This window comes from Roseateles cavernae, from assembly GCF_040187885.1.
In the GTDB taxonomy this organism is placed as follows: domain Bacteria; phylum Pseudomonadota; class Gammaproteobacteria; order Burkholderiales; family Burkholderiaceae_C; genus Roseateles_E; species Roseateles_E cavernae.
The window spans coordinates 280,283-330,117 of record NZ_JBDPLH010000004.1 but is presented as its reverse complement, the minus strand read 5'-3'; the positions used below and the strand labels follow the sequence as shown (position 1 = coordinate 330,117).

Annotated in this window: 45 protein-coding genes and 1 pseudogene (1 of these 46 cut by a window edge); 29 read left to right on the top strand and 17 right to left on the bottom strand. The window is 68.7% G+C overall.

Features of this window, described 5'->3' with window-relative positions; genetic code table 11:
- On the top strand, positions 1–382 hold a 382-nt coding region (locus ABGI63_RS14960), incomplete at its 5' end, for an ATP-binding cassette domain-containing protein (protein ID WP_349743179.1).
- A 16-nt stretch (positions 383–398) separates the two neighbouring features.
- Here the strand turns inward: ABGI63_RS14960 and ABGI63_RS14955 are convergent.
- Positions 399–1,280 (bottom strand): YbgC/FadM family acyl-CoA thioesterase, encoded by an 882-nt coding sequence (locus ABGI63_RS14955; RefSeq protein ID WP_349743178.1) that lies wholly within the window; start codon positions 1,278–1,280, stop codon positions 399–401.
- A complete protein-coding gene (locus ABGI63_RS14950) occupies positions 1,277–2,194 on the bottom strand; it encodes an alpha/beta hydrolase (protein WP_269840423.1) in 918 nt (305 codons plus the stop codon). The genes ABGI63_RS14955 and ABGI63_RS14950 overlap by 4 nt, the downstream gene beginning before the upstream one ends.
- A gap of 97 nt (positions 2,195–2,291) precedes the next feature.
- Between ABGI63_RS14950 and ABGI63_RS14945 the strand changes: the two genes are divergently transcribed.
- Complete coding sequence (locus tag ABGI63_RS14945; protein ID WP_349743177.1) at positions 2,292–3,449, top strand: iron-containing alcohol dehydrogenase; 1,158 nt, start codon at positions 2,292–2,294, stop codon at positions 3,447–3,449.
- A gap of 394 nt (positions 3,450–3,843) precedes the next feature.
- On the opposite strand, the gene aceA is transcribed toward ABGI63_RS14945, so the two are convergent.
- Both aceA and ABGI63_RS14935 read right to left on the bottom strand, forming a co-directional pair.
- On the bottom strand, positions 3,844–5,142 hold the full coding sequence (gene aceA, locus ABGI63_RS14940; RefSeq protein WP_432767420.1) for an isocitrate lyase: 1,299 nt from the start codon (positions 5,140–5,142) through the stop codon (positions 3,844–3,846).
- A 251-nt stretch (positions 5,143–5,393) separates the two neighbouring features.
- Positions 5,394–5,996, bottom strand: a complete 603-nt coding sequence (locus ABGI63_RS14935; protein ID WP_137940848.1) for a MarC family protein — start codon at positions 5,994–5,996, stop codon at positions 5,394–5,396.
- 203 nt (positions 5,997–6,199) lie between these two features.
- On the opposite strand from ABGI63_RS14935, the gene ABGI63_RS14930 reads away from it, so the two are divergent.
- Positions 6,200–8,443, top strand: a complete 2,244-nt coding sequence (locus tag ABGI63_RS14930) for a TonB-dependent siderophore receptor (RefSeq protein ID WP_349743176.1) — start codon at positions 6,200–6,202, stop codon at positions 8,441–8,443.
- Positions 8,444–8,492: 49 nt separating this feature from the next.
- Positions 8,493–8,966, top strand: a complete 474-nt coding sequence (locus ABGI63_RS14925; protein WP_349743175.1) for an Lrp/AsnC family transcriptional regulator — start codon at positions 8,493–8,495, stop codon at positions 8,964–8,966.
- Positions 8,967–9,004: 38 nt separating this feature from the next.
- On the opposite strand, the gene xerD is transcribed toward ABGI63_RS14925, so the two are convergent.
- From xerD to ABGI63_RS14910, 3 genes are all read right to left on the bottom strand, one after another.
- Positions 9,005–9,919, bottom strand: a complete 915-nt coding sequence (gene xerD, locus ABGI63_RS14920; protein WP_349743174.1) for a site-specific tyrosine recombinase XerD — start codon at positions 9,917–9,919, stop codon at positions 9,005–9,007.
- A gap of 61 nt (positions 9,920–9,980) precedes the next feature.
- Entirely contained in the window at positions 9,981–10,958 is a 978-nt protein-coding gene (locus ABGI63_RS14915; RefSeq protein WP_262970616.1) for a tripartite tricarboxylate transporter substrate binding protein BugE, read from the bottom strand.
- Between the two features lie 114 nt (positions 10,959–11,072).
- The gene (locus ABGI63_RS14910; protein ID WP_349743173.1) at positions 11,073–11,636 is read right to left on the bottom strand and encodes a chalcone isomerase family protein; all 564 of its coding nucleotides are present in this window, start codon (positions 11,634–11,636) and stop codon (positions 11,073–11,075) included.
- 136 nt (positions 11,637–11,772) lie between these two features.
- Between ABGI63_RS14910 and ABGI63_RS14905 the strand changes: the two genes are divergently transcribed.
- Positions 11,773–12,681, top strand: coding sequence for an AEC family transporter (locus ABGI63_RS14905; protein ID WP_349743172.1), 909 nt, complete (start codon positions 11,773–11,775; stop codon positions 12,679–12,681).
- Here the strand turns inward: ABGI63_RS14905 and queG are convergent.
- Complete coding sequence (queG, locus tag ABGI63_RS14900) at positions 12,631–13,761, bottom strand: tRNA epoxyqueuosine(34) reductase QueG (RefSeq protein ID WP_349743171.1); 1,131 nt, start codon at positions 13,759–13,761, stop codon at positions 12,631–12,633. The genes ABGI63_RS14905 and queG overlap by 51 nt on opposite strands.
- On the opposite strand from queG, the gene tsaE reads away from it, so the two are divergent.
- A complete protein-coding gene (gene tsaE / locus ABGI63_RS14895) occupies positions 13,762–14,250 on the top strand; it encodes a tRNA (adenosine(37)-N6)-threonylcarbamoyltransferase complex ATPase subunit type 1 TsaE (RefSeq protein WP_349743170.1) in 489 nt (162 codons plus the stop codon).
- Positions 14,247–15,644 carry an N-acetylmuramoyl-L-alanine amidase gene (locus tag ABGI63_RS14890; protein ID WP_349743169.1) on the top strand — a complete coding sequence of 466 codons (1,398 nt, stop codon included), beginning with the start codon at positions 14,247–14,249 and terminating at the stop codon, positions 15,642–15,644. The genes tsaE and ABGI63_RS14890 overlap by 4 nt, the downstream gene beginning before the upstream one ends.
- Before the next feature lie 10 nt (positions 15,645–15,654).
- Here the strand turns inward: ABGI63_RS14890 and ABGI63_RS14885 are convergent, their stop codons facing one another.
- Positions 15,655–16,299, bottom strand: coding sequence for a DedA family protein (locus ABGI63_RS14885; RefSeq protein ID WP_349743168.1), 645 nt, complete (start codon positions 16,297–16,299; stop codon positions 15,655–15,657).
- 61 nt (positions 16,300–16,360) lie between these two features.
- On the opposite strand from ABGI63_RS14885, the gene mutL reads away from it, so the two are divergent.
- The 8 genes from mutL to ABGI63_RS14845 all read left to right on the top strand — a co-directional run bounded on the left by mutL (position 16,361) and on the right by ABGI63_RS14845 (position 27,035).
- Positions 16,361–18,247 (top strand): DNA mismatch repair endonuclease MutL, encoded by a 1,887-nt coding sequence (gene mutL, locus ABGI63_RS14880; protein WP_349743167.1) that lies wholly within the window; start codon positions 16,361–16,363, stop codon positions 18,245–18,247.
- A gap of 33 nt (positions 18,248–18,280) precedes the next feature.
- Positions 18,281–19,594, top strand: a complete 1,314-nt coding sequence (locus ABGI63_RS14875) for a pseudouridine synthase (RefSeq protein WP_349743166.1) — start codon at positions 18,281–18,283, stop codon at positions 19,592–19,594.
- The gene (locus ABGI63_RS14870) at positions 19,591–20,811 is read left to right on the top strand and encodes a Bcr/CflA family efflux MFS transporter (RefSeq protein ID WP_349743165.1); all 1,221 of its coding nucleotides are present in this window, start codon (positions 19,591–19,593) and stop codon (positions 20,809–20,811) included. Before ABGI63_RS14875 ends, ABGI63_RS14870 begins: the two co-directional genes overlap by 4 nt.
- Positions 20,808–21,743, top strand: coding sequence for a tRNA (adenosine(37)-N6)-dimethylallyltransferase MiaA (gene miaA, locus ABGI63_RS14865; protein ID WP_349743164.1), 936 nt, complete (start codon positions 20,808–20,810; stop codon positions 21,741–21,743). The genes ABGI63_RS14870 and miaA overlap by 4 nt, the downstream gene beginning before the upstream one ends.
- The gene (locus ABGI63_RS14860; RefSeq protein WP_349743163.1) at positions 21,730–22,395 is read left to right on the top strand and encodes an ABC transporter ATP-binding protein; all 666 of its coding nucleotides are present in this window, start codon (positions 21,730–21,732) and stop codon (positions 22,393–22,395) included. The genes miaA and ABGI63_RS14860 overlap by 14 nt, the downstream gene beginning before the upstream one ends.
- The gene (locus tag ABGI63_RS14855; RefSeq protein WP_349743162.1) at positions 22,380–24,896 is read left to right on the top strand and encodes an FtsX-like permease family protein; all 2,517 of its coding nucleotides are present in this window, start codon (positions 22,380–22,382) and stop codon (positions 24,894–24,896) included. Before ABGI63_RS14860 ends, ABGI63_RS14855 begins: the two co-directional genes overlap by 16 nt.
- 133 nt (positions 24,897–25,029) lie before the next feature.
- Complete coding sequence (locus tag ABGI63_RS14850; RefSeq protein ID WP_349743161.1) at positions 25,030–25,929, top strand: CPBP family intramembrane glutamic endopeptidase; 900 nt, start codon at positions 25,030–25,032, stop codon at positions 25,927–25,929.
- Positions 25,926–27,035: a lipocalin-like domain-containing protein gene (locus ABGI63_RS14845; protein WP_349743160.1), complete on the top strand. Its 1,110-nt coding sequence runs from the start codon at positions 25,926–25,928 to the stop codon at positions 27,033–27,035. The genes ABGI63_RS14850 and ABGI63_RS14845 overlap by 4 nt, the downstream gene beginning before the upstream one ends.
- A 10-nt stretch (positions 27,036–27,045) precedes the next feature.
- Here the strand turns inward: ABGI63_RS14845 and ABGI63_RS14840 are convergent, their stop codons facing one another.
- Positions 27,046–27,855 (bottom strand): GGDEF domain-containing protein, encoded by an 810-nt coding sequence (locus tag ABGI63_RS14840; RefSeq protein WP_137940868.1) that lies wholly within the window; start codon positions 27,853–27,855, stop codon positions 27,046–27,048.
- Positions 27,856–27,962: 107 nt separating this feature from the next.
- Between ABGI63_RS14840 and ABGI63_RS14835 the strand changes: the two genes are divergently transcribed.
- The 6 genes from ABGI63_RS14835 (at position 27,963) to ABGI63_RS14810 (ending at position 34,838) form a co-directional block, all read left to right on the top strand.
- Positions 27,963–28,310, top strand: coding sequence for a hypothetical protein (locus ABGI63_RS14835; protein ID WP_349743159.1), 348 nt, complete (start codon positions 27,963–27,965; stop codon positions 28,308–28,310).
- 86 nt (positions 28,311–28,396) lie between these two features.
- Positions 28,397–29,623: a TolC family protein gene (locus ABGI63_RS14830; protein ID WP_349743158.1), complete on the top strand. Its 1,227-nt coding sequence runs from the start codon at positions 28,397–28,399 to the stop codon at positions 29,621–29,623.
- Between the two features lie 26 nt (positions 29,624–29,649).
- Positions 29,650–30,189 (top strand): hypothetical protein, encoded by a 540-nt coding sequence (locus tag ABGI63_RS14825; RefSeq protein WP_349743157.1) that lies wholly within the window; start codon positions 29,650–29,652, stop codon positions 30,187–30,189.
- Positions 30,186–31,280 carry an efflux RND transporter periplasmic adaptor subunit gene (locus ABGI63_RS14820; RefSeq protein WP_349743156.1) on the top strand — a complete coding sequence of 365 codons (1,095 nt, stop codon included), beginning with the start codon at positions 30,186–30,188 and terminating at the stop codon, positions 31,278–31,280. Before ABGI63_RS14825 ends, ABGI63_RS14820 begins: the two co-directional genes overlap by 4 nt.
- Positions 31,281–31,293: 13 nt before the next feature.
- Positions 31,294–34,413: an efflux RND transporter permease subunit gene (locus ABGI63_RS14815; protein ID WP_349743155.1), complete on the top strand. Its 3,120-nt coding sequence runs from the start codon at positions 31,294–31,296 to the stop codon at positions 34,411–34,413.
- A gap of 32 nt (positions 34,414–34,445) precedes the next feature.
- Entirely contained in the window at positions 34,446–34,838 is a 393-nt protein-coding gene (locus tag ABGI63_RS14810; RefSeq protein ID WP_349743186.1) for a hypothetical protein, read from the top strand.
- A gap of 24 nt (positions 34,839–34,862) precedes the next feature.
- Here ABGI63_RS14810 and ABGI63_RS14805 read toward each other — a convergent pair whose 3' ends face one another.
- A complete protein-coding gene (locus ABGI63_RS14805) occupies positions 34,863–36,413 on the bottom strand; it encodes a methyl-accepting chemotaxis protein (RefSeq protein ID WP_349743154.1) in 1,551 nt (516 codons plus the stop codon).
- Positions 36,414–36,609: 196 nt separating this feature from the next.
- On the opposite strand from ABGI63_RS14805, the gene ABGI63_RS14800 reads away from it, so the two are divergent.
- Positions 36,610–38,400: an ABC transporter transmembrane domain-containing protein gene (locus ABGI63_RS14800; RefSeq protein ID WP_349743153.1), complete on the top strand. Its 1,791-nt coding sequence runs from the start codon at positions 36,610–36,612 to the stop codon at positions 38,398–38,400.
- Here ABGI63_RS14800 and ABGI63_RS14795 read toward each other — a convergent pair whose 3' ends face one another.
- Both ABGI63_RS14795 and ABGI63_RS14790 read right to left on the bottom strand, forming a co-directional pair.
- Positions 38,401–39,126, bottom strand: a complete 726-nt coding sequence (locus ABGI63_RS14795; RefSeq protein WP_349743152.1) for a DUF599 domain-containing protein — start codon at positions 39,124–39,126, stop codon at positions 38,401–38,403.
- A 20-nt stretch (positions 39,127–39,146) separates the two neighbouring features.
- Positions 39,147–39,869 carry a pirin family protein gene (locus tag ABGI63_RS14790; RefSeq protein ID WP_349743151.1) on the bottom strand — a complete coding sequence of 241 codons (723 nt, stop codon included), beginning with the start codon at positions 39,867–39,869 and terminating at the stop codon, positions 39,147–39,149.
- A gap of 134 nt (positions 39,870–40,003) precedes the next feature.
- Between ABGI63_RS14790 and ABGI63_RS14785 the strand changes: the two genes are divergently transcribed.
- From ABGI63_RS14785 to ABGI63_RS14755, 7 genes and pseudogenes are all read left to right on the top strand, one after another.
- Positions 40,004–40,996, top strand: a complete 993-nt coding sequence (locus ABGI63_RS14785) for a LysR family transcriptional regulator (protein ID WP_349743150.1) — start codon at positions 40,004–40,006, stop codon at positions 40,994–40,996.
- Positions 40,996–41,862, top strand: a complete 867-nt coding sequence (gene gluQRS, locus ABGI63_RS14780; protein WP_349743149.1) for a tRNA glutamyl-Q(34) synthetase GluQRS — start codon at positions 40,996–40,998, stop codon at positions 41,860–41,862. Before ABGI63_RS14785 ends, gluQRS begins: the two co-directional genes overlap by 1 nt.
- 29 nt (positions 41,863–41,891) lie before the next feature.
- Positions 41,892–42,236: pseudogene (locus ABGI63_RS14775) on the top strand (FKBP-type peptidyl-prolyl cis-trans isomerase); the annotation flags it as partial.
- A gap of 24 nt (positions 42,237–42,260) precedes the next feature.
- Positions 42,261–42,614, top strand: coding sequence for an FKBP-type peptidyl-prolyl cis-trans isomerase (locus ABGI63_RS14770; RefSeq protein ID WP_349743185.1), 354 nt, complete (start codon positions 42,261–42,263; stop codon positions 42,612–42,614).
- A 231-nt stretch (positions 42,615–42,845) separates the two neighbouring features.
- On the top strand, positions 42,846–43,253 hold the full coding sequence (locus ABGI63_RS14765; protein WP_349743148.1) for a hypothetical protein: 408 nt from the start codon (positions 42,846–42,848) through the stop codon (positions 43,251–43,253).
- Positions 43,254–43,360: 107 nt separating this feature from the next.
- Entirely contained in the window at positions 43,361–44,881 is a 1,521-nt protein-coding gene (locus ABGI63_RS14760) for a hypothetical protein (protein WP_349743147.1), read from the top strand.
- 76 nt (positions 44,882–44,957) lie between these two features.
- Positions 44,958–45,407 (top strand): hypothetical protein, encoded by a 450-nt coding sequence (locus ABGI63_RS14755; RefSeq protein ID WP_349743146.1) that lies wholly within the window; start codon positions 44,958–44,960, stop codon positions 45,405–45,407.
- A 242-nt stretch (positions 45,408–45,649) separates the two neighbouring features.
- Here the strand turns inward: ABGI63_RS14755 and ABGI63_RS14750 are convergent, their stop codons facing one another.
- The 4 genes from ABGI63_RS14750 to ABGI63_RS14735 all read right to left on the bottom strand — a co-directional run.
- Positions 45,650–46,132 carry a GreA/GreB family elongation factor gene (locus tag ABGI63_RS14750; protein ID WP_349743145.1) on the bottom strand — a complete coding sequence of 161 codons (483 nt, stop codon included), beginning with the start codon at positions 46,130–46,132 and terminating at the stop codon, positions 45,650–45,652.
- A 134-nt stretch (positions 46,133–46,266) separates the two neighbouring features.
- Complete coding sequence (locus tag ABGI63_RS14745; RefSeq protein ID WP_349743144.1) at positions 46,267–46,641, bottom strand: (2Fe-2S) ferredoxin domain-containing protein; 375 nt, start codon at positions 46,639–46,641, stop codon at positions 46,267–46,269.
- A complete protein-coding gene (locus ABGI63_RS14740) occupies positions 46,638–48,137 on the bottom strand; it encodes a PepSY domain-containing protein (protein WP_349743143.1) in 1,500 nt (499 codons plus the stop codon). Before ABGI63_RS14740 ends, ABGI63_RS14745 begins: the two co-directional genes overlap by 4 nt.
- Before the next feature lie 3 nt (positions 48,138–48,140).
- Positions 48,141–49,835, bottom strand: partial view of a TonB-dependent receptor gene (locus ABGI63_RS14735; RefSeq protein WP_349743142.1) — the 3' portion only. The gene runs 465 nt beyond the window's last position; the window shows 1,695 of its 2,160 coding nt (coding positions 466–2,160); its start codon lies beyond the right edge, outside the window; the stop codon is at positions 48,141–48,143.

Sequence of the window (49,835 nt, the reverse complement as noted above, 5' to 3'; positions counted from 1 at the left end):
GAAGGCCGAGGCCTTGCTGGCCCGCGTCGGCGTGGCGCACCGCAAGGATGTCTACCCGGCCCAGCTCAGCGGCGGCGAGCAGCAGCGCGTTGCGATCGCGCGGGCGCTGGCGGTGGAGCCCGAGGTGATGCTGTTCGACGAGCCGACCTCGGCGCTGGACCCGGAGCTGGTCGGCGAGGTGCTGAAGGTGATGCGTGACCTGGCGGCCGAGGGCCGCACGATGATTGTCGTGACCCACGAGATGGGCTTCGCCCGCGAGGTCTCGACCCACACGATGTTTCTGCACCAGGGCAAGGTCGAGGAGCAGGGCAATCCGCGCGAGGTGCTGCTCAAGCCGCAGAGCCCGCGCCTGCAGCAGTTCCTCAGCGGCGGGCTGAAATAGGCCCACCTCCGAAGCGCTACAGCGCCCGGACCATCTCCACATGGGCGATGCCGGCCTCGTCGAAGACGGGGCCGCGGCGCTGGAAGCCGGCGCGGGTGTAAAAGCCCTCGGCCGACAGCTGGGCGTGCAGCAGAACCTCGCGGTAGCCGCGCTCGCGGCCCGCCTGCATCAGCGCCTCCAGCACCTCGCGCCCGACCCGGCTGCCGCGCAGCGCAGCGATCACCGCCATGCGGCCGATCTTGGCCACGCCGGGCACATGCTCGAGCAGGCGACCGGTGGCCAGCGGCCGGCCCAGCCGGTTGTAGGCCACCGCATGCAGGCAGCTCGCGTCGGCGCTGTCCCACTCCATCTCGGCCGGGATCTTCTGCTCGTCCACGAAGACGGCCTGGCGGATCCGCTGCGCCTCGGCGCCCAGCTCGGCCCAGGCCGCAACGCGCACCCGCGCCATCGCCGCGCCCTTCTCGAAGCCGGTCAGCAGCTCGCGCAGGCCCTGCGGCACCGGCTTCGGTGTGCGGCTCTGGGCATCGGCAAACACATAGACCAGCTCGCCATGGACCAGGCAGTCCTCGCCGCGAAACACCGCGCAGTGCAGGCTCATCGAGCTGTTGCCGACCCGCTCGCAGCGCACGCCCACATCGAGCAGCTCCTCGAAGCGGGCCGAGTCCAGGTACTCCAGCGTGGCCTTGCGCACGAACAGATCGCCGCCCAGCTCGGCCATCGTCGCCGAGTAAGGCAGGGCCAGCGCACGCCAGTAGCCGCCGACCGCGGTGTCGAAATAGGTCAGGTAATGGCCGTTGAAGACGATGTGTTGCGCATCGATCTCGGCCCAGCGCACGCGCAGTCGCTCGAAGAAGCGGAAGTCGCGACGCCGCGGCGTGGATGTAGAAGTGGCGCTCATGGCTGCAAGGCCTCCTTGATGGCGAGGCCGCAGGCGTCCAGCGCCAGCAGGGCTTCGGGGATTTGGCGGCCCATCTTGATGAAGTCGTGGGTGACGCCGCGATAGAGCTCCAGCTGCACCTGGCCGCCGGCCGCGCGCAGCCGGTCGGCATAGGCAATGCCCTCGTCGACCAGCGGATCGCATTCGGCCAGCAGCACGCAGGCGGGAGCCAGGCCGCCGTGGTCCTCGGCCTCCAGCGGCGCGAAGCGCCAGTCGCGCTTGTGGTGGTGGGCGATGTAGTGGTCGAAGAACCAGGCAATCGAGGCCGCATCGAGCAGGAAGCCGTTGGCAAACAGCTTGTGCGAGGCGGTGTCGGCATGGGCCGTCGTGCCCGGCGTGATCAGCAGTTGCAGCGCCAGCGGCAGGCCCAGATCGCGGGCATGCAGCGCGCAGACCGCTGCCAGCGTGCCGCCGGCGCTGTCGCCGCCGACCGCCAGCCGGCTGCCGTCCAGGCCCAGCGAGTCGGCCGCGCCCACCAGCCAGCGCATCACCGCCCAGCAGTCGTCGACGGCGGCCGGAAAGCGGTGCTCGGGCGCCAGCCGGTAGTCCAGCGCCAGCACTGCCGCGCCCGAGCGCAGCGCCAACTGCCGGCACAGGCTGTCGTGCGTCTCCAGGCTGCCTATCGTGAAGCCGCCGCCGTGCAGATAGAGCAGCACCGGCAGCCGGGCCTCGTCCCGGGTCTTGGGCGCATAAAGCCGGGCGGCCAGCGGGCCTTCGGCACCGGGCACCTGCAGATTCTCGATACGGGCCAGCGGCGCGCGCGGCAGATCCAGGATCTCGGCCCCCATCAGATAGGCGATGCGCGCCTGCTTCGGGCTCAGGCTGTGAAACGGCGGGCGATTGGCGCGGTGTATGCGCGTGAGCACACCGGCCATGCGCGGTGTCAACAAGGTGCTACTCAACAAGAACTCCAACAACTACGCTCGGGGCATTGGCGCGCAGTGTGCCAGAGCCCCCAAGGAGACGAGAGCGATGGCCCTGATCCAGTACCTGACCCAGATCCAGTTCGACTTCGGCGCTAGCGCGCTGCTGCCGCAGGAATGCGAGCGCATCGGCATCCACAGGCCACTGATCATCAGCGACGCCGGCGTGCGCGCTGCCGGCGTGCTGGCCAAGGCGCTGGCGGCCTGGGGCGCCGCCGACACCGCATGGCCGCCGGTGTTCGACGCCACGCCCGCCAACCCCACCGAGGCGGCGGTACGCGCCGCTGCCCTGATGTATCAAGAGCTCGGCTGCGACGGCCTGGTGGCCATCGGCGGCGGCTCCAGCATGGACCTGGCCAAGGGCGTCGCGATTGCCGCGACGCACGCGGGGCCGCTGAAGAGCTACGCCACCATCGAGGGCGGCAGCCCCAGGATCACCAAGGCGGTGGCGCCGGTGATCGCGGTGCCGACCACGGCCGGCACCGGCTCGGAGGTGGCGCGCGGCGCCATCATCATCGTCGACGACGGCCGCAAGCTGGGCTTTCACAGCTGGGAGCTGATGCCCAAGGCCGCGATCTGCGACCCCGAGCTGACCCTGGGTCTGCCGGCCCTGCTGACCGCCGCCACCGGCATGGACGCGATCGCGCACTGCATGGAGACCTTTATGTCGGCCGCCGTCAACCCGCCGGCCGACGGCATCGCGCTGGAAGGCCTGCGCCGTGGCTGGGCCGCCATCGAGCGCGCCACCGGCACAGGGTCCGACCGCGAGGCGCGCTGGGCCATGATGAGCGCCAGCATGCAGGGTGCGATGGCCTTCCAGAAGGGCCTGGGCTGCGTGCATTCGCTCAGCCACAGCCTGGGCGGCGTCAACCCGCGCCTGCACCACGGCACGCTGAACGCGGTGTTCCTGCCGGCCGTCGTCAAGTTCAATGCCCAGCACCCCAGCCTGCATCAGGACGACCGGCTGCAACGCATGGCCCAGGCCATGGGCCTGCCCGGCTGCGATGCCGCCGGCCACGCGGTGGCCGAAGCGCTGCGCGCGATGAATGCGCGGCTGGGCCTGGCCCCGGGGCTGGCGGCGCTGGGGGTCGGCGAAGAACTGTTCGAGCGCGTCATCGACGGCGCAATGCTGGACCATTGCCACAAGACCAATCCGCGCCTGGCCACGCGCGAGGACTACCGCGAGATGCTCACCGCCTCGCTTTGACCAGGGGACAAGCGTCAGGCAATGCCCGACAGGGTTTACAGCCGGCTTCCTATGCCCGGCGAGCGGCACATCGGTTGCAATGAAGCGGTGTTCACAGGCAGGAGGCGGGTCATGGACCGAAGTCTTTTGTTTCCATTGCTGACACCCGCAGGCCGGCGTCATCGGCAGGATGTGTCCGGTATGAACCGCCATCCCAGCCTGCCAGCGCCTGCCGAGGCTACGCCTATCTACGGCCGACACACCGGGCGCCGCCGACAGATGCCCTTCTTCATCCGCTGGTGGCTGGCCCTGCAGGGCTGAGCGCGGACCGGCCAGCAAAAAGGCCGACCTCTTGTGGAGGCCGGCCCGGCGATACGAGCCCCGGATGCCGGGGCTCAATCACTTGAGGGGTGCATCAACCATGCTTGGCGTCGAAGAACTGCTCGTCCTCGGTCGAGCCCTTCAGCGCAGCGGTCGAGGCCTCGCGCTCGATGGTCGTGGTCACCGCGTCGAAGTAGCCGGTGCCGACCTCGCGCTGGTGCTTGACGGCCGTGAAGCCCTTCTCGGCGGCGGCGAACTCGGCTTCCTGCAGCTCGACAAAGGCGCTCATATTGTTGCGGGCGTAGCCATAGGCCAGGTTGAACATCGAGTAGTTCAGGCTGTGGAAGCCGGCCAGCGTGATGAACTGGAACTTGTAGCCCATCGCGCCGAGTTCGCGCTGGAATTTGGCAATCGTCGCGTCGTCCAGGTTCTTCTTCCAGTTGAACGAGGGTGAGCAGTTGTAAGCCAGCAGCTTGCCGGGGAACTTGGCATGGATCGCGTCGGCAAAGGTCTTCGCGAAGGCCAGGTCGGGCTTGCCGGTCTCGCACCAGATCATGTCGGCATAGGGCGCGTAGGCCAGGCCGCGGCTGATCGCCTGGTCCAGGCCATTGCGGGTGCGGAAGAAGCCTTCAACAGTGCGCTCGCCGGTGCAGAAGGGCTTGTCGTTGTCGTCGATATCGCTGGTCACCAGATCGCCGGCCTCGGCGTCGGTGCGGGCCAGCAGCACCGTGGGCGTGCCCATCACATCGGCGGCCAGACGGGCGGCGACCAGCTTGGCCACGGCCTCGCGGGTCGGCACCAGCACCTTGCCGCCCATATGGCCACACTTCTTGGCCGCCGCCAGCTGGTCTTCGAAGTGCACGCCGGCGGCGCCGGCTTCGATCATGGCCTTCATCAGCTCGAAGGCGTTCAGCACGCCGCCGAAGCCAGCCTCGGCATCGGCCACGATGGGGGCGAAGTAGTCGATATCGTTCTTGCCCTCGGACCACTGGATCTGGTCGGCGCGGGCGAAGGTGGCGTTGATCTTCTTGACCACCTTGGGCACGGAGTCCACCGAGTACAGCGACTGGTCGGGGTACATCTCGCCATTGCTGTTGGCGTCACCGGCGACCTGCCAGCCCGACAGATAGATGGCCTTCAGGCCGGCCTTGACCTGCTGCATGGCCTGGTTGCCGGTCAGCGCGCCCAGCGAGTTGATGAAGGGCTCGGTGTTGACCAGGCCCCAGAGCTTCTCGGCGCCGCGCTTGGCCAGGGTGTGCTCGATGGCCAGCGAGCCACGCAGACGCACCACGTCGGCGGCCGTGTAGCCGCGGGTGATGCCCTTCCAGCGCGGGTTCTCGGCCCAGTCTTTTTCGAGGGCGGCGATTTGCTGTTCACGGGTCAAGGTGCTCATGAAGTACTCCTGCAAGCGGTTGGGGGTAGGAAGGAATCGATGGCTTAAGCGTAGTCCTCGCCCCTGCTCTGCGGAAGTGTTGTGTCTTATATAAGACTAAAAATATTCTCCTTGCAAATCAACAACTTGCACTTTCAATACCGGATCACGAAAACAACTTCTCCATAATGAGAAAAAATGTCGCGGCGCAGCATGAGAAAATACCACGATATGAAATGTCGTTTTCGTATCGTGGATTTGCAGCGGCGCTCTCAGAGCCCGCCGATGAAGTAGCGCTTCAGGCCGGCCAGCACCATCTCGACCGCGATCGCGGTCAGCACCAGGCCCATCAGCTTCTCGATCGCCGACACCACCGAGTCGCCCAGCAGCTTGCGGATGCGGTCGGCCAGGATCAGGGTCAGGCCCGAGACCACCATGGCCGCAGTGAGCGCGGCAATCCACTCCCAGATGCGGTCGGGCTGGCGCGAGGCCAGCAGCAGCACGGTGGCCATCGCCGAGGGGCCGGCCAACAAAGGCACGGCCAGCGGGAAGATGAAGGGCTCGCGGCCAGGCTCCAGGCCATAGGCCGATTCGCCGCTGCTGCCAAAAATCATGCGGATCGCGATGATCAGCAGGATCACACCGCCGGCCACCTCCAGCGAGCGCTCCGACAGGTGCATCACCCGCAGGAATGCGTCGCCGACGAACATGAAGGCGAACAGCACGCCGAAAGCGATGCCGACCTCGCGCAGCGCCACCAGCTTGCGCCGCGGCTTGGGGACCGCTCGCATGATGGGGATGAAGATCGGCAGGCTGCCCAGCGGGTCCAGCACCAGCAGCAAGAGGATGAAGGCGGAGAGAAAACTGTGGTCCATGGCCGGATTGTCCGCCGGCTTGCCCTCGGGCCGGTCGCCCGCCAATCGCCCTCACGGTGGCTTGGATGCAACAGCCCGGGGCTTTTCCCCTGATCGTGTCAACGCTGACTCTACAATGCGAATAACAACAATTCTCATTCACAAAACAAGCCACTGCGGGCCTGAACCCAGGCTGTGGCGGGCTTGTCCATACAACTCCTCCGATGACATCGTCCCGTATCAAGGCGCAGCGCGCCCAGCTTGCCGATCACTCCCTGGCGGCCACCGCCGCTGCCCGCGCCGAGACAGGGCGCCTGAGCCTGCTGGCCACCCTGATGGCACTGGCGCTGCCGAGTCTGGCCCAAGCGCAACAGGGGGCGCAGGAACCGGCTCCGGAAGTGAACGACGCAGCGGTCTTGCCCGTCGTGAAGGTCAAGGCGCGCAGCACCCATGAAAGCCAGTCCTACACCGCCGGTGCCAGCCAGTCCGCCACCGGCCTGACCCTGTCGCTGCGCGACACCCCGCAGTCGGTGACCGTGATCACCCAGCAGCGCATCAGCGATCAGGCGATGCGCCAGGTGGCCGATGTGCTGCAGGGCACACCCGGCCTGTCGTACAAGGACACCGACCGCGGCCGCAACAGCCTGTCGGTGCGCGGCTTCGAGATCGACAACTACCAGTACGACGGCGTGCCGGTCGAGAAAATCAATATCGGCGGCGAAAACGACAGCACGGTGCTCTATGAGCGCGTCGAGGTCGTGCGCGGCTCCACCGGTCTGCTCAGCGGCGCCGGCAACCCTTCGGCGGCCATCAATCTGGTGCGCAAGCGAGCCGACAGCAGGGTCTTCAGCGGCTCGGTCCAGGCCAGCCTGGGCAGCTGGCAGCACCGGGGTCTGACTGTGGACCTGTCCACCCCGCTGAGCGAGGATGGCCGGGTGCGGGGCCGGGTGGTCGCCAACCACGAACGGCAGCATGCCTTCATCGACCTCGAGAACACCAGGCGCAGCGTGCTGTACGGCGTCATCGATGCCGACCTCGGCACGACCACACGCCTGAGCGTCGGCGCCAGCAGCCAGGACGACAAGCGCAATGGCGTCTACTGGGGTGGGCTGACCTACTGGTATGCCGATGGCAGCCCTACCCGCTGGGATCGCAGCAAGACCACCGCCACGCGCTGGAACCAGTGGGACACGCGCCAGCAAACCGCCTTCGCCAAACTGAGCCACCAGTTCGAGAACCTCTGGCGCGTCAGTCTGGACCTGAACCACTTCAAGCAGCGCGAGGAGTCGATGCTGCTCTGGATAACCGGCCTGCCCGACCGCAACACTGGTCTGGGCCTGAACGCCATGCCCTATCACTACCGCGCCGAGCCGACCCAGAACCAGCTGGCCCTGACGGCCAGTGGCCCCTTCCGGCTGTGGGGCCGCGCCCATGAGCTGAGCCTGGGCCTGAGCCATAGCCGCGCCAAGGCCGGTTGGGACAATGGAGCTCCGCTGGACGAGCAGCAGGCTGCGGTCGGCGACTTCAATCGCTGGGATGGCTCCTATGCACGGCCGGCGATGAAGGCTCTGGAAGTCGGCAGCAGCGATGCCACCATCCAGTCCGGCGCCTATGCGGCGGCCCGGCTGCAACTGAGCGACCCATTGAAGCTGATACTCGGCGGTCGTATCAGCCATTGGAAGAAGGAGCACAAGGTCGGCCTCTGGACTCCCGAGGCCTTCACGATCGAGCACAAGGGCGAGTTCACCCCCTATGCGGGCCTGATCTTCGACCTGAACAAGGAGCTGTCCCTCTACGCCAGCTACACCGACATCTTCAAGCCGCAGAACGAGCGCGACCGCCACGGCAAGTACCTCGACCCGCTGCGCGGCAAGAGCTATGAGGGCGGCATCAAGGGCGAGTTGCTGGACGGCCGGCTGAATGCCTCGGCTGCGGTATTCCGCGTCGACCAGGACAACTTCGCCGAGCCGGATCCGGGCCAGTTCATCCCCGGAACCACCACCCCGGCCAAGCGCGCCGGCCAGGGCGTGCGCTCGCAGGGCTGGGAGCTGGAGCTGGCGGGCGAGTTGGCGCCAGGCTGGAGCCTCAGCGCCGGCTGGACCCACTTCTCGACCAAGGACGGCCAGGGCGTGCAAGCGGCGCTGGACCATCCGCGCCGCCAGCTCAAGCTGTTCAGCAAGTACACCCTGGGCGGCAGCCTGCAGGGCTTCAGCGTCGGCGGCGGCATCAACTGGGAGAGCGCGCAGCTGACGCGCCTGGAGAATCCCGTGAGCAAGGTCAACGAGCATGTCGGCCAGCCCAGCTATGCGCTGGTGGACCTGATGCTCAGGTACGAGTTCAGCAAGAAGCTCTCGCTGCAGGCCAATGTCGACAATCTGCTGGACAAGAAGTACTACAGCAGCAGCTGGAGCGGCTACACCTACGGCAAGCCGCGCGGCCTGACCCTGACGCTCAGCCACACGCTCTGATCGGTCCTGCGGCGGCCGGCGGCCGATTTGCAAGGACAATGCGGCCACCATGAGCGAAGCCGGCCCCCTCGACACCATCGACCGCAGAATCATCGAGATCCTGCAGCGCGACGGCCGCCTCTCCAATGTGGACCTGGCATCCCGCATCCATCTGTCGCCGCCGCAAACCCTGCGCCGTGTCAAGCAGCTGGAGGAACGTGGCGTGCTGCGCGGCTACCGGGCCATGGTGCAGCCGGCCACGCTGGGCCTGGGCGTGACCGCCTTTGTCAGCCTCAATATCGAGGCCGATGCCTTCGGTCGCGTGCGCGAGATCGAGGCCCTGATCCGCGACTTCCCCGAGATTCTGGAATGCCACACCGTCTCGGGCGACTGCGACTATCTGCTGAAGGTCGTCGCCGCCGACCTGAAGAGCCTGTCGCAGTTCCTGACCGACCGGCTGATGCAGATCCCCGGCGTCGCCGACATCCGCTCGATGATCTGCCTGGAAGAAATCAAGCCGCCGGCGCCGCTGCCGGTGCTGTGAAGTCACCCCCAGCCGCAGGGCTGGCCCTCGGTCCCGACTCAGCCCCTTGGATGGTGAGCCGCGTGGATCGCCTTCAGCCGCTCGCGCGCCACATGGGTGTAGATCTGCGTGGTCGACAGGTCGGCATGGCCCAGCAGCAGCTGCACCGCGCGCAGATCGGCGCCGTGGTTGAGCAGATGGGTGGCGAAGGCGTGGCGCAGCGTGTGCGGTGACAGCGGCGCGGTGATGCCGGCCTGCAGCGCGTACTTCTTGACCAGCTTCCAGAACATCTGCCTCGTCATGCCATCGCCGCGGATCGTGACAAACAGCGCGTCGCAGCGCTGGCCCTTCAGCAGGGTAGCTCGCGCCTCCTGCAGATAGCGCAGCAGCCAGCTGTGCGCCTCCTCGCCGAAGGGAACGAGGCGCTCCTTGGCGCCCTTGCCGGTGATCCGCAGCACCGCTTCCTTGAAGCCCACATGCACGCTCTTGAGCTCGACCAGCTCGCTGACCCGCAGGCCGCTGGCATACATCAGTTCCAGCATCGCGCGGTCGCGCAGGCCCAAGGTGTCCTCCACCTCGGGCGCCGCCAGCAAGGCCTCGACCTGGGCCTGGCTCAGCACCTTGGGCACGCGCAGCGGCTGCCGGGCATTGGCCAGGCGCAAGGTCGGGTCCTCGGCCAGCGCCTGCTCGCGCAAAGCCCAGCGGTAGTAGCGCTTGAAGACACTGAGTCGGCGGTTCGAGCTGGTCGCGCGGCTGCCCTCATGGCGGGCCGCCGCATAGCCCAGCAGATGCAGCTCCCGCGCAGCGTCCAGCGCCAGGCCATGCGCCTGTGCCAGCCAGTCGGCCAGCAGACTCAGATCGCGCCGGTAGGCCGCCAGCGTGTTGGCGGCCAGACCATCCTCGATCCACAACATCTCGACGAAGCGTGCGATCGCCGCCTCGCTGGCGGCACGCGCAGACGATTCCTTGTCCATCCTTGCCTTCCAAAGAGAAAGGGCGCACGCGGCGCCCTTGGTCACTGCTGCAGCGCCCGGCTCAATCGAGCTTGAGCTTCTGCTGCTCGACCACCTTTTTGTAGACCTCGAACTCGGCCTTGGTCTGGGCCGTGAACTGCTCGGGCGTGTTGGCCACGATCAGCGAGCCGGTGTCCTCGATGCGCTTCTTCACATCGGGCATCTCGACGGTCTTCTTGACCGCCGCCGCGACCTTGTCGATCACCTCCTTGGGCAGGTTCTTGGGACCATGGATGCCGTAGTAGGCCATGCGGTTGACCGGCTCCAGACCGACTTCCTTGAAGGTCGGCACATTGGGCAGCACGGCCAGGCGATTCGGCGCGGCCACGACGATGGGGATCAGCCGGCCGTCCTTGATGAAAGGCAGGGCCGAGGGCAAGTTGTCGAAGATCATCGGCACCTGGCCGGCCACCGTGTCGTTGAGCGCCGGGCCGGCGCCGCGATAGGGGATGTGCAGCACGAAGACATTGGCCAGGCTCTTGTAGAGCTCCATCTGCAGATGGCCGATGCCGCCGGTACCCGAGCTGGCGAAGCTGTACTTGCCAGGGCTCTTCTTGAGCTCGGCGACAAAGCCCTTGTAGTCACGCGCCGGGAACGAGGGGTGCACCGCGATCACATTGGGCGTGGCCGCCACATTGATGATGGAGGTGAAGTCGGTCAGCGGGTTGTAGGGAATCTTGGGGTTGATCGCGGGGTTCGACGCGGTGGTCGACACCGTGGCCATGCCCAGCGTGTAGCCGTCCGGCGCGGCCTTGACGATTTCGTTGGCGCCGATCGAACCGCCGCCGCCGGCGCGGTTGTCGACCAGCAGGTTCTGGCCCAGATGGGCCTGGATCTTCTCGGCCAGCACGCGCGCGACGATGTCGGTGGTGCCACCCGGCGCAAACGGCACGATCAGGCGCACCGGCTTGGCCGGATAGCTCTGGGCCAGGGCCAGCGGGGCGACCAGGGTAGCGGCGCTCAGGGCCACACAACGACGTATCCAGACTCGACGGCTCATCAGCGGTCTCCTTTTATGCGGAAATTCTCAGGGCAGTTCATTGATGTTTCTGGCGCGATGCTAACCACGCCCACCAGAGCCCATGCTAGCGGAACTACGTACAGCCCCCGGCCCTCAGTCACCTGCGGCGCCCAGCAAGCCGGCCTTGAGCCGCTTGTCCACCGGTCGCTCGCCGAGAAACACCTTCAGCAGGGCCAGATAGAACTCCGGCCCGGCAATCGCCGCGCCGATGGCTTTGCCGTTCAGGCTGATCAAGGTGCCCTGCTCGGGCAGATAGTCCATATCGATCAGGTCCTTGCTGCGCACCTTGGCGACGGCACGCAGCTGGGTGTTGAACTGCTCGATCTTGTCGGGCAGCGCGGCCTGCTCGGCCTCGCTGCAATTGCGCCGCACGCCCTTGGCGATGGCCTTGACGAACTCCTCGGTGCCGACGTCCAGCAACATGCGGATGCGGATGCGCTTGGGGCCAGGTGTTGCGTAGACCGCCGCCGGCGTGCTGGCGCTGCGGCCAAGGTAGAGGGCCGCCAGATAGCCCTTCAGCACCGCCACCGCCCGCATGCCGACGCCGTTGAGCGTCAGCGCGCTGCCGCCCAGCTGCAGCTTGTCGTCGAAGTCATAGCCCTCGTAGCGGCGGGCCAGCGCCGGCGCATTGATGCCCAGGCCCAGCAACGCGGCCATGAGCAGGCGGCGCCGTCGGTTCGGCACAGCCTTGCGGGGGACCCCACGGAAAAAAGCCATATCACTCTCCTTGCCCCAAGCCTAACGCAGCCGGCACACCCCAGGCCGACAGCGCCCCGATGGCACACTGCCGGCCATGCCTGCCGTACCTGTTGTTCCCGACTTCCTGCTGCTACTGCCCGACGCGCTGCTGATACTTTGCGGTTTTTTACTGTGCCGCTACACGGCGCTGAACCGGACTATCTGGGAGGCCACCGAGAAGCTGGTGTACTACCTGCTGTTCCCGGTGCTGCTGTTCAACTCCATCGTGCGCACGCCGCTGCAGCCGGCCGAGACCCTGAGCCTGGCCGGCGCCGGTGTGGCCGTGGTGCTGGCCGGTGTCGCGCTGGCCTACGGGCTGAAGCTCTGGCCCGGCGTCGATGCGCGCGCCCATGCCTCCGGCGCCCAGGTGGCGTTCCGCTTCAATTCCTATATCGCGCTGGCGCTGGCCGAGCGGCTGCAGGGCGCGCAGGGTGTGGCCTGGGTAGCCCTGCTGGTGGCGCTGTGCGTGCCGATCTGCAATGTGGCCGCCGTCTATCCGCTGGCCCGGCACGGTGGCCAGGGCCTGTGGCGCGAGCTGGCGCGCAACCCGCTGATCCTCAGCACCGTGGCCGGACTGATCGCCAATCTGATGGGGCTGAAACTGCCCGAGGCCGCCGCGCTGACCTTGAACCGCATCGGCCTGGCCGCCCTGCCGCTGGGCCTGATGGCGGTGGGCGCCGGCCTGCGCTTCGGCGCGCTGCGCGATGCACCGCGGCTGGCCGCCGCGCTGCTGGCGATCCGCCATGCCGCCCTGCCCTTGCTGGCCCTGGGCCTGGGCCACGGGCTGGCCTTGCCGGCCGGCCAGCGTGTCGTGCTGCTGACCTTTGCGGCCCTGCCGACCGCGTCGAGCGCCTATGTGCTGGCCGCGCGCATGGGCGGCCATGCGGCCTTTGTGGCCGGCCTGGTGACCCTGTCAACCGGGGTGGGCATGCTCAGCCTGCCGTTCTGGCTGAGCCTGTTGTAGCGCCCATTCGATGTGCTCGGCCAGCAGTTCGCTGGCGCTCGGCAGCGCCTCCCGCAAGGCCAGGCTGATGCCCTGGTCCGAGCCGGCGCGCAGCGCATTGCCCATCGCCACGGCCAGATTGCGCCGCCAGCGCGCATGGCCGATGCGGCGGATCGCCGAACCCTCGGTGAAACGCAGGAACTCGGTCTCGCTCCAGGCCCACAGCGCCAGCAGGCCGGGCGCGCGCAGCGGCTCGCGCTCGTCGAAGTCCGGCAGCGTGCTCTTGCCGGCGAACTTGTTCCAGGGGCAGATCAGCTGGCAGTCGTCGCAGCCGTAGATACGGTTGCCGATCAGCGGCCGCAGCTCGATGGGGATGGCGCCGTCATGCTCGATGGTCAGATAGGAGATGCAGCGCCGCGCATCGACCCGGTAGGGCGCCACGATGGCGCCGGTGGGGCAGGCATCGATGCAGGCCGTGCACTGGCCGCAATGGGCGCTGACCGGTTCCGACAGCGGCAGCGGCAGGTCCAGATAGATCTCGCCGAGGAAGAACATCGAGCCATGCTCGCGGTGCAGGGTCAGCGTGTGCTTGCCGCGCCAGCCGATGCCGGAGCGCGCGGCCAGTTCCACCTCCAGCACCGGGGCCGAGTCGGTGAAGACGCGGTAGCCGAAGGGCCCGATGGCCTGCTCCAGCCGGGTCGCGAGCTGCTGCAGCCGGGCGCGCAAGACCTTGTGATAGTCGCGGCCCCGGGCATAGATCGACAGCTGTGCGCGCTGCGGATCGCCCAGGCCCTGCCACTCGACGGCCTGCCAGTCCTCCACACCGGCGCGTGGCCGGTAGTCCATGCGCACGGTCAGCACCCGCAGCGTGCCGGGCACCAGCTCGGCCGGGCGGGCGCGCTTGAGGCCGTGGGCCTCCATATAGTGCATAGCGCCGTGAAAACCGGCCGCCAGCCAGGCCGTCAAGCCGGGTTCGGCACTGGCGAGATCGATATCGGCCACGCCAATCTGTGAGAATCCCAGCTCAAGCGCCCAGGCACGCAATTGCAGCAGCAGCGCTTGCGCGTCCTTGTCACCGATTTGCTGTGGAGCCTCGTTCATTTGCGCATTCTAGAAAGCCGCCACCTGCTGTGGCCCGATGAAGCCGCCACCGAGGCCTTTGCCGCCCGGCTGGCCCAGGCGCCGGGCCTGATGAATGCCAGCATCGAGCTGCACGGCTCGCTGGGCGCCGGCAAGACCAGTCTGGTGCGCCATCTGCTGCGCGCGCTGGGCGTGACCGGCCGCATCAAGAGCCCCAGCTACGCGGTGCTGGAGAGCTATGAGCTGCGAGATTGGGGCGGCCAAGGCGAGGTCAGCCATTTCGATTTCTACCGCTTCGCCGACCCGCGCGAGTGGGAGGATGCCGGTTTTCGTGAGATTTTCACCCGGCCCGGGCTCAAGCTCAGCGAGTGGCCGGAGAAGGCCGAGGGCATGCTGCCGACGCCCGATCTGCGCATCTGGCTCGCCACCCAGGACGACGACAGCCGCCGGGTCGAGCTGCAGGCCTGCACCCCCGAGGGTCAGGCCTTGCTGCAAGGGCTGCCGGCATGAGCCGCCGCCAGGCTCTGCGCCAGATGGGCGCCCTCGTCTTGCTGTTGCAGACGCCGACCCTGCTGCGCGCCGCGCCGGGCGGCGCCAGCATCGTCGCCGTGCGGGTCTGGCCGGCGCCCGACTACACCCGGGTGACGCTGGAGTCCGACCGGCCGCTGGCCGCCAAGCATTTCCTGGTCGACAGCCCGCACCGGCTGGTGATCGATATTGACGGGCTGGAGCTCAGCGCCGGCCTGCGCGAGCTGCTGGGCAAGATCAAGCCCGATGACCCCTATATCAGCGCGGTGCGGGTCGGCCAGAACCAGCCGCGCGTCGTGCGCATCGTGCTGGACCTGAAGCAGCCGGTGGCGCCGCAGATCTTCACGCTGGAGCCGGTCGCGGCCTACAAGGACCGCCTGGTCTTCGACCTCTACCCGCAGCAGGAGCGTGATCCGCTGCTGGCGCTGATCCGCGAAAAGGAGCAGGCCGAGACCCAGGCCGCGCAGGCGGTGCAGGATGCGCTGGGCGAGCTGATCGGCCGGATCGAGAAGCCGGCCGCCCTGCCCCCGGTTGCTGCAGCGCCATCACCCGCGCCGTCCCCTGCGCCCACCACACCGCCCGTCACAACATCAGCTTCAGCCCCAGCGCTGCAGACCCCGGCGCCAGCGCCAGCGCCCGGCCCGATCGACCGCAGCAAGCTGGATCGACTGATCGTCATCGCGCTGGACCCCGGCCATGGCGGCGAAGACCCCGGCGCCATCGGCCCCAGCGGGCTGAAGGAAAAGGATGTGGTGCTGGCCGTGGCGCTGAAGCTGCGCGACCGGCTCAACAGCAACCCCAACATCCGCGTGATGATGACGCGCGATGCCGACTTCTTCGTGCCGCTGCAGGAGCGGGTGCGCAAGGCGCGGCGCGTGCAGGCCGATCTGTTCGTCTCCATCCATGCCGATGCCTTCTTCACGCCACAGGCGCGCGGTGCCTCGGTGTTCGCGCTGAGCCAGGGAGCGGCCACCAGCACGGCGGCGCGCTGGATCGCGGCCAAGGAGAACCGGGCCGATCAGGTCGGCGGCGTCAACGTCGCCTCGGTCAAGGACCGCGAGGTGCTGCGCGCGATGCTGGACATGAGCACCAGTGCCCAGATCAAGGACAGCCTCAAGCTCGGCTCCGAGGTACTGGGCCAGATCGGCAAGGTCGGCCGCCTGCACAAGAAGGCGGTCGAGCAGGCCGGCTTCGCGGTGCTGAAGGCGCCGGACGTGCCCTCCATCCTGGTCGAGACGGCCTTCATCTCGAATCCGGAGGAAGAGGCCAAGCTGCGCGACCCCGACTACCAGGCCGAGCTCGTCAACGCGCTGGCCACCGGCATCGCGCGCTACTTCGCGAAGAACCCGCCGCTGGCGCGGCATCGCTCGCTGTAGCGCCCTGGGCTCAGGCCACCTGCTGGCGGCTGGCCTTCCAGCCGCCGTAGATCGCGATCAGGCCCGGGATGATGATCATGGCCCAGATGATCTTGCTCAGATGGGTCTGCACAAAGGGGATGTTGCCGAACAGATAGCCGGCCACGGTGATCCCGACCACCCATATCAGGGCGCCGACCACGTTGTAGAGCGTGAACTTGCCACGGCTCATCTCGGCCACACCGGCCACAAAGGGAGCGAAGGTGCGGATGAAAGGCATGAAGCGGGCGATGATGATGGTCACGCCGCCGTTTCTTTCGTAGAACTCGTGCGCCGCATTGAAAGCGCGCTTGTTGAAAAAGCGCGACTGCTCCCACTGGAACACCTTGGGGCCGAAGTAGCGCCCGATCAGGTAGTTGGTCTGATCACCCAGAATGGCCGCGATCAGCAGGACGGTGATGGCCAGCGGCAAGCTCATCACGCCGGTGCCGCACAGGGCGCCGACCACGAAGAGCAGCGAATCACCCGGCAGAAATGGCATCACCACCAACCCGGTCTCGACGAAGACGATCAGGAACAGCAGGGCATAGACCCAGGCGCCATAGGCCTGCACGAACGCGGCAATATGCTTGTCCACATGCAGGATGAAGTCGATCAGAAAGCTCGCGAATTCCATGGCGGCGGATTATGACCGGGCTTGATACCGCGTCGATGACAGGACTTCTTACAATCGGCCCATGGATTTGTCTTCCCCCAGCGTGCCGGCGACCCAGCGCCGCGCCATCCGCGAACTCCCCGATGAACTGATCAGCCAGATCGCCGCCGGCGAGGTGGTCGAGCGCCCGGCCTCGGTGGTGCGCGAGCTGGTGGACAACGCGCTGGATGCCGGCGCCACCCAGGTCAACGTCAAGCTGATGGCCGGCGGCGTGCGCAGCGTCGTCGTCGAGGACGATGGCCTGGGCATTCCGGTCGAGGAGCTGCCGCTGGCGCTGAAGCGCCACGCCACCAGCAAGATCCGCAATCTGGACGAGCTGGAATCGGTCGCAACCATGGGTTTTCGCGGCGAGGCGCTGGCCGCGATCTCCTCGGTGGCCGAGATGGCGGTGTCCAGCCGCTGCGAGGGCGCGGCCCATGCCCACCGGCTCGATGCCCGCTCCGGCGAGCTGGCGCCGGCGGCACGTGCCCGCGGCACCAGCGTCGAGGTGCGCGAACTGTTCTTCAGCACGCCGGCGCGCCGCAAGTTCCTGAAGACCGATGCGACCGAGCTGGCCCATTGCCTGGAATCGGTGCGCCGCCATGCGCTGGCCCGGCCCGATGTCGGCTTCACCGTCTGGCACGAGGGCAAGCTGGTCGAGCAGCTGCGCATCGCCAGCTCCGAGCAGCGCCTGGCCGATGTGCTGGGCGCCGAGTTCATGGCCGAAAGCCGCGCGGTGTTCGCCGAGACCGGCCCGCTGCGCGTCTACGGCCGCGCCGGCCTGCCGGAGGCCGCGCGCAGTCGCGCCGATATGCAGTACGTCTATGTCAACGGCCGTTTCGTGCGCGACAAGCTGATCGCCCACGGCATCCGCTCGGCCTATGAGGATGTCCTGCACGGCCACCGCCAGCCCTGCTATGTGCTCTTCATCGAGATCGCGCCCGACCGGGTCGATGTCAATGTGCATCCGACCAAGATCGAGGTGCGCTTTCGCGACGGTCGCGAGATGCACCAGAAGGTGCGCTATGCGGTGCAGGATGCGCTGGCGCTGTCGCGCAGCAGCGAGGCGACGGCCGCCACGCCCGCCATCGAGCAGGCCCAGCAGGCCGCCGCCGGTGCCACCGGTTTCCGTCCGGCGCCCGGCCATCCGCCGGCCTGGTTCGCTCAGCCGGCCGCCGAACCCGCCCCCGGTTACGGCGGCGCAGCACCCAGCTGGCGCAGCCCGATCGCCAATAGCGCGCAAGTCTCGCTGGGACTGGCCGAAGTGGCGACGCTGTACGGCCAGCCGGCAACACCTGCCCCCAGCCCTGCGTCTCACGCCGCTGCCCCCGCCCTGCCCCAGCACGACTGGCCGCTGGGCCGTGCCATCGCCCAGATCCAGGGCGTCTATGTGCTGGCCGAGAACGCCCAGGGGCTGATCATTGTCGATATGCATGCCGCCCATGAGCGGGTGGTCTACGAGCGGCTCAAGGCCAGCCTGGGGGCCGCCGCGATCGAGTCGCAGCCGCTGCTGATCCCGGTCACCTTTGCCGCGACGCCACAGGAGATCGCCACCGCCGAGGCCCAGGCCACGACCTTGGAGCGCCTGGGCCTCGATATCGCGCCGCTGTCGGCCAAGGTGCTGGCGGTGCGGGCCCGGCCGGCCGCGCTGGCCGGTGGCGATGTCATCGAGCTGGCGCGCAGCGTGCTGGCCGAGCTGGCCCAGTTCGACGCCAGCCAGGCCATCGAACGCGCCCAGCACGAGATCCTCGCGACCATGGCCTGCCACGGCGCGGTGCGCGCGAACCGCCAGCTGACGCTGGACGAGATGAATGCCCTGCTGCGCGATATGGAGCGCACCGAGCGTGCCGATCAGTGCAATCATGGTCGCCCGACCTGGCGCCAGCTGACCATGCGCGAGCTCGATGCGCTGTTTTTGCGCGGTCGCTGATACGCAGCCGACCGCCACCCCGAAGGAGCCGTGATGGCCACATTGAAACTGAACAAAAAGAACAACAAACCCGGCGCCGTCGACAAACCCGAGGGCGAGCGCCGCGGTCCCTTGCGCGGCAAGGGCGTCTCGCGCCCGCGCCAGAGCTTGGCGGCGGCCCAGACCGAACGCGCCGAACGCCAGGCCGCTTTCGAGCAGCGCCGTGCCGCCGAGGAAGCTCAGCAGCAGCAACGCCCAGCTGCGGCCCGGCCGCCGCGCCGCGACGATGCCCCGCGCTTCGAGGACCGTCGCCCGCAACGCCGCAGCGAAGGCGCACAGCCGCCCTACGAACGCCAGGACCGCCCCGTGCGCGGCCCCCGGCCCGAGTTTGCCGGTGAGCCGAGCCGGCGCGATCCGCGCCATGAGCCGCAGCGCTATGAGCAGCGCCCGGAGGCCCGTCAGGAAGACCGCCAGGAGCCGCGCCGCGACCAGCGCCGCGCCACCGGTCCGCGCCCCAACATCCGCCCGCCAGAGCCGCGTGCCTTCCCGCTGCGCCCGGCGCCGCGTCACCGGGACGACGACGATGACGACGACAACTACCGCGACCCGAGCAGCGAGGGCGAACGCCTGTCCAAGCACATGACCGCGCTGGGCATGGCCTCGCGGCGCGAGGCCGATGAGTGGATAGGCGCGGGCTGGGTGCGGGTGGACGGCAAGATGGCCGTGCTGGGCCAGCGCGTCCAGCCGGGCGTGAAGATAGAAATCGACCCGCGTGCCCACAAAGAGCAGGCCAAGCAGGTCACCATCTTGCTGAACAAGCCGATCGGCTATGTCTCCGGCCAGGCCGAGGACGGCTATGAGCCGGCCTCGGTGCTGATCAAGAGCGCCAACCAATGGAGCGAAGACCCCTCGGGCCTGAAATACCACATCGGCCACAGCCGTGGCCTGGCGCCCGCCGGCCGCCTGGACATCGATTCGACCGGCCTGCTGGTGCTGACCCAGGACGGCCGCGTCGCCAAGACGCTGATCGGCGAGGACTCCAAGGTCGAGAAGGAATACCTGGTGCGCGTCGAGCTGGCCGGCGAAGGCGCGCCGATGGCGCGCTTCCCGGCGCAAGACCTGGCCCTGCTGAACCATGGGCTGGAGCTGGACGGCGTGCAACTGAAGCCGGCCAAGGTCAGCTGGATCAATGACGACCAGCTGCGCTTCGTGCTGCGCGAGGGCCGCAAGCGCCAGATCCGCCGCATGTGCGAGCTGGTCGGGCTCAAGGTCGTCGGCCTGAAGCGGGTGCGCATCGGCCGCATCAATCTGGGCCATCTGCCGACCGGGCAATGGCGCTTTCTGTCGCCCTGGGAGCGCTTTGATTGAAAACGCCTCTCGCACCGACGCTGGGCTGGCAGATCGCCGCGCTGGCCCTGCTGCTGGGCCTGCAACCGATCAGCACCGATCTCTACCTGCCGGCCCTGCCCGCGCTGCGCGCCGATCTGGCCGCGCCGATGGCGGCCACCCAGCTGACCCTGTCGGCGCTGATGCTCAGCTTCGGCTTCGGCCAGCTGCTGCTGGGCCCGCTCAGCGACCGCATCGGGCGCCGGCCGGTGCTGCTGGCCGGCCTCGCGCTGTATGCGGGGGCCGCGGTGGCCGGCGCGCTGGCGGCCGACATCTGGCTGCTGGTGGTCTGCCGCGCGCTGCAGGGCCTGGCCCTGGCTGCGGCCGTGGTCGGCGCGCGCGCGATGCTGCGCGACTGGTTCGAGCCGCAGCAGGGCGCTCGCGTGATGGCGCGGGCCCTGGGCGGCCTCGGTGTGCTGGCGATGCTGGCGCCGCCGCTGGGCGGGGCGCTGGCGGGCGCCTTCGGCTGGCGCTGGGCCCTGCTGGCCATCGCGCTGGCCGGCGCGGCAGCGCTGGCCCTGGTGGCATTGCGTATCCCCGAGAGCCTTGCAAGACCTGACCCCGAGGCGCTGCGGCCGCGCCGCCTGCTGGCCAACTGGGCCCTGGTGCTGGCCCACCCCTCGTTTCGCGCCTACACCCTGCTGACCAGCCTGGCCTACGGCACGCTCTACACCTTTCTGGCGGCCTCGGCCTTTGTCTTCATCGAGGTGCTGGGCCTGTCGCGCGGCCATTACGGCCTGCTGGTGGGTCTGGGCGCCGGCCTCTATGTGCTGGGCACCCTGCTGTGCCGGCGCTGGCTGGCGCGGCTGAGCCTGGCCCGCACGGTGCGGCGCGGCGCCTTCTTCACCTTCATCGGTGCCTGCGGCCTGGGCCTGGCCGCCTGGGTCTGGCCGCCCTCGGTCTGGGCGCTGATGATTCCGCATGTCTTCGTCATGCTGGGCCATGGCGTGCTGCAGCCCTGCAGCCAGGCCGGCGCGGTCGGCCCCTTCCCCAAGCAGGCCGGCGCGGCGGCGGCGCTGTCGGGCTTCGCCTCGGCCCTGGTGGCCTTCGCGCTGGGCGGCTGGCTGGGCCTGAGCCTGGACGGCACGGTGCGGCCCATGGCCGCGACCATGATGGTGCTGGGCCTGGCCGCTGCCCTCTGCGGCTGGACCCTGGTGCAGTCGCAGGAGCGGCATTTGCGGCCGGTGGTGCCCGCATGAAGCTCAGCCCGATCTGCCTGGCCGGCCCGACCGGCTGCGGCAAGACCGCCGGCGCGCTGGCGCTGGCCGAGGTGCTGCCTATCGAGATCATCAGCGTCGACTCGGCCCTGGTCTATCGCGGCATGGACATCGGCACGGCCAAGCCCATGCCGGCCGAGCTGGCCGCCGTGCCGCACCACCTGATCGACATCCTCGACCCGCTGGACAGCTACAGCGCCGCGCAGTTCGCCAAGGACGCGCAGCGCCTGGCCGCCGAGATCCTGGCGCGCGGCAAGCTGCCGCTGCTGGTCGGCGGCACCATGCTTTATTTCAAGGCCTTGTTCGATGGCCTTTCGACCCTGCCGCAGGGTGATGAGGCCCTGCGCACCCGGCTCGATGCCGAGGCCGCCGCGATCGGCTGGCCGGCCATGCATGCGAAGCTGGCCGAGGTCGACCCGGTCACTGCGGCCCGCCTGGCGCCCGGCGACTCGCAGCGCATCCAGCGCGCGCTGGAGGTCTGGCATCTGGCGGGCAAGCCCTTGTCCCAATTGCATGCCGAGCAGGAACGCAGCGCCGGCGTCGACTGGCCGCTGCTGTCGCTGGAGCCCAGCGACCGCGCCTGGCTGCATCAGCGCCTGGCGCAGCGCTTCGAGCAGATGCTGGCGCAGGGCCTGATCGCCGAGGTCGAGCGCCTGCGCGCGCGCGGCGATCTGCATCTGGGCCTGCCTGCCATGCGCTGCGTCGGCTACCGCCAGGTCTGGGAGGCCCTGGACGCTGGCGACATGAAGACCCTGCCCGAGCGCGGCATCGCCGCGACCCGGCAGCTGGCCAAGCGCCAGCACACCTGGCTGCGCAGCATGCCGCAGCGCCAGGTGATCGCCTGCGAGTCGCCCGAGGCACCGCTGCATCTGCTGGCCGCCGTGTACCGGCTGCTCCACGATGGCGGTCCTTGAGGCCCGCGGCCTGGCCAAGCGCTACGGCGACACCCCCGTGTTCGCCGGCATCGAGCTGCGCCTGCAGGCCGGCGAGCTGGTGGCGCTGCTGGGCGAATCGGGCTGCGGCAAGTCCACCCTGCTGAACTGCCTGGCCGGCCTGGACCGGCTCGATCAGGGTCAGGTCTTGCTGGCCGGCCAGGACATCGCCGCGCTGCCCGAGCAGGCCCAGGCCTTGCTGCGCCGCCGCCATCTGGGCTTTGTGTTCCAGGCCTTCCATCTGCTGCCGCATCTGACGGTGGCCGACAACGTCGGCCTGCCGCTGCTGCTGCTCGGTGCGCCCGACGCCGGCCGCGTGCGGCAGATGCTCGCGGCGGTGGGTCTGGACGGGCTCGATGCCCGCCTGCCGCGCCAGCTCTCCGGCGGGCAGTTGCAGCGTGTCGCGATCGCCCGCGCGCTGGTGCACCGCCCGGCCCTGGTGCTGGCCGACGAGCCCACCGGCAATCTGGACCCGCGTCACGCCGCCCAGGTGCTGGACCTGCTGCGCCAGCAGTGCAAGCAGGAGGGCGCGGCCTGCCTGCTGGTGACCCATTCCGAACGCGCCGCCGCCGCCGCCGATCGCGGCCTGCTGATGAGCGATCAGCACGGCCTGCAGCCATGGCACGCTGGCTGATCGCGCTGTCCTGGCCGGCGCTGAAGGCCCAGTGGGGCCGCCAGCTGCTGGCCTTGCTGGCGATCGCGCTGGGCGTGGCCCTGGCTTTCGGCGTGCAGCTGCTGAACGGCTCGGCGCTGGCCGAGTTCAGCGCGGCCCAGCGCAGCCTGGCGGGCACGCCCGATCTGCTGCTGCGCGGCAGCGACGGGCGGCCGCTGGACGAGGCCCTGCTGGAGCGGCTGATGCAAGCGCCCCAGGTCCAGCAGGCCGCGCCGGTGATCGAAGGACAGGCCCAGGTCTTGACGGAGGGGCGCTTCGCCCTGCGCCTGCTCGGCCTGGATGCCTTGCAAACCGCCCAGTTCAATCCGGCCCTGCTGCCCCGGGCATTTGACGAGGGCCAGGCCCTGCAGTCGCTGCTGGCACCGGACGCCCTCTTCCTGAACGAAGCGGCGCTGCGGCGCCTGCCCAGCCCGCGCCCGCTCAGCGTGCGGCTGCGGCTGGTGGGCGAGGATGGCCGGGCTCGCGATGTCGAGCTGCGCCTGGCCGGCAGCGTCGCCGCCCCCGGCGCACCGCTGGCGGTGCTGGACATCGCGGCGGCCCAGGCCCTGTTCGGCCGGCTCGGCCGGCTGGACCGCATCGAGCTGCGGCTGCAGCCCGGGGTACAGACTCAAGACCTGACCCTGCCCGAGGGCAGCGTCGCCGCTGCGCCGCAGGACGAGCAAGACCAGATGGCGCGGCTGACCCGCGCCTACCGCGTCAACCTGGGCGTGCTGTCGCTGATGGCCTTGTTCACCGGCGGCTTTCTGGTGTTCGCGGTGATCTCGCTGTCGGTGGCCCAGCGCCTGCCGCAGCTGGCGCTGCTTGGCGTACTGGGCATGAGCGCGCGCGAGCGCATGCGCCTGGTGCTGGCCGAGGCCGCACTGCTGGGCCTGCTGGGCAGCGGCCTGGGCCTGGCGCTGGGCGCCGGGTTGGCCGCGCTGGGCCTGCGCCTGCTGGGGGGCGATCTGGGCAGCGGCCTGCTCGGCGGCCCGCTGAGTGGCAATGGGCCGGCCTTGCGGCTTGAGCCCTGGCAGATGCTGTTGTTCGGCGGCCTGGGGCTGGCGGTCAGCCTGCTCAGCGCGCTGCTGCCGGCCTTGGCCGTGCGGCGCATGGCGGTGGCCCAGGTACTCAAGGGCCTGGGCACCGAGTTGCAGACGCGGTTGCCGCGCGGGCTGGCGCCGGCCCTGCTGCTGGCCGGCATGCTGCTGGCGCTGTTGCCGCCGTTTGGCGGCGTGCCGCTGGCCGCCTATCTGGCCATGCTCTGCCTGCTGATGGGCGGCATCGCAGCCATGCCCGGCCTGGTGCGCCTGCTGACTCGGCTGCTGCCAGGCCGGCGCAGCGCCGGTCTGATGCTGCTGAGGGAGCGCGCCCGCGACCAGGCCGGCGCGGCCACGCAGATGCTGGCCGGCGTGCTGGTGGCGCTGGCGCTGTCGGTGGCGATGCTGGTGATGGTGCACAGCTTCCGTGCCTCGCTGCAGGACTGGCTGCGCCAGATGCTGCCGGCCGACCTCTATCTGCGCAGCAGCCTTCGCGAGGCGCCGCTGGCACCGGACTTCATCGAGGCGGTGCGCGCCAGCGGCCTGGCGCAAGACCTGGCCCCGCAGCGCAGCCGCCGCGCCTGGGCCGGCGATCAGACCGAGCTGAGCCTGCTGGCACGCGCCATCCGCGACGAGAACCGGCTGCCGCTGGTCGGGCCGCTGGCCGAGCCGCCGGCGCCGGATTTGATGCCCGTCTACATCAACGAGGCGATGCGCGACCAGCAGGCGCTGCGGCCCGGCGCGCGGCTGGCACTGAGCCTGAGCCCCGGCTCAGCGGCGCCGCCGACCCTGCAGTTCTTCGTGCGCGGCGTCTGGCGCGACTACAGCCGCCAGAGCGGCGCGCTGCTGATGTCGCTGGCCGACTACCAGCGCTGGAGCGGTGACAACCGCATCACCGAGCTGTCGCTGTGGCTGGCGCCGGGTTCTGACCCCGTGCAGGCCCAGGCCAGGCTGCGCGCGCTGGCCGCCGACCCGGCCGATCTGGAGCTGGCCGCCACCGGCGAGCTGCTGGCGCTGTCGCTGCGCCTGTTCGATCGCAGCTTCGCGGTCACCTACTGGTTGCAGGCGGTGGCGCTGGGCCTGGGCCTGTTCGGCATCGCCGCCAGCCTGTCGGCTCAGTTGCTGGCGCGCAAACGCGAGTTCGGCCTGCTGCGCCATCTGGGCTTCACCCAGGCCCAGCTGCAGCGCCTGCTGGTGCTGGAGACGGGGCTATTCACCGCAGCCGGCGCCCTCGCCGGCCTGGCCCTGGGCCTGGGCGTCAGCGCGGTGCTGGTCTGGGTGGTCAACCCGCAGAGCTTTCACTGGAGCATGGAATTGAGCCTGCCCACCGCCCGCCTGGCCGCGCTGCTGCTGGCGGTGATCGCCGCCTCGCTGCTGACCGCCTGGGCGAGCTTCGCCAAGGCCGGCAGGGTCGATGCGGTGCAGGCGGTGAGGGAGGATTGGTGAGTGCCGCAACGCGCCTGTCGGCGGCTTCTGCAGGTCGAGAGGGCCATGGCGCAGTTCGTCATTCGGGCCGCTTGGCCAGCGCAGCTCGCTCTGATACTGCGCGCCAGCCCTCACCGCTTCAAGGAGCACAAGAATGAAAAACATGCTGGCCACCGCCCCGATACCACCGCATCCAGCGTCTGACCGCGCGGCCAGGCCCTCGCTGCTGACCCGCTATGCCTTGCTGAGGGTGCTGCTGGGCGCCTTGATGGTGATCGCAGCGATGTCGGTCGTGATGGTGCTGGCCGAGAACCTGCCCAAACCCGCACGCCTGCTGTGGCCGCAGTTGCTGGCGACGGTGCTGATGGCGGCCGCCTTTCGTTTCTATGCCTTGCGCATTGATCGCCGGCCCGCCGCCGAGTTCGCCAGCGCTGGTGCAGCGCGCGAGCTGGGTCTCGGTCTGCTGGGCGGTGCGCTGCTGGTGGTCACGGTGTTTGGCGCTTTGTCACTGCTGCAAGTCTTTCATCTGCAGGGCATGCATCCGATCGGACTGGCGACATTGAAATCATTCGGGGACATGACCCTGGTGGCCGTGTTTGAGGAGTTGCTGGTGCGCGGCATCCTCTTCAAGGCGCTGGAACGGGTGCTGGGCAGTGTGCCGGCCTTGCTGGCTTCGTCACTGCTGTTCGGCCTGGCGCATCTGCCCAACGACGGTGCCACCCTGCTGTCGACACTCAACGTCACCGTCGCCGGCATTTTGTTCGCAGCCGCCTACCTGGCCAGTGGGCGGCTCTGGCTGGGCATCGGCTTGCACCTGGCCTGGAACTTCTGTGCCGGCCATCTGTTCTCGGCGGTCGTGTCAGGGCACAAGGCCGAGGCCGGCCTGCTGTATGGCCAACTGGCCGGACCGGACTGGTTGACCGGCGGCGCCTTCGGCATCGAAGGCTCGGTCATCACGCTGCTCGCACTGCTGGGCACCTGTGCTCTGCTGCTGGCGTTGGCGCATCGCCGTGGCCGGCTGCTGCCACGATCATCCAGGCAGGCTGCGCCGTGATAGGCAGGCGCGGTTTGCTGCTCTGGGCCTTGGCCACGACGCCGGTCATCGCGGAGGCAGCGCCGGCCGTATCGGGCGTGTCGGGCATCAGCCGCCGCCCGCTGCAGTTCCCGCGCGACTTCGGTGCCCACCCCGAGACCGGCATCGAGTGGTGGTATCTGACCGGCTTGCTGGGTGCGGACGCGGCGCAGCCGCCGCTGTTCGGCTACCAGCTGACCTTTTTCCGCCTGCGCAACCGCGACCCTGCCGTGCAGTCGCATCCCAGCGGGCTGGCGCCGCGCCAGCTGCTGCTGGGGCATGTGGCGCTGAGCGATCTGCGCGCCGGGCGTCTGCATCATGAGCAGCGGCTGGCGCGCAGCAGCGCCGGCGGCATCCAGGCGGCCGAGGCCGATTGCGATCTGCGCCTGCGCGACTGGCGTCTGCGGCGCCGTGCCGATGACGACCGCTACCGTGCCCGCTTCGGCAGCGCCCATGCCGGATTCGCGCTTGACCTGGACCTGCACAGCGCGCTGCCGCCGCTGCTGCAGGGCGATGCCGGCTATTCGCGCAAAGGCCCCGAAGAGAGCCAGGCCAGCCACTACTACAGCCGCAGCCAGATGCAGACCCGCGGCCGGCTGAGCCTGGACGGGCGCTTGCTGACGCTGCAAGGCCACTCCTGGCTGGACCACGAGTGGAGCGACAGCCTGCTGGCGCCCGAGGCGGTCGGCTGGGACTGGCTGGGGCTGAATCTGCTGGACGGCAGCGCGCTGACAGCGTTCCGGCTGCGCCGCGCCGATGGCAGCAGCCTGTGGACCGGCGGCAGCTGGCGCGAGAGCGGCGGCCGCGTGCGCAGCTTCGGCAATGGCGAGCTGCAGTTCCGGCCCGGCCGGCGCTGGCGCAGCCCCGTTAGCCAGGCCGAGTACCCGGTCGAGTGGGGGCTGAGCACGCCTGTGCAGGCCGGGCTGCAGGTCAGGGCGATGTTCGATGCCCAGGAGATCGATGCCCGCGCCAGCAGCGGCCTGCTGTACTGGGAGGGCGCCAGCGAGCTGTTCGATAGCGACGGCCGGCTGATCGGGCGTGGCTATCTGGAGATGACCGGCTACACCCGGCGCATGGTTCTGCCTTAGTCGGCGGGCCCTAGCCGCTGGTCACGCTGGAGCGGCCCGGCAGCAGGCCGGCACCGGCACGCACGCAGTTGCGGCCGGCTGACTTGGCCACATAGAGCGCCTCGTCGGCATCCGAGATCAGGTGATCCAGCGTGATGTGCTCGGCATGCAGGGCCGCCACGCCGAGGCTGGCGCTGACCGGCACCGGCTCGCCGCGCCAGCTGAAGTCCAGCGCCTCGATGCGCTCGCGGATGCGTTCGGCCACGTCCAGTGCCCCCAACGGATCGGTGTGCGGCAGGAAGACGATGAACTCCTCGCCGCCAAAACGCGCCAGCACATCGGGCTGGCGCAGGGTCTCGATGCTGACCTCGGCAATCTCGCGCAGCAGCTGGTCGCCGCACAGATGGCCGAAGCGGTCGTTGACCTGCTTGAAATGGTCGATGTCCATCAGCAGCAGCGCGCAGGACATCTCGTAACGCTTGGCGCGCGACCATTCGCGCTCGACCAGCTCGAGAAAATGGCGGCGATTGAAGGTACCGGTCAGCGAGTCCAGCGTGGCGTGGCGGGTCATGTTCTTGTGCGCCTTGTCCAGGTGCTGGACCAGGCTCAGGAACAGGTAGCCGAACACGCTGGTGATGCTGATCGCACAGGTGCTGGCGGCCAGCGTCGCGATCAGGCGGTTGCCCTCGCCGAGCAGCGTGATGGCCAGCTGCGAGATGCCCACCGCCATCAGCCACACCGCCCCCACCAACAGGGCCAGCGCACGCCACAGGCCCAGCTTCTGCACCCACAGGTTCAGGGCCGGCAGCCAGGCGGGTGCTTCGACATCGTATTGCTGCATCGCGGGCCCATCGTTCTCGACAACAACGCTATTCGACCACAGGCCGACCCCTCCGCAGCGCCCCACCCCCAAGAGCAGGGCCCCAATATTGGCTACACTGCCGCCCCATGCGCCGCTTTGTGCTGATCCTGATGCTGACCTTGCTGCCGCTCCAGTGGACCTGGGCGGCCGCGGCCAGCTATTGCGAGCACGAGACCGAGGCCAGCGCCGCCGCGCATTTCGGCCATCACCAGCACGAGCATCAGGACAGCGGTGACGCCGATGCTGATGTCGATGGCAGCGGCATCGACGCCGATTGCCCCAGCTGCCATGGCGCGGTGGCCGGCATCATGATGGTACATCCCTCGAAGCCGCAGGACTGGCCGGCCGACAGCCAGGCCACGCCTTACCGGCGCTCGGTCACCGACGGCCTGCCCGAACGGCTGATACGCCCACCCCACACGTCCCCGGTCTGACGCTGCGACCGGGGCCGATACAGCCCCGCGTCGACATCTGTTGTTGACCGGGCGGGCCGCTGCGCCCGTCCCAGACGAGGGACACCATGAAGATCACAAAACCCTGGATCACCCAGGGGGCGGGCTGTTGCGTCATCGCGATGGCCCTGAGCCTGCCCGCGCAGGCACAGACCGGCCTGGCCGAGCTGTTCACGGCCGCCTGGCAGCGCCAGCCCGAGGCCCTGGCGGCTGCGGCCCATCGCGAGGCCGCCGAGGGGCGCCAGGCCAGCGCCCGCAGCTGGACGGCCGAACCCGCCAGCCTGGAAATCGCCAGCAAGACCGACCGGCTGCACCGCAACGACGGTGCGCGCGAAATCGAGCTGGGCATTGCCGCGCCGCTGTGGCGACCCGGCGAACGCGGCCGGGCGCAAGCGCTGGCCGCCGCCGAGCTCGGCGCGCTGGACAGCCGCATCGCGGCGGCCCAGTGGCGCCTGGCCGGCCTGCTGCGCGAGGCCTGGTGGGGCTGGCAGCGTGCCGCGCTGGACCTGGGGCTGGCGCAGGCCAGGGTCGAGCAGGCCGGTCAGCTCGGCCGCGATGTGGCCCGCCGCGTCGCGGCCGGCGAGCTGTCGCGCGCCGATCAGCACCAGGCCGAGGCTGCCATCGCCGCCGCCCAGGCGGAGCTGGCCGAGGCCCAGGCCGCTCTGGCCCAGTCCCGCTTCGGCTTGCAGGCCCTCAGCGGCGTCGCACCCGAGACCGCCGGCAGCGGCGAGCCCGCACCAAGCGGTGAGGACCACGGTCTCGAGGCCCATCCGGCGCTGCGCGAGCTGCAGGACCGCGCCCGCCTGGCCCGCCATGCGCGCGAACTGGCCGGCACGCAAGGCCGCGCCAGCCCCGAGCTGAGCCTGTCGACCGCGCGCGAGCGCGGCGCCCGGGGCGAGGCCTGGGGCCAGACCGTCACGCTGGGCCTGCGCATCCCCTTCGGCAGCGATGGCCAGCGCAAGACCCAGCTGGCCACGGCCGCCGCCGCCCAGATCGAGGCCGAGACCCAGCTGACGCTGGAACAGCAAAGACTGGCGGCCGAACTCGCCACCGCCCGTGCGCGGCTCGCCGCGTCCGAGGCCCAGCTCCGGTCCGCCGCACGGCGCGCCGAGCTGGCCCGCGAGACCCTGGGCTTTGTCGACAAGGCCTTCGGCCTGGGCGAGACCGATCTGCCGACCCGCTTGCGCGTGGCCCAGGAGGCTTTCGAGGCCCAGCGCCAGAGCGAACGCGCCCGGCTCGGCCAGCAGCACGCCCTGTCCACCCTGCGCCAGGCCCTGGGCCTGCTGCCGCAGTGAACGCCACAACCATTCAAGGATTACCGATGCTCTTTTTCACTTTCATCAGTCATCGCGGCCTCATCGCTGCGATGGCGCTGGCACTGACGCCAGCCCTGTGGGCCGGCGAAGGCCACAGCCATGACGCCCCGGCCGCAGCAGCCGGCCCTGCCCTGCCCCGTTTCCACGCGGTGTCCGAGGACTTCGAACTGGTCGGCGTGCTGCAGGGCAAGCAGCTGACGCTCTATCTCGATCACGCGGCCGACAACCGGCCGGTCAAGAACGCGACGCTGGAACTGGAGCTGGGGCCGCTGAAGCTGCGCCCCACGCCGCATGGCAAGGACGGCGAATTCGAGGCCACGCTGGCCGAGGAGCTCAAGCCCGGCACGATCCCGGTGACCGTCACCGTCAGCGCCGGCGCGCAGAGCGATCTGCTGGCCGGCGAACTCGATCTGCACGCGGACGGGCACGCCAATGACGCGGCGGCACTCGCCTGGAAGCCCTGGGCCGCTGGCGCACTGATCGCCGCAGCCGGGGCCGCCGTGCTGCTGAGCCTGCGCGCACGCCGCCAAGGAGTTGCGGCATGAGCAAGCAGCCTCTGATCGTTTTGACCCTGCTCGCGGCCTCGCTGCTGGCCCAGGCCGGCCCCGGCCATGACCACGGCGACGCACCGCCGGTAGCGAGCGGCAACGGCCCGCAGCGCCTGCCCGATGGCGCGGTCTTCCTGCCCAAGCCGGCGCAGCGCCAGATCGGCGTGCGTACGCAAGTCAGCAGCGTCGAGGCGCTGCCGCGCGTCAGCGCGCTGGCCGGCAGCGTCGTGATGGACCCGAACGCCGGCGGCAAGGTGCAGGCCTTGATGGCTGGCCGCCTGGAAGCCGGGCCGCGCGGCCTGCCCTCGATCGGGCAGACCGTGCGCAAGGGCGAGCTGCTGGCCTGGGTGCGCCCGGGTGGCGAGGCGCTGGAGCGCGCCGGCCAGGCAGCGCAGATCGCCGAATGGCAGGCCCAGCGCGGCCTGGCCGAGCAGCGCCTGGCGCGGCTCAAACTCTTGGCCGACAGCGTGCCGCGCAAGGAGATCGAGGCGGCCGAAAGCGAGCTGGCCAGCCTGCGCGCGCGCATCGCGGCGGTCGGTGCCGGCCTGGCCTCGCGCGAGGCGCTGCTGGCCCCGGTCAGCGGCGTGATCGCGTCGGCCGCCGCGGTGGCCGGCCAGGTGGTCGACGCGCGCGAGCTGCTGTTCGAGATCGTCGATCCGGCACGGCTGCGTGTCGAGGCCCTGGCCTACGACGGCGCCGCAGCGCAGGACATCGCCGGTGCGGCCTTGGCCGTCAGCGGGGTCAAGCTGGACTTCATCGGCGCCGCGCGTGCGTTGCGCGAGCAGGCGATTCCCTTGCTGTTCCGCGTCCAGGGCACGGGCCTGCAAGACCTGGCCCTGGGCCAGCCGGTGCAGGTGCTGGTGCACAGCCGCAGCACCGTGCAGGGCGTGCGCCTGCCGGCCGCAGCACTGGTGCGCAGCGCCTCGAACCAGACCATGGTCTGGGTCAAGGCCGCGCCGGAGCGCTTCGAGCCCAGAGTCGTGACGAGCACGCCGCTGGACGGCGCCACGGTGGCGGTCAGCGCGGGGCTCAAGCCCGGCGAGCGGGTCGTCTCCGAAGGCGCGCTGCTGATCAACCAGATCCGCTGAGGAGCCACGAACCATGTTCAAGTGGCTACTCGACTACAGCCTGGGCAACCGGCTGCTGGTCATCATCGCCGCGCTGGCGCTGATGGCCTATGGCGCATTCACCTTGTCGCGCACCCCGGTGGATGTCTTTCCCGATCTGAACAAGCCCACGGTCACGCTGATGACCGAGGCCGGTGGCATGGCCGCCGAGGAGGTGGAACAGCTGATCACCTTCCCGCTGGAAACGGCGATGAACGGCCTGCCCGGCGTCGAATCGGTGCGCTCGACCTCCAGCGCCGGCCTGTCCTTCGTCTACATCACCTTCGACTGGAGCGCCGAGATCTTCCGCGCCCGGCAGATGGTGTCGGAGCGGCTGGCGACACTGGAGCAGGGCCTGCCCGAGGGCGTGGTCGCGCATATGGGGCCGATCAGCTCCATCATGGGCGAGATCATGCAGATCGCGCTGCCGATCGAGACCGACAAGGTCTCGGCGATGGCGGTGCGCGAGTATGCGGACTGGGTGCTCAGGCCGCGCCTGATGGCCATTCCCGGCGTGGCCCAGGTGATCCCGATCGGCGGCGAGGTGCGGCAGTTCCAGGTCCAGCCGCAGACCGCGCGCATGGCCGAGCTGGGCGTCACGCAGGAGCAACTGGCGGCGGCACTGCAGCGCTATGCGGCCAACAGCTCGGGTGGTTTTCTGGAGCTCAACGGGCGCGAGTACCTGATACGGCATCTGGGCCGAGACAACAGCCTGGAGGCCTTGCGCCATCTGGCGCTGGGCGCCAGGAACGGCCAGCCGCTGCTGCTGCGCCAGGTCGCCGAGGTCAGCTTCGCGCCGGCCCTCAAGCGCGGCGATGCCGGCTTCGAAGGCAAGCCGGCGGTGATCCTGGGCATCCAGAAGCAGCCCGGCGCCGACACCGTGGCGCTGACCCAGGCCATCGAGGCCGCGCTGGGCGAGATGAAGCGCTCGCTGCCGGCCGGCATGGCCGCGCCCCAGGTCACCTTCCGCCAGGCCAGCTTCATCGAGTCCTCGATCTCGACGCTGCAGGGCAAGCTGATCGGCGCCTCGGTCTTTGTCGCGGTGATCCTGTGGTTTTTCCTCGGCAATCTGCGCAGCACGGTGATCGCGCTGCTGGCGATTCCGGTGTCCATCCTCATCACGGCCCTGGTGTTTCGCTACTTCGGCCTGTCGATCAACACGATGACCCTGGGCGGCCTGGCCATCGCGATCGGCGGCCTGGTCGACGATGCGGTGGTCGATGTCGAGAACATCATCCGCCGCCTCAAGGAGGACCGCGCGCGCCATCCGGAACACCGGCTGAACCCGCTGCAGCTGGTCGCCAAGGCCAGCATGGAGGTGCGCTCGGGCATTCTGTACGCCACCGCCATCATCGTGCTGGTCTTCCTGCCGCTGTTCGCGCTGCCGGGCATGGAGGGGCGGCTGTTCGTGCCGCTGGGCATCGCCTTCATCGTCTCGACCCTGGCCAGCCTGCTGGTCTCGGTGACGGTGACGCCGGTGCTGAGCTACTACCTGCTGCCGACGATGAAGTCGCTGGACCATGGCGACACCCGGCTGCTGGCCTGGCTGAAGGCGCGCTATGCCAGCGGGCTGCAGGCGGTGCTGGCGCATCCGAAGCGCGCGCTGGCGGCAGGCGCCTGCGCGGCGCTGGCCGCGGCGGCAGCCGTGCCCTTCTTCGCCACCACCTTCTTGCCGCCCTTCAACGAAGGCACTTTGCTGATCGGCCTGCGCCTGAACCCGGGCGTGACGCTGGCCGAGAGCTCGGCGCTGGCCCGCCAGGCCGAGCTGCTGGTGATGCAGGTGCCCGAGGTCGCCCATGTGGGCCGGCGCAGCGGCCGGGCCGAGCTGGACGAGCATGCCGAGGGCGTGCATGTCAGCGAGCTCGATGTGGGCCTGAAACCGCAGGCCGAGATCACGCGCTCCATGGACGAGATCAAGGCCGATATCCGTGCCCGCCTGGTCAATCTGCCGGCCACGGCCGCCATCGGCCAGCCGATCTCGCACCGCATCGATCACATGCTGTCCGGCGTGCGCTCGCAGATCGCGATCCGCATCTTCGGCGAGGACCTGGACACCTTGCGCGGCCAGGCCGATGCCTTGCGCGCGCGCCTGGCCAGCATCCCGGGCCTGGCCGATCTGGAGATCGAGAAGCAGGTGCTGGCGCCGCAGATCAAGGTGCGCATCGACGCGGCGGCGGCCGCCCGCTACGGCGTGCCGACGCCGCAGATCACGGCCGCCTTGCAGGCCCTGGTCGAGGGCCAGGAGCTCAGCCAGATCGTCGAGGACGGCCGGCGCTTCGCGCTGGTGCTGCGCCTGCCCGAGTCGGCGCGCTCGATGGAGGGCCTGGCGCAGATCATGATCGCCACCCCGCTGGGTCCGGTGCCGCTGTCCAGGCTGGCCAGCATCGAGGACGGCGACGGCCCGAACCAGATCAGCCGCGACGACGGCAAGCGCCGCATCGTGCTGTCGGCCAATGCGCAGGGGCGCGCGCTGTCCGACATCGTCGCCGACATCCGCAAGGTCGTCGCCGAGACGCCGCTGCCCGAGGGCTATTTCGTCACGCTGGGCGGACAGTTCCAGGCCCAGGAGCAGGCCTCGCGCCTGGTGGGCCTGCTGTCCCTGGTATCGGCGGCGCTGATGTTCGTCGTGCTGTTCAGCCGCTACCAGAGCACCCGGCTGGCGCTGATCATCATGGCCAATATCCCGCTGGCCCTGGTCGGCGCGGTGCTGGGGCTGTGGCTGTCGGGGCAGCCGCTGTCGGTCGCGGCCCTGGTCGGCTTCATCACGCTGGCCGGCATCTCGGTGCGCAACGGCATCCTGAAACTGAGCCACTACCTGAACCTGATGCGCTTCGAGGGCGAGAGCTTCGAGCCCCAGATGATTGTGCGGGGCTCGCTGGAACGGCTCAGCCCGGTGCTGATGACGGCCCTGGTGACCGCTTTCGCGCTGGCGCCGCTGCTGTTCGAGGCCGAGCGCCCCGGCACCGAGATCCTGCATCCGGTGGCCGTGGTGATCTTCTGCGGCCTGATCAGCTCGACCCTGCTCGACACCTTTCTGACCCCGGCGATGTTCTGGCTGTTCGGCCGCCGCGATGCCGAGCGGCTGCTGGACGACCGCGACGCGCAAGCTTTCTGATCAACACCACCAACGAGAGGACTTCAACAATGATGACCATCAAGACTTTGGCCGGCGCTGCGGCGCTGAGCCTGGCGAGCCTCGCCGCCCAGGCGGCCGGCGATCACGGCCACGCCCATGAGCACAAGCCGCTGCACGGCGGCGTCGTGGTCGAGGCCAGCGATATCGACTTCGAGCTGGTGGCCAGGGCCGAGCAGATCACCCTGTATGTGCGCGACCATGGCAAGCCGGCCTCCACCGCCGGCGCGCTGGCCAAGCTGACCCTGCTCAGCGGCGCCGACAAGAGCGAGCTCGCGCTGAGCCCGGCCGGCGACAACAAGCTGGAGGCCAAGGGCAGCTTCAAGACCGGCCCGGGCACCAAGGTGGTGGCCACCGTGACCTTGGCCGGCAAGAAGCCGGTCAATGTGCGCTTCAGCCTGAAGTAATCAGCAGGAAGCGCGGGGCGCTCGCTAGCGCCCCAGCTTGAACACGCTGACCACCTCGGCCAGCTGCGCAGCCTGGTGCTTCAGGCTCTCGGCGGCGGCCGCGCTCTGCTCGACCAGGGCGGCGTTCTGCTGCGTGACCTGGTCGAGCTGGGTCACCGCCTCGCCGACCTGGCTGATGCCGGTGGTCTGCTCGCCGGTGGCGTGCGAGATCTCCTCGATCAGGTCATTGACCTTGCGCACCTGGGCGACGATGCCCTCCATGCTCTGGCCGGCCTCGCCGACCAGCCGGGTGCCGGCCTGGACCTTCTCGGCGCTGTTGACGATCAGGCCCTTGATCTCCTTGGCCGCGTTGGCCGAGCGCTGCGCCAGGCTGCGCACCTCGGCGGCAACGACCGCGAAGCCCCGCCCCTGCTCGCCGGCCCGGGCAGCCTCGACCGCCGCGTTCAGCGCCAGGATATTGGTCTGGAAGGCGATGCCGTCGATCACGCCGATGATGTCGGTGATCTTGTTGGAGGCGGCGGAGATGTCCTGCATCGTCGCGACCACCTGGCCCACCACGCTGCCGCCCTGCACCGCCGCCGTCGACGCGGCATTGGCCAGCGCTGCGGCCTGGCGGGCGGTGTCGGCATTGTTCTTGACGGTGCTGGTCAGCTCCTCCATCGAGGCCGCCGTCTGCTCCAGATTGGCGGCCTGCTGTTCGGTGCGCTGGCTCAGGTCGGCATTGCCGTTGGCGATCTCGGCCGAGCCGGTGGCGATGCTGTCGCTGCTCTGGCGCACCGCGCCGACGATGCGCACCAGCGAGCTCTGCATGCGTTGCATCGAGCGCAGCATCTCGGTCACCTCGCCGCGCCCCTCGGCCCGAATCTCGCGTGAAAGATCGCCCTCGCCGATGCTGGCCACCGCCTCGCTGGCCGAGGCCAGCGAACGCCGGATGCCAGCCACCACCACCCAGGCCAGCAGGCACAGCAGGGCCAGTCCGGCCAGGCCGGCGCCCAGCACCATGAGCCGGTAGGCCTTGATCATGCCGGCCGCCTCGGCGGCCTGCTCGGCCGAGCGCCGGGCCTGGAACGCCACCATCTTGTCGGCCGTCGCGATATAGCGCTCCATCAGCGGCGCAAAGCTGCTGCGGCCCAGCGAGCGCGCCTGCGCCATATCGCCCTGCTTCTTCAGGGCCAGCGCCTTGTCACGGGCCTCCAGATAGGACTTGCGCACACCGGCCAACTCCTCCTGGATGCGCAAGCCCTCGGGGCTGGTCTCCAGTTCGGCGTAGCGCTTCTGCACGGTGCTGGTGTCGGCGGTGACCGCCGCCATGCCGTCCTTGAAATAGTCCTGCAGGCTGTCGCCGTCCGACTCGATGATGGCGAAGACCCGGGTCGCGTTGACGGCGATATTGCCGCGCCAGCGCTGCGCCAGCTGCAGCCGCTCGACCTGGTCGGTGGCCAGTTGCTCCACCGTCGCGCCCAGCGCCTGCACGCGCAGCAGGCTCAGCCCGATGATGCCCAACAGGATGGCGACGGCAACACCGACGATCAGCGAAAACTGCTGGGCAATGCTCAGCTGTGAACGCCACCCCATGCCTTGGCTTGCTTGTGTCATATCAAGAGGCCCCAACACCAGACACTGGCTCTCTTGCTATATCGTCAGCCAGCGGCGCCATCTTGAGCGCTGTTCGCACGCGCCGCCAGGAAAGGCCGGCCCGTGCCGCCCGCGTTTTTGATCGTCGTCGGCCAAAGAGGCCACAATGCCTGCGCCGCCACCCGCCTTGCCACGCATGCCTGCACTCGACGCTATAGCCGACACCGCTCCCAAAGCCTCCCCCCGCGCCCTCTCCGGCCTCTGGCCTTTTCTTGCGCCTTATCGCGGCCGCATCCTGACCGCCCTGCTCTTCCTGCTGCTGGCCGCGCTGGCCACGCTGGCCTTCCCGCTGGCGCTGCGCGGGCTGATCGACCAGGGCCTGGTGGCCAGCGATCCGGGCGAGCGGCTGATGGCGCTGCGCGGGCATTTCCTGGCACTGTTCGCCGTCGGCGCGGCCTTGGGCCTGTTCTCGGCAGCGCGCTTTTATGCCGTCACCTGGCTGGGCGAGCGGGTCAGCGCCGATCTGCGCAATGCGGTCTACAGCCATGTGCTGCGCCAAAGCCCCGAGTTCTTCGAGCACACCCAGACCGGCGAGGTGCTGAGCCGCATCACGACCGACACCACGGTGGTCCAGACCGTGGTCGGCTCCAGCCTGTCGATGGGCTTGCGCAACAGCGTGATGGGCGTCGGTGCGATGGTGATGCTGATCATCACCAACCCCTGGGTGATGACCCAGGTGCTGGGGCTGCTGATCCTGGTCGTGCTGCCGGCCATCTATTTCGGCCGGCGCGTGCGGCGCCTGTCGCGCGCCAGCCAGGACCGCGTCGCCGACACCAGCGCGATCGCGGCCGAGGTGCTGAACGCGGTGACCGTGGTGCAGAGCTATGTGCAGGAAGGTGCCGAGACGCGCCGCTTCGCCCAGGCCAGCGAGGCCGCGTTCGACACCGCGCGCAAGCGCACCCGCGTGCGGTCCATGCTGGTGGCCTTCATCATCACCGCCACCTTCGGCTCCATGCTGTGGGGCCTGTACCAGGGCACGCAGGCGGTGATCGCCGGCACTATCAGCGCCGGCCATCTGGGCCAGACCGTGGTCTACGTCATCCTGCTGGTCAGCAGCGTCGCGGTGCTGGCCGAGGTCTGGGGCGATGTCTTGCGCGCCGCCGGCGCCACCGAGCGGCTGATGGAGCTGCTGGCGACCCGCTCGACCATCGCCGAGCCCACCATGCCGCTGCCGCTGCCGGCCACCGCCGGCGGCTCCGGACTGAGCCTGCGCGGCATCCAGTTCAACTACCCCTCGCGCCCGCAGCAGCAGGCCCTGGCCGATTTCGACCTGGAGCTGCGCCCCGGCGAAACCGTGGCCCTGGTCGGCCCCAGCGGCGCCGGCAAGAGCACGGTGCTGCAGCTGCTCCTGCGCTTTTATCAGCCGCAGGCCGGCACGATCACGCTGGACGGTGTGCCCATCGATCGCGTCTCGCTGCAGGCGCTGCGCCAGCGCATCGGCCTGGTGCCGCAGGACAGCGTGATCTTCTCGGCCAATGCGCTGGAGAACATCCGCTACGGCCGCCCCGAGGCCAGCGACGAGGAGGTGTTCGCGGCGGCTCGCGCCGCCTTCGCGCACGACTTCATCAGCCAGCTGCCCGAGGGCTACAACACCTTTCTGGGCGAGCGCGGCGTGCGCCTGTCCGGCGGCCAGCGCCAGCGCATCAGCATTGCGCGAGCGATCCTGAAGAACCCGCCGCTGCTGCTGCTCGACGAGGCCACCAGCGCGCTGGACGCCGAGAGCGAGCGTGCGGTGCAGGCGGCGCTGGAGGTCGCGATGCAGGGCCGCAGCACCCTGGTGATCGCGCACCGGCTGGCCACCGTGCAACGCGCCGACCGCATCGTCGTGATGGAACACGGCCGCGTCGTCGAGACCGGCACGCATGCCGAGCTGGTGGCCGCCGGCGGGCTGTATGCAAGGCTGGCGGCGATGCAGTTCGAGGGCTGATCAGCCCTCCCCGCTGCCATCTCCCTGCAAGACCTTCAGCACCTCGGAGCGGAACTCGCGCTGGTAGAGGATGTAGATCACGCCGACCGTGCCGCCGATGAAGGCCCAGGGCGAGAAGAACCAGGCGATGGCGGCGAAGGCCAGGTAGTAGGCGCGCAGGCCGTCGTTGAAGGTCTCGGCCGCCAGCCCGACGACGCGGCCGGCGCGGTCGGCAAAGGCCTCGCGCGACAGGCCGCCGCTCTCGAACAGCTTGTGGTCCGGGGCCGAGGCCACCAGCAGCGCGCCGAAGGTGTACTGGCGCATGCTCCAGGTGAAGCGGAAGAAGGCGTAGACAAAGATGCCGGCCAGCAGCACCAGCTTCAGATCGAAGACCAGGGTCGAGGTGCGGGCCGCGAACGGGATCTCGCGCACCAGCTCGCTGGCCTGGTCGCTGGCGCCCAGCACGGCCAACAGGCCGCCGATGATCAGGATGGTGGTGGAGGCGAAGAACGACGGGCTGGTGGACAGGCTTTGCACGACCACCCCGTCGATCACCCGCACCTCGCGGTAGGTGACCTGCAGCATCCAGAGCCGGCGCTCGCGGTTGGTCGCCGCCAGCACCGAGTCCTTGGCCACCGCCTGGCGCTTGGCGAACTGGGCATAACCGACCCAGCCGCCAAAGAACAAGCCCAGCGCCAGCCAGTCGATGGCGGGCAGAAAGGTCAGCACGGTCCACAGTTTTTCCATGGCCGTGAGTCTATCCAGTCTCAGGGCGCGAGATCGAACACCAGGACCTCGGCATCCGAGCCCTGACCCAGCACCAATTTGTCGGTCCCGGCCAGCTTCAGCGCATCGCCGCCGGCCAGGGTCTGGCCGTTGACGAGCAGGCTGCCGCGCACCAGGTGCACATAGGCCAAGCGCCCCGGCGCCAACACCAGCTCGGCCGATTCATCGCCATTGAACAGGCCGGCATAAAGCCTGGCGTCGGCGTGGATGGACACCGAGCCCTCGGCACCGTCGTTCGAGGCCACCAGGCGCAGGCGGCCGCGCTTGTCCTCGGCCGGGAAATGCAGCTGCTGGTAGCTGGGCGCCACGCCGCGCTGGTCGGGCATGATCCAGATCTGCAGGAAATGGGTCTGCCTGCCCTGCGCGTTGTTGAACTCGCTGTGCATCACGCCGGTGCCGGCGCTCATGCGCTGCACATCGCCGGGCTTGATGACGCCGGCATGGGCGCCGCCCTTCTCGCCGTTGCCCATGCTGTCCTTGTGGGCCAGCTCGCCGTCCAGCACATAGCTGATGATTTCCATATCGCGATGGCCGTGGGTGCCGAAGCCGGTGCCCGGGGCGATACGGTCTTCATTGATCACGCGCAGCGCGCCGAAACCCATGCGCTGGGGGTTGTAGTAGTCGGCGAAGGAGAAGCTGTGGAAGGACTTCAGCCAGCCATGGTCGGCATAGCCGCGGTCGGAGGATTTGATCAGTTCAAGCATCGTGAGCTCCTGTTTGTTGAGCACCTCGTCGGCGCCATGGATCCAATGTAGGAGCGGGAGCCTTCAATGAAGCCCCCTCGCCGATGAAGTCAACGTTCAAATAAGATGAAGGCCCACGCCTTTGCCCTCTGCCCATGCACGCCACCCACGACAAACGCCGCGTCCTGACCCCCGAGGCCCTGACGATGATGGACACCATCGCCCGCACCGGCAGCTTTGCGGCCGCCGCGCGGGCCATGGGCAAGGTGCCCTCGGCGCTGACCTATAGCGTGCGCCAGCTGGAAGAGGCGCTGGACGTGCTGCTGTTCGATCGCCGCTCGCGCCAGGCCGAGCTGACCGCCGCCGGCCAGGAGCTGCTGGTCGAGGGCCGGCGCCTGCTGCAGGAGATGGATGCGGTGGCCAACCGGGTGCGGCGCGTCGCCACCGGTTGGGAGAGCGAGCTGACCGTCGCGATCGACGACGCGGTGGCGCGCCGGGCCCTGTTCGATCTGATGGAGGCCTTCTACCAGCTGCCGGTCGATGACACCCCAGGCGCCGACGGCGTGGTCGCCAAGGGCCCGCCGACCCGGCTGAAGCTGCGCGTCGAGGTGCTGTCCGGCACCTGGGAGGCGCTGCTGTCGGGCCAGGCCGATCTGGCCATCGGCACCTCGGCCCAGCCGCCGGGCAGCTCGGTGTTCTGCGAGCTGCTGGGCGATATGGAGATGGTGTTCTGCGTGGCCCCGCACCACCCGCTGGCCCGCCACGACGGCCCGCTGTCGGCCGCGACCATCTCGCAGCACCGCATCATCGCGGTGGCCGACAGCGCCCGCAGCCTGGCGCCGATGACGGTGGGCGTGATGCCCGGCCAGGAGGTGCTGACCGTGCCCTCGATGGCCACCAAGCTGGAGGCCTTGATGCGCGGCCTGGGCTGCGGCTCGCTGCCGGTGTCCATGGTGCGGCGCCATGTCGAGGCCGGCCGCCTGCTGCAGCTGCCGACCTTCCAGGAAAAACGCGTCTTCCCCATGCACTACGCCTGGCGCAACACCGGCCAGCCGCCCGCCAAGGCCCTGTCCTGGTGGCTGGGCCAGCTGCAGAGCGCGGCGACGCGGCGCTCGCTGCTGGAGCAGCATGAGGGGCTGCTGCTTTGATGGCTGGCCGCTACGTCGGTCGCTTTGCGCCCTCGCCCACCGGCGCGCTGCATGCTGGCTCCCTGGTCGCGGCGCTGGCCAGCTGGCTGGATGCGCGCGCCCACGGCGGGCGCTGGCTGGTACGCATCGAGGATGTCGACACGCCGCGCTGCCCGCCGGGCGCCGACCAGCTGATCCTGTCCCAGCTCGCTGCGGTGGGCCTGCTGCCCGATGCGCCGCCCGTCTGGCAGTCGCAGCGCGGCGCGCTCTATGCGGCCGCGCTGCAGCGCCTGGTCGAGGCCGGCCAGGCCTATGGCTGCGCCTGCTCGCGCCGCGATATCGCGGCCGCCGCCGGCCCGCAGCCCCGCCACGGCGAGCTGGTCTATCCCGGCACCTGCCGCCCCGCCCGGGGCGGACTGCAGGGCAGGCTGGCGCGCGCCTGGCGGGCGCTGACCGAGGGCGCGGGCCGCATCGAATGGCAGGACCGGCGCCTCGGCGCCCAGGCCCAGGCGCTGGAGACCGAGGTCGGCGACTTCGTGCTCAAGCGCGCCGACGGGCTCTGGGCCTATCAGCTGGCCGTGGTGGTGGACGATGCCGAGCAAGGCATCAGCGATGTGGTGCGCGGCGAGGATCTGGCCGACAACACGCCGCGCCAGCGCTGGCTGCAGCAGCTGCTGGGCCTGCCAACCCCGCGCTATCTGCACACCCCGCTGGTGCTGGGCGCCAATGGCGAGAAGCTGTCCAAGCAGAACGGCGCCGCCGCGCTGGACCTGAGCGATCCGCTTGCCGCGCTGCGCGCGGCGGCCGGCCATCTGGGCCTGCGTCTGCACGCCGGCACGCCGGCCGATGCCCTGGCCGAAGCCGTGACCCGCTGGCGCGATTTATGATGCCGGCCATTCCAATTCAAGGATCCAACATGATCACCACCGCCAGCGGCCTGCAGTTCGAAGACACCGTCGAAGGCAGCGGCCCCGTCGCCAAGTCCGACCAGGAAGTCACCGTGCACTACACCGGCTGGCTCTACAAGGACGGCCAGAAGGGCGCCAAGTTCGACTCCAGCAAGGACCGCAATGACCCCTTCCAGTTCGATCTGGACGCCGGCATGGTGATACGCGGCTGGGACGAGGGCGTGCAAGGCATGAAGGTCGGCGGCAGCCGCACCCTGATCATCCCGCCCGAGCTGGGCTATGGCGCCCAGGGCGCCGGCGGCGTGATTCCGCCGAACGCCACGCTGCTGTTCGAAGTGGAGCTGCTGGGCGTGGCCGGCGGCGAGGAGCCGGTCGAGCTGACGCTGCAGACCACCGCCAGCGGCCTGCAGTACGAGGATGTGGTGGTGGGCGAAGGGGCCGAGGCCAAGAGCGGTGCCAATGTCACCGTGCATTACACCGGCTGGCTCTACAAGAACGGCAACAAGGGCAAGAAGTTCGACTCCAGCAAGGACCGCCGCGACCCCTTCAAGTTCAAGCTCGACGCCGGCATGGTGATACGCGGCTGGGACGAAGGCGTGCAAGGCATGAAGATCGGCGGCACCCGCGTGCTGATCATCCCCTCGGAGCTCGGCTACGGCCCGCGCGGCGCCGGCGGCGTGATCCCGCCGAACGCGACGCTGATGTTCGAAGTCGAGCTGCTGGCGGTTTGAGCAAGCGCGCTATGGCGGCGAGGCGATGCCGCCGCAGCCAATGAATGAACAACGAAGCCGGCGGGCGATGAGCCTGGCCGGCTTTTTCAATGGCGGGAGGATGCTGTCGGCCAGAAGCAGGCGCTGGTTGGCGTCGGCTTCAGGGTAAGCATTCGCCGCCTTCCCTCATGACACATGCTCAAATCTTGGGCAGAAATCGTTAGTGATCCGCAGACAACATAGTTGGGCAGCATGAACTCACTGGCTTGGTCCGAAATCGTTTCAGCGCTGGCAAGCGGGGACGTTGATACCTGTGTGAATGCGGCATCGCGCATGCACGCGGAGTCATCAGCGGAAGACGTCCCTGCGCTCCTGGGTCTTTTGGAAACGGGCGACTTCTTCGTACGAGAGGCCGCAGCTTGGCCGCTCGCGGAACTGGCCGGGTTGGACCATTTGCCTGAGCTGCTGCGGGCATATCAACGAGGGTTCGATGAAGGCCACGACAACGACGGGTTCTCGACAGCGCTTCTGGAAATCCCAGCGCTGTTTCCGGCGGAAGCTAGGAGGGTTATTGAAGCCCTTGTTCGGTCATCGGACGAGCCATTGCGTGGTCACGCTGAGTGGCTTCTGGATTTCTGCCAGCCAGAGGCCGCCCGTTGACAATGCCGACCAACCCTTTGCTGCAGCGGACGGCTTCGCCGCCCGCTGAGCGCGAACGTTAGGCCGCTCAAACGACGGTCTCCTCTGACCATGCCCATAATCTCAGAATGAACACACTCGCAAAACTGGAACTACCAAAGCGCTGGGAACTCCTTGAACAGCGGGCCCATGCAGCGGGCTTGGATACAGGACTTTTTGTTGAGCGCGTCGATTCAGCCGCAGATCGAATCGACTACCTCCTCCAACGAGTTAAGACAGGTGGAGGCGGCCTGTTCGAGGTGTTCTATGGTCTGTCCGGGAGCGGTAAGACCACGTTCCTGAAGACTTTGCCGAAGCAGTTCCAGAACATTCGAGTGCTCTCCTTCCCGAAAGACTTGCCACTTCGTGCCCTTCCAGCTTTCATTCATGACAAGTTCGTACCTGGGGATAGCAGTGCTCGGGTAGTTTTGGTCGAACGTCGTGACAACCCATCGCAAGACGACCTGCAACAGCTAAGCGAAACATTCGCTGAACTTTTGGAGGTGTTTCGTGACCCGAAAGGCGCCGCACTTGTTCTTTGGCCGGTCACGCGCGAAGTTTCCGCCAAGCAGATTGCCGGCGAAGCCTGGATCACAGGTCGCGACTCGATGGCAGACACCCAATCCAAGGGCTTCTACCATTTTCACGGACTGCCCAAGGAACGCTTCTATTCAGTTGCAGACGCCACTACCCGCAATCTCACGGGCGACGGCCTTGAGACTTTTGGTGTAACCACCGAAGTCGCGGTTGATTTGCTCGGCGGCACCGAGACCATTGCAGACTTCTTCAACGCAGTTGATCTTTTCGCTGAATCACAACGTGAGAAAACATGGTCGGTGCTGAAGTCAAAAGTCCGTGCTCGTCTTTGGATTGTGCTTCCCGGAGACCTGCCATCTGCAATCCGATCTACGGTCCTATCTCTCACGCAGGGTTCGCGCAACAGGGTTGACATTGAACTGGTAGCCGAGTTCATTGACCAGCCTGACGACAAGGCGCCGCTGTACGTTTCGGACTGGAAAGCACGACGGTCTGCAATGGCCCACCTCTTGAGGGCAGTTGATCTTCGATTGTTTGAACTTCCGCCCAATGTTTCCCTTGCCGCAGTTCGCGCACTGGGTGAGCCGTCCGCGAAGGCCAAGCTGAAGCAGCAGGCCATGAAGCTTGAGGATGCGAAAGCAACCATGCGCAACAGCAAGCTTTATAAAGAGATTGAGTTGGAGCTTGGGATCAACACAACTCCATATGCGGGAGCAAATCGCGATGTGGAGGAAACAGCAAACGAGTATCGGAGAATCCAAGCACTGGCCGCGAAGGGCGACAAGTCTCTAAACAAAGCGCTCGGGAAATTGCTGGCCGAGTGCCTCAAAGAAGACGCACCTAAGGTTGATGTAAAGAGCGAGAAATCATCGCTCCCGAATTGCGATCTGAAGCCGGATGTCTGTCTTCATCTCGGAGATCTCGACTACGTTTGTATAGAGCCGACCTGGCGATCAACGGACAAGGGGATCCCAGGGGAATTGGAAGGTGGTCAGAACACTCTCGCTGCGTCACACATGAAAAAGTATCTGTTGGACAAGGCGATGCAATACATCAAGGCACTTGACCTTTAGCCGTTGGCGGTAGCGGCCTGACCCCTCATTGCACCGGACTGCCTTTGGCAGCCGGTGAACTCAAACGTTGAGCATCATGAAAGCAGCGGCACCACTCGCCCTCCTTCTTGGACTTGTCACGATCGGTTGCTCGGATGCTGGTAGTGTGAGTAAGTCCATTGGTCGCATTGTGCGCGATCAGAACGCGCAGGAGTTACGGTTAACTGCGGCGACGCCGTTTCAATGGGACAAGGTCTACTTCTTTCACCCGTACACGCCTCGCTCAACGATCTGCGAATCGCTGAGCGTTCAGGACAAGTATTGCGAGCGGATAGTTCCCAAGGAATCGAAAGACGACGGGGTCATGTCCCTGGCCTTTCTTTCAGGTGCGCGTGTCGTCCACTACGAGCTACACGCTCGTTGGAATGGCGACTTCACACCGGTGCCAGCGAATCAGGCGATTTCATCGGAGGCTGCGGTGTTTCAAGTGGTTCCATCAGGCAAGGCGGCTGATGGATCGGCATGGTTGAAGCTCGTGCCGAAATGACGCTCAACCCTTCACTGCAGCGGACGGGTCCGCCGCCCGCTGAGCTTTCACGTTGATATGGCTTCTTTCCATCAAGCGGCAAGACCTGACCCTCTGCGCTGCAGATGAGTGATGGGTAGAACCCCTTGCCGGACGGGGAACGCGACGGAGCCCGTTGATGCCCCCCCGATGTGGGTGCGCGACGGTTGCTCATGCTGATATGCGAGGGTTCCTGACCATCTCGGCAAGCCCTGGCTTGCCGCTCAATCAACCCGCAGCACCTCAAACTGCTGTCGATGTGGAGCGACCTGTAGCAACACCTCATCCCCCTCGCACTTGCCCAGCAGGGCCCGGCCCAGGGGGGCTTCTCTGCTGATGACCTGAACGATCTGAGCGCCGCTGTGCAACTTCATGCTGCCGCCATCCGGGCCGAGAAAGAGATGTTGCTGCTTGTCGTCGGCATCGACCAGGCAGACCAGCGCGCCGAGCTGTATGCCTTGGCTGGCGTCGTAGGGGCTGGGGCGGAACTGGCGCCAATGGGCCATCGCCTGGCGGATGACTTCGGCGCGACGAGCTTGGCCGGTGGCCAGGTAGGCGGCTTCGAGGCCCAAGGTGTCGTACTTGTTCTCGGCGATGTTTTCTTCGTGAGTCGCCACCTCATGGGCCGCCCGCGCGGCCTGTTCGGCTTGCTGCAGGTCTTCGGCGAGCCGTTCCAGTACCTGCTGCTGCAGCAAGAATTTATCCATGATGATGATGACGAAAGGCAGGCATCTCGAACCAGCGGGGGGCAGGTCTTGATTATCAAGGCACCACCCGTGGTCGACACTGCCGTCTGCTGCGGGCGAACTTCAGCTATTGGCAGCTTGCCGCCCCTCCAGGCTCAGCCCTCAGGCTCCTGCGCCCCGCCCGGCCCCTGATGAAACAGCAGATCCGCCACCGGCCGGCCGCCGACCAGGTGCTCGCTGATGATGCGGTCCAGGTTCTCGCCCTTCGCGTTGTAGTACCAGCTGCCATCGGGCTGCACGCACATCACCGGCCCGCCCTTGCAGGCCGCAAAGCAGCTGACCCGGCTGCGTTTGACGCGCAGCGCCCCCTCGTGGATGCCGGCCGCCTTGAACTTCTCGCCCAGGCTGTCGAAGATGGCCTGGGCCTCGCCGTCCTGGGTACAGCGCGCACCGGTGCAGACCAGCAGATGGCGGCGGTAAGGCAGGATGCTGGGCTTGATGATGATGGTGGTGGTGTTGTCGTCGCTCATGAGGGTTTCCGTTTGTTCCGGCGGCCGCGGCTGTTTTGCAGGCGCCGCCAGGCCAGCACACAGCCGCTCAGCGACAGCGCCGCGCCCAGCAGGCTCAGGGCCGTGACCACCAGATCGCGGCCCAGCACCGACGCGGCCAGCGGCGGGAAGTCCCAGCGATGCAGGGCATTGAAAAGCCAGCGGTTCCAGCGCCCGGCCTGGTCCACCCGCAGCGCCACGCGGGCCGTGCGCGGGTCCAGATAGTAGACGCTGCCGGCGGCATCGTCGAAAGCCACACGGTAGACCGGAAAAGCGCGGGTCTGGTGGCGCAGCGCGTAGTAGTGCAGATCGGGGCCGTGCAGCCAGCGGGCCTCGATGACACGGGCCTCCGGCTGCAGGCCGGCAGCGGCCGTGCGCAGCCGTGCCTCGTCCAGCCCCTGAGGCAAGACCTGGCCCTGCATGTCCAGCAGCCGGCTGCCGCCGGGGGCCGAAACCAGCCACAGATGCTGACCCTGGAAGCGCAGCGCGGCCAGCTCGCCGACGCCATCGGGCAGAACGGCAGGCAGAGCATCGGGAAGCGATAGCGAGTCTGGCTGCAGCGCACCTCCGCGCCAGCGCTGCTGCTCGCCGGCCGCCGCGCGCTCGCCGCCGGGCCAGCCCCAGGGCGCCATCGACAGCCAGCCGCTGAACAGCCAGGTCAGCAGCACCAGGCCAGCGCCCAGGCCCAGCAGATGGTGCCAGCGCTGCCAGCGCTCGCGGTAGGGACTGACGCTGCCGCTGGCATAGCGCCCGCGCAGGCGCAGGCGCTGCAGGCCCAGCACCAGGCCCAGCAGCACCAGGGCCAGCGCCGCCCCGCTGCTCCACAGCACCACATCGCGCCACAGGGGGCCGTTGGCGCGCAGCGGCGTGAAGTACAGCCAGTGCGTCACCGTGCCCAGCCAGTTCCAGCCGCGCTCCCAGGCTCGCGTGTCCAGCACCAGCTCGCCGCTGCGCTGGCCGATATAGAGCTCCAGCCCCTCGTCGCCGTCGGCCAGGGCCACGCGGTACAGCGGGCGCTGTGCGTTGAAGCGGCTGTAGATGCTCCACTGGTCGCGCTGCAGCAGTTCGACCTCGGCCACGGCAAGCCGGCGGCCACCGAGCCGCCCGCCCTGCTCGATGGCCAGCGCCCTGGCCTGCGCCTCATCCAGCGGCGCGCGCGGCTGGCCGGTCAGGGCGTCGACCGCGTGCCAGGTCTTGCCCGCCTCCTGCAGCAGCCAGACCGGCCGGCCCAGCTGCTGCTGCAGGCGCAGGCCCTCCGGTGCGTCCGCGATGCCCAGCGCGGCCCAGGCCTGGGCCGCCGTGATCGCGGTGGGTGGCATGGCAGCCGGCAGCGGCGCCAGCCCCTGCAGGCGTTCGCTCTCCTGCAGCGCCGGACGGGCCACGAACAGCATCACCAGGCCCGAGAGCAGCCACAGCAGGATCAGCAGGCCCAGCGCGATGCCCAGCCAGCGATGCAGCAGATGGAGCCAACGCTTCATCGCTCAGCGCAGCCGCCAGTCCAGCACCAGGGCGGCGCTGCGCGGCGCGCCCAGCATGGCGGCGCGGCCGCTGCCCATGCTGCTGGCGTAGAGCTTGTCGCCCAGATTGCGCAGCTGCAGGCGCAAGCTGGCGGCCTCGCTGAAGCGCCAGCCCAGGCTGGCATCGAGCACCGTGTAGGCGGCCAGGCTCATCGCGTTCTCGCGGTTCGTGAAACGCTGGCCGACATGGCGCAGCCCGGCGCCGATCTCGTAGGCGCCGGCGCTGTGGCTGAGCCACAGATTGGCCAGGCGCTCGGGCACATTGGGCGGGCGATGGCCGGCCAGCGAGACCGTTTCCTTGGCCGCGTTGACGACGAACAGATGCTCGTAGCGGGCCTGCACCAGGGCGGTGTTGGCATCGACACGCCAGCCCGGCGCCGGGGTCCAGACCGCGCCGAGCTCCAGGCCGCGCGAGCGCTGGCTGCCGCCCTGCACGCTGTCGTCCGGGCGGTTCGGCCGGGGCGAGGTGATGATGTGGTCCTTGACGATCTCGAACAGCGCCGCCGTCCACTCCAGACCGGCGCCGGCCCGCTTGTAGCCCAGCTCGAGCTGCCGGCCCTCGGTCAGGCGCAGGTCCTTGTTGGCGCTGGAGATCGACACCACATTGCCGACCGGATCGGTGCCGGTGCTGGCCTGGGCATAAAGGCTTTGCGTCGCATCGAGCTGGAACACCGTGCCCAGCCGCCAGGTGCTGGGGCTGAAGCGGGCCGCCCAGGGCGCCGGCAGCGCCGTGCCGGGCGCTGGATTGAAATTCTCGCGATCCACCCGGGTGCGATCACGGCGCAGCCCCAGGCTCAGCAGCCAGCGCGGCGCGGCCTGCCAGCTGGCCTCGGCGAACAAGGCCTGCTGATCGACCTCCGAGCGGCTGCGCGGCAGCAGCGCATCCCTGGCCTTGTAGAGGCCGGGATCGAAACCCTGCAAAGGCACGCGGCTGACGCTGCTGTACTCGTAGCGGTCGTTGGCATGCACGAAGTCCAGCGCCATATGCTCGACCCCCACCAGGGCCTGCACAGCGCCCAGGCGGGCCAGCAGGTCGGCCCGCAGCCCCGATTGGCGCAGCCGGTGCTGGATGCCCAGATAGCCCATGCGCTCGATCTGCTGGCCGTCCTGGGCCAGGCTGTATTCCTCCAGATTGCGCCACTGGCGATCGGCCTGGAAGCGGTAGGCCACGGCGCGGGCGCTCAGGCTGTCGCTGATGCGCCAGTCCAGGCGCGCGCGGGCACGGTCCTGATCGACCTGCCAGAGCGCATCGCTGACGTTGTAGTTCTCCCGCCGCAGCTCGGCCCACAGGCTGCCGTCGGCCTTGAGCGGCGTGCCGAAATGATTGGTGGGCCGCTCGCGATGCGCATCCAGACTCAGGTCCAGGCGCAGATCGGGCGTGGCCTGCCAGCGCAGCGTGCTCATCAGCTTGTGATGGCGGTGATCGCCGCGCTGCACATGGCCGTCGCCGCCAGTGGCCAGCGCGTCCACGCGCAGCGCGGTGCCGGCGCTCAGGGGCTGGTTCAGGCCCAGGCCCAGGCGGTAGTCGCCGGCCGTGCCCAGGCCTGCCGTCAGCTCCGCGCCCGCCTCGCGGCCCGGGGCCTTGCGTACCAGGTTGACCAGGCCGCCGATGCTGCCGTCGCCATACAGCACCGAGGCCGGGCCGCGCAGGATCTCGAT

What these genes read in the sequence shown, in the direction of transcription:
- gluQRS (WP_349743149.1), top strand. Translation starts at nt 40,996, where the DNA reads ATGGCTGGCCGCTACGTCGGTCGCTTTGCGCCCTCGCCCACCGGCGCG.
- ABGI63_RS14890 (WP_349743169.1), top strand. Translation starts at nt 14,247, where the DNA reads ATGAGCCGCCGCCAGGCTCTGCGCCAGATGGGCGCCCTCGTCTTGCTG.
- ABGI63_RS14820 (WP_349743156.1), top strand. Translation starts at nt 30,186, where the DNA reads ATGAGCAAGCAGCCTCTGATCGTTTTGACCCTGCTCGCGGCCTCGCTG.
- ABGI63_RS14915 (WP_262970616.1), bottom strand. Translation starts at nt 10,958, where the DNA reads ATGAGCCGTCGAGTCTGGATACGTCGTTGTGTGGCCCTGAGCGCCGCT.
- ABGI63_RS14885 (WP_349743168.1), bottom strand. Translation starts at nt 16,299, where the DNA reads ATGGAATTCGCGAGCTTTCTGATCGACTTCATCCTGCATGTGGACAAG.
- ABGI63_RS14905 (WP_349743172.1), top strand. Translation starts at nt 11,773, where the DNA reads ATGCCTGCCGTACCTGTTGTTCCCGACTTCCTGCTGCTACTGCCCGAC.
- ABGI63_RS14760 (WP_349743147.1), top strand. Translation starts at nt 43,361, where the DNA reads ATGAACACACTCGCAAAACTGGAACTACCAAAGCGCTGGGAACTCCTT.
- aceA (WP_432767420.1), bottom strand. Translation starts at nt 5,142, where the DNA reads ATGAGCACCTTGACCCGTGAACAGCAAATCGCCGCCCTCGAAAAAGAC.
- ABGI63_RS14755 (WP_349743146.1), top strand. Translation starts at nt 44,958, where the DNA reads ATGAAAGCAGCGGCACCACTCGCCCTCCTTCTTGGACTTGTCACGATC.
- ABGI63_RS14805 (WP_349743154.1), bottom strand. Translation starts at nt 36,413, where the DNA reads ATGGGGTGGCGTTCACAGCTGAGCATTGCCCAGCAGTTTTCGCTGATC.
- miaA (WP_349743164.1), top strand. Translation starts at nt 20,808, where the DNA reads ATGAAGCTCAGCCCGATCTGCCTGGCCGGCCCGACCGGCTGCGGCAAG.
- queG (WP_349743171.1), bottom strand. Translation starts at nt 13,761, where the DNA reads ATGAACGAGGCTCCACAGCAAATCGGTGACAAGGACGCGCAAGCGCTG.
- ABGI63_RS14795 (WP_349743152.1), bottom strand. Translation starts at nt 39,126, where the DNA reads ATGGAAAAACTGTGGACCGTGCTGACCTTTCTGCCCGCCATCGACTGG.
- ABGI63_RS14945 (WP_349743177.1), top strand. Translation starts at nt 2,292, where the DNA reads ATGGCCCTGATCCAGTACCTGACCCAGATCCAGTTCGACTTCGGCGCT.
- ABGI63_RS14745 (WP_349743144.1), bottom strand. Translation starts at nt 46,641, where the DNA reads ATGAGCGACGACAACACCACCACCATCATCATCAAGCCCAGCATCCTG.
- ABGI63_RS14750 (WP_349743145.1), bottom strand. Translation starts at nt 46,132, where the DNA reads ATGGATAAATTCTTGCTGCAGCAGCAGGTACTGGAACGGCTCGCCGAA.
- ABGI63_RS14950 (WP_269840423.1), bottom strand. Translation starts at nt 2,194, where the DNA reads ATGGCCGGTGTGCTCACGCGCATACACCGCGCCAATCGCCCGCCGTTT.
- ABGI63_RS14925 (WP_349743175.1), top strand. Translation starts at nt 8,493, where the DNA reads ATGAGCGAAGCCGGCCCCCTCGACACCATCGACCGCAGAATCATCGAG.
- ABGI63_RS14860 (WP_349743163.1), top strand. Translation starts at nt 21,730, where the DNA reads ATGGCGGTCCTTGAGGCCCGCGGCCTGGCCAAGCGCTACGGCGACACC.
- ABGI63_RS14785 (WP_349743150.1), top strand. Translation starts at nt 40,004, where the DNA reads ATGCACGCCACCCACGACAAACGCCGCGTCCTGACCCCCGAGGCCCTG.
- ABGI63_RS14855 (WP_349743162.1), top strand. Translation starts at nt 22,380, where the DNA reads ATGGCACGCTGGCTGATCGCGCTGTCCTGGCCGGCGCTGAAGGCCCAG.
- ABGI63_RS14790 (WP_349743151.1), bottom strand. Translation starts at nt 39,869, where the DNA reads ATGCTTGAACTGATCAAATCCTCCGACCGCGGCTATGCCGACCATGGC.
- ABGI63_RS14815 (WP_349743155.1), top strand. Translation starts at nt 31,294, where the DNA reads ATGTTCAAGTGGCTACTCGACTACAGCCTGGGCAACCGGCTGCTGGTC.
- ABGI63_RS14930 (WP_349743176.1), top strand. Translation starts at nt 6,200, where the DNA reads ATGACATCGTCCCGTATCAAGGCGCAGCGCGCCCAGCTTGCCGATCAC.
- ABGI63_RS14850 (WP_349743161.1), top strand. Translation starts at nt 25,030, where the DNA reads ATGAAAAACATGCTGGCCACCGCCCCGATACCACCGCATCCAGCGTCT.
- ABGI63_RS14835 (WP_349743159.1), top strand. Translation starts at nt 27,963, where the DNA reads ATGCGCCGCTTTGTGCTGATCCTGATGCTGACCTTGCTGCCGCTCCAG.
- ABGI63_RS14765 (WP_349743148.1), top strand. Translation starts at nt 42,846, where the DNA reads ATGAACTCACTGGCTTGGTCCGAAATCGTTTCAGCGCTGGCAAGCGGG.
- xerD (WP_349743174.1), bottom strand. Translation starts at nt 9,919, where the DNA reads ATGGACAAGGAATCGTCTGCGCGTGCCGCCAGCGAGGCGGCGATCGCA.
- ABGI63_RS14935 (WP_137940848.1), bottom strand. Translation starts at nt 5,996, where the DNA reads ATGGACCACAGTTTTCTCTCCGCCTTCATCCTCTTGCTGCTGGTGCTG.
- ABGI63_RS14875 (WP_349743166.1), top strand. Translation starts at nt 18,281, where the DNA reads ATGGCCACATTGAAACTGAACAAAAAGAACAACAAACCCGGCGCCGTC.
- mutL (WP_349743167.1), top strand. Translation starts at nt 16,361, where the DNA reads ATGGATTTGTCTTCCCCCAGCGTGCCGGCGACCCAGCGCCGCGCCATC.
- ABGI63_RS14910 (WP_349743173.1), bottom strand. Translation starts at nt 11,636, where the DNA reads ATGGCCGCGTTGCTGGGCCTGGGCATCAATGCGCCGGCGCTGGCCCGC.
- ABGI63_RS14810 (WP_349743186.1), top strand. Translation starts at nt 34,446, where the DNA reads ATGACCATCAAGACTTTGGCCGGCGCTGCGGCGCTGAGCCTGGCGAGC.
- ABGI63_RS14740 (WP_349743143.1), bottom strand. Translation starts at nt 48,137, where the DNA reads ATGAAGCGTTGGCTCCATCTGCTGCATCGCTGGCTGGGCATCGCGCTG.
- ABGI63_RS14955 (WP_349743178.1), bottom strand. Translation starts at nt 1,280, where the DNA reads ATGAGCGCCACTTCTACATCCACGCCGCGGCGTCGCGACTTCCGCTTC.
- ABGI63_RS14825 (WP_349743157.1), top strand. Translation starts at nt 29,650, where the DNA reads ATGCTCTTTTTCACTTTCATCAGTCATCGCGGCCTCATCGCTGCGATG.
- ABGI63_RS14840 (WP_137940868.1), bottom strand. Translation starts at nt 27,855, where the DNA reads ATGCAGCAATACGATGTCGAAGCACCCGCCTGGCTGCCGGCCCTGAAC.
- ABGI63_RS14830 (WP_349743158.1), top strand. Translation starts at nt 28,397, where the DNA reads ATGAAGATCACAAAACCCTGGATCACCCAGGGGGCGGGCTGTTGCGTC.
- ABGI63_RS14800 (WP_349743153.1), top strand. Translation starts at nt 36,610, where the DNA reads ATGCCTGCACTCGACGCTATAGCCGACACCGCTCCCAAAGCCTCCCCC.